This is a genomic window from Aeromonas bestiarum (assembly GCF_028751155.1).
GTDB lineage: Bacteria > Pseudomonadota > Gammaproteobacteria > Enterobacterales > Aeromonadaceae > Aeromonas > Aeromonas bestiarum.
This window is the reverse complement of the sequence record NZ_CP064746.1, coordinates 1,890,114-1,947,784: the sequence shown is the minus strand read 5'-3', so window position 1 is coordinate 1,947,784 and position 57,671 is coordinate 1,890,114. Positions and strand designations below refer to the sequence as shown.

At 58.7% G+C, this 57,671-nt stretch carries 49 protein-coding genes, 3 tRNA genes, 2 pseudogenes and 1 riboswitch (1 of these 55 only partly in view); of the genes and pseudogenes, 31 read left to right on the top strand and 23 right to left on the bottom strand.

The annotated features are described in order from the left end of the window. Positions 1-791 precede the first annotated feature (791 nt). The 11 genes from IU367_RS09085 to kbaZ form a co-directional block, all read right to left on the bottom strand. Entirely contained in the window at positions 792-1,838 is a 1,047-nt protein-coding gene (locus IU367_RS09085) for a glycoside hydrolase family 88/105 protein (RefSeq protein ID WP_274454097.1), read from the bottom strand. Between the two features lie 14 nt (positions 1,839-1,852). After that, the gene (gene kduD / locus IU367_RS09080) at positions 1,853-2,608 is read right to left on the bottom strand and encodes a 2-dehydro-3-deoxy-D-gluconate 5-dehydrogenase KduD (protein WP_274454096.1); all 756 of its coding nucleotides are present in this window, start codon (positions 2,606-2,608) and stop codon (positions 1,853-1,855) included. A gap of 64 nt (positions 2,609-2,672) precedes the next feature. Continuing rightward, complete coding sequence (gene kduI / locus IU367_RS09075; protein WP_274454095.1) at positions 2,673-3,503, bottom strand: 5-dehydro-4-deoxy-D-glucuronate isomerase; 831 nt, start codon at positions 3,501-3,503, stop codon at positions 2,673-2,675. 201 nt (positions 3,504-3,704) lie between these two features. After that, positions 3,705-4,145, bottom strand: coding sequence for a PTS galactosamine/N-acetylgalactosamine transporter subunit IIA (gene agaF / locus IU367_RS09070; protein WP_274454094.1), 441 nt, complete (start codon positions 4,143-4,145; stop codon positions 3,705-3,707). Positions 4,146-4,206: 61 nt separating this feature from the next. Next, the gene (locus tag IU367_RS09065) at positions 4,207-5,079 is read right to left on the bottom strand and encodes a PTS system mannose/fructose/sorbose family transporter subunit IID (protein ID WP_274454093.1); all 873 of its coding nucleotides are present in this window, start codon (positions 5,077-5,079) and stop codon (positions 4,207-4,209) included. After that, complete coding sequence (gene agaW / locus IU367_RS09060) at positions 5,069-5,833, bottom strand: PTS N-acetylgalactosamine transporter subunit IIC (protein ID WP_274454092.1); 765 nt, start codon at positions 5,831-5,833, stop codon at positions 5,069-5,071. Before agaW ends, IU367_RS09065 begins: the two co-directional genes overlap by 11 nt. A gap of 39 nt (positions 5,834-5,872) precedes the next feature. Next, a complete protein-coding gene (locus IU367_RS09055) occupies positions 5,873-6,373 on the bottom strand; it encodes a PTS sugar transporter subunit IIB (protein WP_274454091.1) in 501 nt (166 codons plus the stop codon). Positions 6,374-6,784: 411 nt separating this feature from the next. Beyond that, on the bottom strand, positions 6,785-7,948 hold the full coding sequence (gene nagA, locus IU367_RS09050) for an N-acetylglucosamine-6-phosphate deacetylase (RefSeq protein ID WP_274454090.1): 1,164 nt from the start codon (positions 7,946-7,948) through the stop codon (positions 6,785-6,787). Continuing rightward, a complete protein-coding gene (locus IU367_RS09045; protein WP_274454089.1) occupies positions 7,948-8,088 on the bottom strand; it encodes a hypothetical protein in 141 nt (46 codons plus the stop codon). Before IU367_RS09045 ends, nagA begins: the two co-directional genes overlap by 1 nt. A gap of 26 nt (positions 8,089-8,114) precedes the next feature. Further along, positions 8,115-9,284, bottom strand: a complete 1,170-nt coding sequence (locus IU367_RS09040; protein WP_274454088.1) for an SIS domain-containing protein — start codon at positions 9,282-9,284, stop codon at positions 8,115-8,117. An 11-nt stretch (positions 9,285-9,295) separates the two neighbouring features. Next, positions 9,296-10,591 carry a tagatose-bisphosphate aldolase subunit KbaZ gene (gene kbaZ / locus IU367_RS09035; RefSeq protein WP_274454087.1) on the bottom strand — a complete coding sequence of 432 codons (1,296 nt, stop codon included), beginning with the start codon at positions 10,589-10,591 and terminating at the stop codon, positions 9,296-9,298. Positions 10,592-10,872: 281 nt separating this feature from the next. On the opposite strand from kbaZ, the gene IU367_RS09030 reads away from it, so the two are divergent. The 3 genes and pseudogenes from IU367_RS09030 to IU367_RS09010 all read left to right on the top strand — a co-directional run. Then, entirely contained in the window at positions 10,873-11,670 is a 798-nt protein-coding gene (locus IU367_RS09030) for a DeoR family transcriptional regulator (protein ID WP_274454086.1), read from the top strand. A 151-nt stretch (positions 11,671-11,821) separates the two neighbouring features. Beyond that, positions 11,822-12,983 (top strand): annotated as a pseudogene (locus tag IU367_RS22085) (IS3 family transposase). 6 nt (positions 12,984-12,989) lie between these two features. Further along, a pseudogene (locus IU367_RS09010) lies at positions 12,990-13,160 on the top strand (IS1595 family transposase); the annotation flags it as partial. Between the two features lie 489 nt (positions 13,161-13,649). Here the strand turns inward: IU367_RS09010 and IU367_RS09005 are convergent. Together IU367_RS09005 and dauA are read right to left on the bottom strand one after the other, a co-directional pair. Beyond that, a tRNA-Ser gene (locus IU367_RS09005) sits at positions 13,650-13,737 on the bottom strand. A gap of 182 nt (positions 13,738-13,919) precedes the next feature. After that, a complete protein-coding gene (gene dauA, locus IU367_RS09000; protein ID WP_274454083.1) occupies positions 13,920-15,656 on the bottom strand; it encodes a C4-dicarboxylic acid transporter DauA in 1,737 nt (578 codons plus the stop codon). Positions 15,657-16,236: 580 nt separating this feature from the next. On the opposite strand from dauA, the gene IU367_RS08995 reads away from it, so the two are divergent. From IU367_RS08995 to IU367_RS08940, 12 genes are all read left to right on the top strand, one after another. Continuing rightward, positions 16,237-16,312, top strand: a tRNA-Asn gene (locus IU367_RS08995). Between the two features lie 2 nt (positions 16,313-16,314). Then, positions 16,315-16,390, top strand: a tRNA-Asn gene (locus IU367_RS08990). Between the two features lie 213 nt (positions 16,391-16,603). Beyond that, positions 16,604-17,068, top strand: coding sequence for a hypothetical protein (locus IU367_RS08985; protein ID WP_192895780.1), 465 nt, complete (start codon positions 16,604-16,606; stop codon positions 17,066-17,068). A gap of 231 nt (positions 17,069-17,299) precedes the next feature. After that, positions 17,300-17,785, top strand: coding sequence for a YqhA family protein (locus tag IU367_RS08980; RefSeq protein WP_241279035.1), 486 nt, complete (start codon positions 17,300-17,302; stop codon positions 17,783-17,785). A gap of 121 nt (positions 17,786-17,906) precedes the next feature. Further along, the gene (locus IU367_RS08975) at positions 17,907-18,356 is read left to right on the top strand and encodes a hypothetical protein (protein WP_241279034.1); all 450 of its coding nucleotides are present in this window, start codon (positions 17,907-17,909) and stop codon (positions 18,354-18,356) included. Positions 18,357-18,360: 4 nt separating this feature from the next. After that, the gene (locus IU367_RS08970) at positions 18,361-21,339 is read left to right on the top strand and encodes an NHL repeat-containing protein (RefSeq protein WP_274454082.1); all 2,979 of its coding nucleotides are present in this window, start codon (positions 18,361-18,363) and stop codon (positions 21,337-21,339) included. After that, complete coding sequence (locus IU367_RS08965; protein ID WP_274454080.1) at positions 21,339-22,163, top strand: FTR1 family iron permease; 825 nt, start codon at positions 21,339-21,341, stop codon at positions 22,161-22,163. The genes IU367_RS08970 and IU367_RS08965 overlap by 1 nt, the downstream gene beginning before the upstream one ends. 108 nt (positions 22,164-22,271) lie before the next feature. Beyond that, the gene (locus IU367_RS08960) at positions 22,272-23,690 is read left to right on the top strand and encodes an NAD(P)/FAD-dependent oxidoreductase (protein ID WP_274454079.1); all 1,419 of its coding nucleotides are present in this window, start codon (positions 22,272-22,274) and stop codon (positions 23,688-23,690) included. Between the two features lie 224 nt (positions 23,691-23,914). Next, complete coding sequence (locus IU367_RS08955; RefSeq protein ID WP_274454077.1) at positions 23,915-24,487, top strand: hypothetical protein; 573 nt, start codon at positions 23,915-23,917, stop codon at positions 24,485-24,487. Between the two features lie 200 nt (positions 24,488-24,687). Then, entirely contained in the window at positions 24,688-25,959 is a 1,272-nt protein-coding gene (locus tag IU367_RS08950) for a hypothetical protein (RefSeq protein ID WP_274454363.1), read from the top strand. Between the two features lie 117 nt (positions 25,960-26,076). After that, a complete protein-coding gene (locus IU367_RS08945) occupies positions 26,077-27,723 on the top strand; it encodes a 6-pyruvoyl-tetrahydropterin synthase-related protein (RefSeq protein WP_274454076.1) in 1,647 nt (548 codons plus the stop codon). Between the two features lie 146 nt (positions 27,724-27,869). Then, on the top strand, positions 27,870-29,060 hold the full coding sequence (locus tag IU367_RS08940; protein WP_274454075.1) for a Bcr/CflA family multidrug efflux MFS transporter: 1,191 nt from the start codon (positions 27,870-27,872) through the stop codon (positions 29,058-29,060). 110 nt (positions 29,061-29,170) lie between these two features. Here IU367_RS08940 and IU367_RS08935 read toward each other — a convergent pair whose 3' ends face one another. After that, the gene (locus IU367_RS08935; protein ID WP_043141117.1) at positions 29,171-29,638 is read right to left on the bottom strand and encodes a DUF4357 domain-containing protein; all 468 of its coding nucleotides are present in this window, start codon (positions 29,636-29,638) and stop codon (positions 29,171-29,173) included. Positions 29,639-29,835: 197 nt separating this feature from the next. Between IU367_RS08935 and IU367_RS08930 the strand changes: the two genes are divergently transcribed. From IU367_RS08930 to IU367_RS08915, 4 genes are all read left to right on the top strand, one after another. Further along, the gene (locus IU367_RS08930) at positions 29,836-30,516 is read left to right on the top strand and encodes an ABC transporter ATP-binding protein (protein WP_274454074.1); all 681 of its coding nucleotides are present in this window, start codon (positions 29,836-29,838) and stop codon (positions 30,514-30,516) included. A gap of 27 nt (positions 30,517-30,543) precedes the next feature. Continuing rightward, on the top strand, positions 30,544-32,985 hold the full coding sequence (locus IU367_RS08925) for an ABC transporter permease (protein ID WP_274454073.1): 2,442 nt from the start codon (positions 30,544-30,546) through the stop codon (positions 32,983-32,985). Then, entirely contained in the window at positions 32,982-34,049 is a 1,068-nt protein-coding gene (locus IU367_RS08920) for a lipocalin-like domain-containing protein (protein WP_274454072.1), read from the top strand. Before IU367_RS08925 ends, IU367_RS08920 begins: the two co-directional genes overlap by 4 nt. 314 nt (positions 34,050-34,363) lie before the next feature. After that, on the top strand, positions 34,364-34,729 hold the full coding sequence (locus tag IU367_RS08915; protein WP_241279025.1) for a hypothetical protein: 366 nt from the start codon (positions 34,364-34,366) through the stop codon (positions 34,727-34,729). Between the two features lie 80 nt (positions 34,730-34,809). Here the strand turns inward: IU367_RS08915 and IU367_RS08910 are convergent, their stop codons facing one another. Beyond that, entirely contained in the window at positions 34,810-35,751 is a 942-nt protein-coding gene (locus tag IU367_RS08910) for a hypothetical protein (RefSeq protein WP_337999347.1), read from the bottom strand. Between the two features lie 614 nt (positions 35,752-36,365). Between IU367_RS08910 and IU367_RS08905 the strand changes: the two genes are divergently transcribed. Continuing rightward, positions 36,366-37,328, top strand: a complete 963-nt coding sequence (locus IU367_RS08905; protein ID WP_274454070.1) for a type I restriction enzyme HsdR N-terminal domain-containing protein — start codon at positions 36,366-36,368, stop codon at positions 37,326-37,328. A 137-nt stretch (positions 37,329-37,465) separates the two neighbouring features. Then, positions 37,466-37,981 carry a hypothetical protein gene (locus tag IU367_RS08900; RefSeq protein WP_274454069.1) on the top strand — a complete coding sequence of 172 codons (516 nt, stop codon included), beginning with the start codon at positions 37,466-37,468 and terminating at the stop codon, positions 37,979-37,981. 254 nt (positions 37,982-38,235) lie between these two features. On the opposite strand, the gene IU367_RS08895 is transcribed toward IU367_RS08900, so the two are convergent. After that, positions 38,236-39,027 carry an alpha/beta fold hydrolase gene (locus IU367_RS08895; protein ID WP_274454068.1) on the bottom strand — a complete coding sequence of 264 codons (792 nt, stop codon included), beginning with the start codon at positions 39,025-39,027 and terminating at the stop codon, positions 38,236-38,238. 106 nt (positions 39,028-39,133) lie between these two features. Here IU367_RS08895 and IU367_RS08890 point away from each other — a divergent pair, with 106 nt between their 5' ends. The 3 genes from IU367_RS08890 to IU367_RS08880 are packed head-to-tail and all read left to right on the top strand — an operon-like array spanning position 39,134 to position 40,366. Beyond that, positions 39,134-39,490 (top strand): MmcQ/YjbR family DNA-binding protein, encoded by a 357-nt coding sequence (locus IU367_RS08890; protein ID WP_274454067.1) that lies wholly within the window; start codon positions 39,134-39,136, stop codon positions 39,488-39,490. Positions 39,491-39,498: 8 nt separating this feature from the next. Further along, positions 39,499-39,975, top strand: coding sequence for a GNAT family N-acetyltransferase (locus tag IU367_RS08885; protein ID WP_274454066.1), 477 nt, complete (start codon positions 39,499-39,501; stop codon positions 39,973-39,975). 55 nt (positions 39,976-40,030) lie between these two features. Further along, positions 40,031-40,366: a DUF3802 family protein gene (locus IU367_RS08880; RefSeq protein ID WP_042869761.1), complete on the top strand. Its 336-nt coding sequence runs from the start codon at positions 40,031-40,033 to the stop codon at positions 40,364-40,366. Positions 40,367-40,733: 367 nt separating this feature from the next. Here the strand turns inward: IU367_RS08880 and msrA are convergent, their stop codons facing one another. Next, the gene (msrA, locus tag IU367_RS08875) at positions 40,734-41,366 is read right to left on the bottom strand and encodes a peptide-methionine (S)-S-oxide reductase MsrA (protein WP_043556141.1); all 633 of its coding nucleotides are present in this window, start codon (positions 41,364-41,366) and stop codon (positions 40,734-40,736) included. Between the two features lie 269 nt (positions 41,367-41,635). On the opposite strand from msrA, the gene argA reads away from it, so the two are divergent. After that, positions 41,636-42,964, top strand: coding sequence for an amino-acid N-acetyltransferase (gene argA, locus IU367_RS08870; RefSeq protein ID WP_274454065.1), 1,329 nt, complete (start codon positions 41,636-41,638; stop codon positions 42,962-42,964). A 108-nt stretch (positions 42,965-43,072) separates the two neighbouring features. Next, positions 43,073-43,297: riboswitch (Lysine riboswitch) on the top strand. Between the two features lie 89 nt (positions 43,298-43,386). Continuing rightward, positions 43,387-44,739 carry a lysine-sensitive aspartokinase 3 gene (gene lysC / locus IU367_RS08865; protein ID WP_241326120.1) on the top strand — a complete coding sequence of 451 codons (1,353 nt, stop codon included), beginning with the start codon at positions 43,387-43,389 and terminating at the stop codon, positions 44,737-44,739. 86 nt (positions 44,740-44,825) lie between these two features. On the opposite strand, the gene IU367_RS08860 is transcribed toward lysC, so the two are convergent. Then, positions 44,826-45,914: a protein kinase family protein gene (locus IU367_RS08860; protein ID WP_274454064.1), complete on the bottom strand. Its 1,089-nt coding sequence runs from the start codon at positions 45,912-45,914 to the stop codon at positions 44,826-44,828. Between the two features lie 254 nt (positions 45,915-46,168). Here IU367_RS08860 and IU367_RS08855 point away from each other — a divergent pair, with 254 nt between their 5' ends. Further along, entirely contained in the window at positions 46,169-48,430 is a 2,262-nt protein-coding gene (locus IU367_RS08855) for an LTA synthase family protein (RefSeq protein ID WP_274454063.1), read from the top strand. Positions 48,431-48,532: 102 nt separating this feature from the next. Here the strand turns inward: IU367_RS08855 and IU367_RS08850 are convergent, their stop codons facing one another. From IU367_RS08850 to IU367_RS08840, 3 genes are all read right to left on the bottom strand, one after another. Continuing rightward, positions 48,533-49,543 carry a S66 family peptidase gene (locus IU367_RS08850; protein WP_274454062.1) on the bottom strand — a complete coding sequence of 337 codons (1,011 nt, stop codon included), beginning with the start codon at positions 49,541-49,543 and terminating at the stop codon, positions 48,533-48,535. Between the two features lie 179 nt (positions 49,544-49,722). Then, on the bottom strand, positions 49,723-50,481 hold the full coding sequence (locus tag IU367_RS08845; protein ID WP_103470551.1) for a substrate-binding periplasmic protein: 759 nt from the start codon (positions 50,479-50,481) through the stop codon (positions 49,723-49,725). A 173-nt stretch (positions 50,482-50,654) separates the two neighbouring features. Further along, on the bottom strand, positions 50,655-50,972 hold the full coding sequence (locus IU367_RS08840; RefSeq protein WP_043556151.1) for a heavy metal-binding domain-containing protein: 318 nt from the start codon (positions 50,970-50,972) through the stop codon (positions 50,655-50,657). Positions 50,973-51,407: 435 nt separating this feature from the next. On the opposite strand from IU367_RS08840, the gene IU367_RS08835 reads away from it, so the two are divergent. The 3 genes from IU367_RS08835 to IU367_RS08825 are packed head-to-tail and all read left to right on the top strand — an operon-like array spanning position 51,408 to position 54,465. Then, positions 51,408-52,517 carry a hypothetical protein gene (locus IU367_RS08835; protein ID WP_274454061.1) on the top strand — a complete coding sequence of 370 codons (1,110 nt, stop codon included), beginning with the start codon at positions 51,408-51,410 and terminating at the stop codon, positions 52,515-52,517. A 24-nt stretch (positions 52,518-52,541) separates the two neighbouring features. Next, a complete protein-coding gene (locus IU367_RS08830; RefSeq protein WP_043141162.1) occupies positions 52,542-53,618 on the top strand; it encodes an HBL/NHE enterotoxin family protein in 1,077 nt (358 codons plus the stop codon). 46 nt (positions 53,619-53,664) lie between these two features. Then, the gene (locus IU367_RS08825) at positions 53,665-54,465 is read left to right on the top strand and encodes a hypothetical protein (protein ID WP_098983823.1); all 801 of its coding nucleotides are present in this window, start codon (positions 53,665-53,667) and stop codon (positions 54,463-54,465) included. Positions 54,466-54,556: 91 nt separating this feature from the next. On the opposite strand, the gene IU367_RS08820 is transcribed toward IU367_RS08825, so the two are convergent. Both IU367_RS08820 and ycfP read right to left on the bottom strand, forming a co-directional pair. After that, positions 54,557-55,849 (bottom strand): NAD(P)/FAD-dependent oxidoreductase, encoded by a 1,293-nt coding sequence (locus IU367_RS08820; RefSeq protein WP_098983822.1) that lies wholly within the window; start codon positions 55,847-55,849, stop codon positions 54,557-54,559. Positions 55,850-55,927: 78 nt separating this feature from the next. Beyond that, positions 55,928-56,467: an alpha/beta hydrolase YcfP gene (gene ycfP / locus IU367_RS08815; protein WP_043556158.1), complete on the bottom strand. Its 540-nt coding sequence runs from the start codon at positions 56,465-56,467 to the stop codon at positions 55,928-55,930. Positions 56,468-56,955: 488 nt separating this feature from the next. On the opposite strand from ycfP, the gene IU367_RS08810 reads away from it, so the two are divergent. Continuing rightward, positions 56,956-57,671, top strand: partial view of a nucleobase:cation symporter-2 family protein gene (locus IU367_RS08810; RefSeq protein WP_274454060.1) — the 5' portion only. Its footprint extends 682 nt past the window's final position; the window shows 716 of its 1,398 coding nt (coding positions 1-716); the start codon lies at positions 56,956-56,958; its stop codon lies off the right edge, out of view.

The window sequence follows — 57,671 nt, the reverse complement described above, 5'->3', positions numbered from 1 at the left end:
GCCAGATAGTCCGTTCCTACTCCGCGGCACTTCTCCATCCAGCCACGCCAACGGCTCACATAGTTGTTCAGGATCTGGATGTGGAAAATCTCATCCTCTGCACGATGATGCTCATTGGCAATCAAACGCTTATTAATTATCCCGTGCCCGCTTCCGCCACCTTGATATCCCTCTGGTTACCATCACGACACAGGATGGCACCTCGCGCCAGCAAGGGCTGCAGCGAGGGTTCGAGCTGCCGATAAGACTTGTCCAACAGCACCTTGTCACTCTCTCGCCCATAGCTATCCGGCGCTATCAGGCCAGCACCAGTGGCACATGCCCGTGGCCCCGCCCTCCATGCCGTCTTGCTGGCCGATGCCCCTTGAACGACTCCGGGGTAAACACTTCATCCGCCTCAACAATCCCGGCCAGTCGGGAGGCACACGTACTCAGGGCATTGCGCAAGAACCTATGCCGCCACCGAAAAGCGGTTTTCAGATTGATTTGGTGTAACTGGTTGAATGTCTTGCCGCATGAGCGACAGCGATAACGCTGTTAGCCATGGCCTGTCCCCAATGAATGACCTAGGTGGCGTAACAATGGGGACAATCCGCCGGTCGCACCGCTCGCTGCTCGGCCAGGGCCTGGTGTATGCACTGTAAGTGGTCGCCGATAGCTCCTGGGCGCGTTCCAATTGCAGAGGGCTGGGCTCGGCAAAGGAGCGAAGACAGGTCCTCTGTCCATGGCGACATCCCCCTGTCTGAATGCTTGAGAGCAGTATAAAAGGAGTCGCCAATACATTTAATACACTACATCAGTCGCATCACTTCCGTTGCGGCCAGCATAAAGGTGCCAGCACCATAATCGATGTTATGGTCTCGCTGCACGTCGCGCGGATTAAACGCGGGCAGCTGCACCCAACCGATCATACCATTTTCATGGATGCAACCGAGTAACGCCTGCCACGATGAGAGAACCTGAGGAAGATACACGTCACGAGACAACACGCCCTGGTTGATCCCCCAGGCAAGTCCATAGCAAAAGAGTGAGGTAGCGCTGCTCTCTGGAGCCGGGAAATGCGCAGGATCGAGCAAGCTGGTGCGCCAAAAACCATCCGGCTGTTGATACCGGCTAATCGCGCTGGCCAGATTGCAAAACAGCGACAGGTAGCGCTCCCGCGATGGGTGATCCTCCGGCAGGCGAGCCAGCAGACGTGGAATACAAGCCAATACCCAGCCAACCCCGCGACTCCAGAAGACCAACTCTCCATTCTCTTCACGCAGCTCCCCCCCTTTCCCATCAGGGATGTAGCGGTGATCGCGAAAGAACAGACCGATTTGCGGATCAAACAAATGATCCACCGCATCCCAGAATGCAGGCTCCATGTAATCCAGATACTTGCGATCTCCGGTCAGTTGTGAGAGCGCGGCAAAAACAGGCGGAGCCATGAAGAGCGAATCACACCACCACCAATCCTGGCGGCCAGGTGCAGGGGATTCCAACATCAGCTCGAGCGCCTTGACGGTCGACTCCAGCGCCTCAGGCTGATTGATCAGCGGGTAAACATCCAGGTAGGCCTGACAGCATACATGATCGTCGGCAAAGCGTGGATTTGGGCCTGCTCGAAACCCTGTGTGCAGGGTATAGTTCATCACCCCGTCGAGGTACTCATTGTCATCCGTTGCTTGCCAGGCGCTCGCCACGCAAGACCAGAAGACACCTCGCTCCCAATCCGTGTCTTTAATAAAGCGGATCTTGCCGCTGCGACGAACCACACTGCGAGTCTGATGGGCAGCCTGATAGCGGTATACCCGCTTCATCGCCGCCAGAACCTCATTTTTAGCTTCTGATGCCATAATAGGCCTCCTCATCAACGAGCCAGCCAGCCGCCATCAACAGCTAGGGTGTAACCACTGACATAGTCGCTGGCAGAAGAAGCAAGGAAGACGGCAGGGCCGGCCAGATCGGATGGAAGTCCCCAGCGATTGGCAGGGATCCGTTCCAGGATGGCCTGATTTCTCGTCTCATCAGCACGCAAAGCGGTGGTGTTATCGGTGGCCATATAACCAGGGGCAATGGCGTTGACGTTGATATGATGATGAGCCAGCTCAGTCGCCAGTGCCCTTGTCAGCCCCATCACCGCCGATTTGCTGGCTGTATAGGAAGGAACCCGCACCCCACCTTGGAAAGAGAGCATGGAAGCGATATTGATGATCTTGCCACCCTCCCCCTGCTTGACGAACTGCTTGGCCACCGCCTGCGACAGGAAGAACACCGTCTTCTGGTTGATGTCGATAACGTCATCCCAATCCTTCTCGGCAAACGCCAGAATATCCTGACGACGGATAATGCCAGCATTATTGACCAGGATATCGACCTTCCCCATCACTTCGACGGCTTCACCGACGATCTCTTCCAGCCGATCTTGTCGCATCAGGTTGGCGGTAATGTAGTGAAACTTGCGTCCCAGTGCCGTGACGGCAGCTTGAGTCTCGGGGGCCGGCTCGTAACCCACGCCCACAATATTGGCACCGGCTTGGGCCAGTCCCAGCGCCATTCCCTGCCCAAGACCGGTGTTACAACCAGTCACCATGGCGACTTTACCCGTGAGATCAAACATGTTCATATTTCTTCCTGCAAAAAGCGGTGCGGCTTGTATCAGACAAGCGCAAAGATGAGTTAAGTGGGGATTACTTCAGATCTGTCATGGCGACATGATCCATGTCGTGGAAAGTCTGGTTCTCACCGACCATGCCCCAGATGAAGGTGTAAGCCGCAGTGCCAACACCGGAGTGGATAGACCAACTCGGGCTGATCACCGCCTGTTCGTTACGTACCACCAAATGACGCGTCTCCTGAGGTTCCCCCATATAGTGGAAAACCAGGTTGCTCTCTTTCATATCAAAGTAGAGGTAAACCTCCATGCGGCGCTCATGGGTATGACACGGCATGGTATTCCACAGATTACCCGGTGCCAGTTCAGTCATGCCCATCAGCAACTGACAGGTCGGCAACACAGAGGGATGCAAATATTTATAGATAGTCCGAACGTTGCAATTCTCCTGACTACCCAAAGATTCTGGGGCAGCCTCTTCGCGAGAAATCTTGCGAGTCGGATAGCCATGATGAGCCGGGGCACAGTTAAGATAGAAACGGGCAGGTTGGTCAGGCTTGACGCTGGCAAATGCCACTTCACGAGCCCCCATGCCGACATAAAGTGCCTCACGGCCACCGATCTCGAAGGTCTGCCCATCGACCGTGACCAGGCCCGGTTCCCCGATATTGATCACCCCCAGCTCACGACGCTGCAGAAAGAACTCCACTCCTATCTCCTTGCCCCCCTCAAGCAAGAGCGGATGATCAACCGGCACCGCTGCCCCCACTATGATGCGATCGATGTGGCTATAGGTCAGATTGATCTCATTTTGCTGGAACATGTCTTCGATCAGAAAGTGACGACGCAGGTCGGCCGTATCCAGTTGCTTGGCATGCTCACTGTGTATTGGTTGACGAATTTCCATTTTAAAACCTCAGGTTATAAATGCAGCCACCATGGCCGATGACAATGACAGCCTGGTCAAAGCGTTGCAGGTCCAGTGCAACAGGGTCAGAGATCCCGATATATGCACATCGTCGGATACCCACATCAAACGGGCATAGTGCCCTCGCGCCCAAGAGAATCTCCAACCCATAGAACCTCGGGACGGCTGTTCACTCGGACATTAAAGGCCTTCCAACACATCCGACTCCTCCTGAGCCATGGCGGTTTCCAACGCCTTGCGCATATCCTGCATCGTGCTTTTACCTATCTCTTGCAAAATCTCGACAAGCTCGTTTAACGACGCGCCATCTCGCTCAAACGCTGCATTCGCAATCATCGGCAAGTTGACCCCTGCCAATACTTCGACCTGTGCGGTATCCATCAAAATGGCAGTGGCACGATTGGCCGGCGAACCGCCCGGAATATCCGTGAGAAATAGTACCCCCTCATCGGAGTTAACTTCCTGGGCCGCTTTTCGCAAAGCCGATTCCAATTCATCCGTCGACATAGACTCGATAAAATCGACGAAACACATCTGTTCCGGCTCACCCACAATAGCTTTAATTGCAGACTGCATCCCAGATGCAAATTTGATATGTCCTGAGACCACAATACCGATCATATTATTGGCACCTCTAGAATAGATGGGAGCATGGCCCCCCATTGCCGGCTGATTATCGTATTTAAATAATTCCCAGGTAGTGACCCACCACCCCGGCAGCCAATGTGGAAAAGATCAACACCGGCGGCTTAGCCCAGAACCCGGTTCCTTTCACCATTTTGAACATGAAGAACACCAGGGCCAGTGGCAATAAATTAGGCATAATCTTGTCAAAGAGAGACGATTGCAGCTCGACGGCCTTCCCCCCTAATTCTAATGATGCAGTGGTCTGCAACTTTATAAAGGTTGCAGAGAGCGCACCAATCACGAAAATACCCATGATATTGGCCGCCTTAGCCAATTTCTCGGTAGCATCGCTCATATTGATCATGGCCGCCGTACCAGCACGGTACCCCATGAACATCAATCCGAAGTAAACAAAAAAGTGTACTACCTGGTACAATAGGAAGAATACAAATGGACCCGCGATAGACCCTTCAATGGCAATGGATGCGCCTAGAGCCAGAGTCAGCGGCATCAACGTCATATGATCGATGGCATCACCAATACCGCCGGTAGGCCCCATGCCTGCGACCTTCATGACATTAACAGTCGAGGGTTTTTCCTTGTTCTCCTCCATGGCAATGGCGGTACCGAGCAGGAAGGTAAATAGCTTGGGGCTGGCATTGAAAAACTGCAGATGGTTTTTCAACGCCTTGGCCAAATCGGGTTTACTGTTGCCATGGATCTTTTTCAACGCAGGGATAATAGAATAAGCGAACCCCCCCCCCTGCATTCTTTCAAAGTTGAAATTACCTTCCATAAACAAGCCACGCAATGAACAGATCCATAGATCCTTCTTGGTGATAACTTGACGTACCGTGGTATCTTCATAGGCGTCCACGTTATCCACCATTGACTTGTTCACTTGGGATACAGTGATATCAGATGCCATCTTCGAAATCCTCTGCTTGCTTGTTTGAATTGCTGTTACCACTGAAGAAGTAATAAAGCGCTGCGGCCGATGCGCCCAAAATTGCGACCGCCATGATCGGTAACTTCAGGTAGGTAGTCATCACAAAACCGATAAAGAACACCCCGGCAACTTCCTTGGACCACATGATTTTAAGCAACATGGCGAAACCGATAGCAGGTACCATTTTGGCACCAATTCCGAGGCCTTCCAGCAATACAGTGGGTGCATTCTCATCAATCCAGGTCGCACCATGTTCACCAAAATAGACCGTAATAAATGCCACGACCGCATAGAGCATTGAGCGTACTGAAATAGTTGCAATCAATAGTCGATCAATACCGGCTGCATCAGCCTGCTCAGCATAGCGATCAGCCTTACCCATAGTGAAGGAAGTCAAAGCAAAGAAACCAATCACTAACATCTGCATCAATACAGCTATCGGCATCCCTACGCCCATGGCAACTTCAGCAGACTGCCCGGTCATGACGGCAAATGCGACCGCAGCAATCGTACCCATGGTGACATCAGGTGGCTGAGCACCAGCATTAGGAACAAGCCCCAACCAAGCCAGTTCCAGCGTTGCACCCGCGATCAAGCCGATCTGCATATCCCCCATAATCAAGCCGACGACGGGCCCCGTAATCAATGGCCTGTGTATATTTAAAGCCACATCATATTTATCTATACCACAAAAAAAAGCCCATATTGCGACAAGCATAGCTTCGAAAAACATGCTCTATTCCTTGTATTAATGAACGACACTAGATGAATATTAAATATCTGACTTTACTAGTTCCAATATATTTACCGGCGTCTGATCAGGTGTGTTTTGAACAGTGCAAGTAACACCTTTGCTGACCATGGATTTGAACGCTGAAATGTCTTCATCATCAATGGAAACTGTTTTTGCGATCTGTTGTTTACCTTCGCGATAATGCATATTACCGACATTGCAATGGGAGATCGGTACGCCACCATTAACCAAACGAGCCACATCGGTTGGATTATTACAAAGGATGAAAATTTTTTGTTTAGGTGAGGCAGCATGGATCACATCTATCGTTTTCTCGATCGAGAAAAATCGAACCGCATATTCACCACCGGCAGATGCTTTCATTCCTGCTTGCATAAAGGCCGAATTAGGACCCGCTGCGGCTTCATCATTCGCTACCAGGATCAAGTTAGCCTCAGTATGCTTTCCCCAAGTAATACGAATTTGGCCATGTAATAAGCGTTCATCAATCCTTGTCCATACGATATTCGGAGCTGTCATGGATATCATCCCTATATTGTAGGCATACCTGCACATAAGCTGGTAACGCACTAAACTATCTTAGTTAACTCACCAAGAGGCTGCATCAGTGTCACGCTCAGCATATTGCTGCCTCTACTTAATCTATAAAGATCAACTAATCACAATAACTTTGTTTAACTGCGACTAGTGTACTCCCTGTAATCGCAAGAACGAAATGAAAGAAAACGAAAATGCGATCGCTTTCACGAAGTTTTAAAAACATTCAAAAAAGACATCGAAAGTACTTTTGCTAACATCACCTTTAACGGGATCATTTGGAGCTTTTTCTGGCAACATATATCCCTGACGGACAGTAAAGTTATTATTCAAATACATAAAATCAAACAGGTACCAATAATCCAATTCCCTCCCATCCATATATCCCCCCGCTCATGGACTAAAACGAAATGGGGGGAACAAGGAGGAATCGACATGACGCCCCGCTACCCAGATGCATTGTTGTTGTAGCCTCTCATCTAGAGCCAACAAATTGGCCTGTTTACCGACGACCAACGAACCGAGTCGATCGTCGATCCCGAGCCAGCGGGCCGGCGCGAGGGAGGCCTGATGAATAGCATCAGCGAGCGGCACCCCAGCCAATAGCACCATGTTACGCACTGCGCCGAGCAAGGTGAGCGTACTGCCGGCTAGGCCGCCTTGTTCGGTACGCACCACGCCGTCCTTCATTTCGACCCTGTATTCACCGAGCTGGTAGAAGCCGTCTGACATGCCAGCAGCACGCATGGCATCGGTGATGAGCAACAGCCGATCGCCAGCGCAACAATGGCAAAGACGCAGCACGGTAGGGTGAACATGGTGCCCGTCGGCAATCAGCTCCAACCAGGCGTGCGGATGGGCTAGGGCGGCTCCAACCATACCAGGCTCGCGATGGTGCAGGCCGGTCATGCCGTTGAAGCAGTGCACGACACCATCGGCACCCGCTTCGAAAGCAGCCTGGGTGGTGTCGTGGTCGGCCGCGCTGTGTCCGAGCATCACTCGTACACCATGCTGGTGCAGGTGTGTGATGGCGGCCATGGCACCCGATTTTTCCGGTGCCAGCGCCACCACCTTGAGGGTGCCGCCGCTACAGGCCATCAGGTGATCGAGCTCGGGCAGGGTAAGCTCGCGGAATAAAGCCGGCTCGTGTGCGCCCTTGTTAGACGGAGTAAAGTAGGGACCTTCCAGATAGCTGCCAAGCAACTCGGCGCCCGGCATCCCTGTCTCGGTGGCCAAGTCCACACGAGCCAGCGCCTTTTCCAGCTCAGCCAGCGGGGCTGTCACAGTGGTGGCGAGAAAAGCACCTACGCCTTCGCTCGCCTTACCCAGGGAGAGAATTCCTAAAGCCTGTGGAGTCTCGTCCATTACATCCACCCCGTGGCCACCGTGCACGTGTCCGTCAATAAGGGCCGGCACCAGCAGATCCACATCGAAGGTGGCCTCATTCCACGCGAGCGGGCCGATGCCGGTGATCCGCCCATTGTCATGATCTAACCAGTGTGCCTCGCACCAGCCGGTCTCAGTGAGCAGGCGGCGTGCCCTGATCCGCTCGACCATCAGATGCCCTCCTCTGCCAGATAGACCACATCCTCATAGCCCTCTTCTATCGCGCACAGCATCTTTCCAACAATGGTGAGGCAGAAGCTCCCCACCCCAAGTTGACCGCTCATTAAACCCCGATAGATCTGCTTCAACATATTGTTGCACATGGCTTTTCACCTAGTTACTGACGCAATTGATCAGGATGCGGGTATATGGTAACCCCCTGCACGACTCGGTTGACGCAGCCACTAGGACAAGGATTGTCCGGGCTGATGCCAAGCGTCATCGAGGAATAAAAGGCGTAGAACTGGGCGTAGATTAGGTAACAGAACACCAACTCGGCATCATTCCCATTCAGAGTCTCCGGCAGGTAGATGTGCTCACCAGCCTCAATGCGAGGATCCGGTATATCAGCCAGAGCCACCACACGGGCAGCCACACCATCACGGCGCAATTCCTGCAGCAAATCCAGATCATACTGGCGGGTATAGGAATCGTTGGAGATCATCTGCACTATCAGGGTTTCGCCGTTAACCACCGACTTGGGCCCGTGGCGGAACCCGGTGGGAGAATCGAACATGGCAACCAGCTGGCCACTGGTGAGCTCAAGCAGCTTGAGCGCAGCCTCCTGAGCAACCCCCTGCAGGCTACCGCTGCCCAAATAGATAATCCGCTTCGGTTGTGGCTCGTTCCAAGCAGGCACAACCGTCACTACCTGCTCCAGGATCGCCTCAGCTACCCGAGCAAGTGGGATGCAGCTGACCGGATTGAACTGACGCGGTAGAAATACGGCCAGACAGCTCAACATCATACTAGTGAGACTACTGGTCATCGCGAAGCTGCGATCGTTGGTCTGCGGCGGCATCAGCAGTGCGAGTGAGCGGCCATCCTTCTGGCAGCGGTGATACAGCTCCCCTTCACCATTGCAGGTGAGTACCAAGTGGTAGCAGTCCCTTACCAGAGTACTGGCCAGATCGACGGCAGCCACACTTTCCGGGCTGTTGCCAGAGCGAGCGAACGAGACGAGCAGAGTTGGACAATCCTGCGCTAAGTACGCTTGGGGGTCGGTGACAATGTCGGTGCTGGCCACTGCCTCGATGCGGCCACCGAGCCGTGCCGACAAATAGGGCGCCAACGCACGGCCAGCAAAGGCCGAGGTTCCGGCGCCGGTCAGGACCACACGTAAATTTCCACGTGATAACAGAGGTATAAGAAACTGCTCGATGGTCGGCCGGCACTCCTCGACCATGCTCAGAGTCTCGAGCCAAGTCGCCGGCTGCTGTCGGATTTCACTCGCAGTAGCGAGCCCTTGGGCTACTCTCAACATCTCTTTTTGATAACCAAGAATCATGGAACAATACCTCACATCGCCATTTCAGGCAGGGGATAGCAAGCCCGAGAGTAGTGCTGCAGCACCTCTTGAACCTGATCGAGAATAAGACTGTGGGGATCCGCAGCAAGGCGACCCTCACGTACCTTTTGATACTGAATGGGCAGGAACTGGCTAAGCAGTGGCAGAGGGATCTGCTGCTGTTCCAGATTGGCCAGCAAATTGCTATAAGCCTCATCTACTCGCTGCTCAGGCCAGTAGTAACGGACGCGATCCGAATAGCTGTAACCTCGAGCTAGCCGTCGATCATTGTCGCTACCCTGATAGTGGTTCTGCCAATATCCGGGGTGTTCCAGCATGGTCTGTTCGAGGACCTGACGCAGCCCAGAGCAAGCGCTGGCAAGCACCAACTCAGCTTCAATGGCCGCCAAGGAGAAAAGAGCTTCACGCAGGGCAAATGTGAGCGCTGGGCCGACCTTCAGGATGGCGAAATGATCACGCACCAACTCGCGATAGGCCTGCGGCGTCTGGTAGTCAGTTGAATGGGCCTCAAATACCATATGAGGGTGGCCCTCGATCATCCGGCTCAGGGCTGTGGCTTTATTGCTTCGGTAATCCACCACCCGAGCATGGTCAAACTCGACGCCAGGCTGTACCACCAGCGCGATGACGCGCGGCCAAATAGCTTCCAGACCGACACGGGCAAAGGCTGTGCGATGCGCCTCTAGTGTATAATAGGCTGCCTGTGGTGTGGTCACAGCCAGCTCAGCGAGATCTTCATGAGCACCACCCGGTACAGGCACTTCAGTACCAATAACATAGAGCAAATCACTGCTACCGAACCGCTCACGACAGGTGCGCTCAGCCACTAAGGCGAGGCGAGCAGCACGTTCGGCTACCACCTCGTCACTGAGCGGCTCAGGGTCATCGGAGCAAGCCATACTGCAATCCAGGTGGATCTTCTTGAAACCAGCCTCAACATAAGCGGCGATAAGTGTGTCGGCATTCGCCATCGCTTCGGCGGCGGGAAGCCCCTGCCAGCGGTTAGGACCAAGATGATCCCCGCCAAGGATCAGCTGTTCACGCGCAACACCACAGCGATTGGCAAGCTGATAGAAACGATCACGAAAATCGGCTGGAGTCATACCGGTATAGCCACCAAACTGATCGACTTGATTGGAGGTCGCCTCCACCAGCAATATATGTCCTTCGGCCTTGGCTAGCCTTAGTGCAGCTTCTAGCACAAGTGGGTGCGCTGAGCAGACAGCGGTGATACCAACAGCCTCTCCCCCCTTGTTTCTTTGAACCAGTGCCTCAATACCTTTCATTTACCCTCCATCACACTTTTAAAATGCATTTAATTCTTTCGGTTTGTTTTCATTAGCATAACTTTAGAAAAATAAAAAAACAAAACGAAAGGAACAACATTCTTTGAGGAAGATCACAAAAATGAAAAGAAAGGAAAGGCTAGGGGCTGGCGAGCTTTCTGTGTCGTAAAAACGTATAGAGAAGACTTGATTTGCATCGCCCGCTAAGCGTTAATACGGTAAATGCAATGAAGTGAAAGTCCGTGAACAAACCGGACAACCAGAGCGGATAAAGCGGAATAATGCAAACTACCGAGAAAAGTGCCGTCGGCACCAGTGAACGCCGCGAGCGTATCATCCAGCAGTTGCGCAGCCATGGCAGCGTACAGGTCAATGAATTATCTACCCAGTTTCAGGTCTCTACCGTCACCATTCGCAACGACCTCACCTTCCTTGAAAAACAGGGTGTCGCCCTGCGAGCTTACGGCGGAGCCCTGCTCTGTGAACCGGGTCAACAGATCCCTGAACGTACCATCGCCGACAAGAGTCAACTCAATACTCCTGTAAAACAGAGAATTGGTGCTCTAGCTGCCACTCTGGTCCCTCCAGATTCCCGCCTAATACTGGATTCTGGAACCACGACGATGGAAATCGCGCGTCATCTGCGCAATCACAAAGATATCGTGGTGATGACTAACGGCATCAACGTGGCGAACCAGTTACTGGATGCAGAAGGGGTCGAGTTGCTGATGACTGGGGGACATTTGCGCCGTAAGTCTCTCTCCTTCTATGGCGCGCAAGCGGATCAGTCTCTGCAGAACTACCACTTTGATATGTTATTTCTCGGGGTAGATGGAATTGATCTGGAACGTGGTATCAGCACCCATCACGAGGATGAAGCACGCCTAAACCGCTGCATGTGTAGCGTGGCTGAACGTATCATTGTAGTGACAGATTCAACCAAGTTTCACCGTCTCAGCCTGCACAAGATCATCGATACTCACAAGATTCATACCATTATTACTGACGATGCCATTCCGCAAGATTGTCTGAAAGGATTGCGTCAAATAGGTATTGAGGTTCTGCTTGTTCCAGCATAAAAACAGCGGTGTTCCAATTGCCTTGTTTGTATGAGGTGCCTCATGTAACACCTAATTGGGCCATAGATATGAAAAAGCCCGACTGTAGTGGTCTAATCATCCCGGACACCATTTTAGGTGGTACAGTCGCCACCATAATCAGAGGTGTTCAATGACAAGATTACGTCGTTCATTGGCTGCCGAGTTCAAACTGGAAGCCGCATTCTTGGTGCTCGACCAGGGATATTCTGTCCCTGAAGCTAGCCGTTCATTGGATGCCGGTGAAACTGTACTTCGCCGATGGAAGCAACAGCTTCAATCCGAACGCACTGGCACACCCCCTATGAGCAAGGCGCCGACCCCAGAGCAGCAGAAAATCCAGGAGCTGGAAGCCCGCATAAACCGACTTGAACGCGAGAAGGACATTCTAAAAAAGACTACTGATCTCTTGATGGCGGACGAGCTTACACGTACGCGCTGATAGACCGATTAAGGGAGCAAGCCCCCATCACCCTGGTCTGCTGCGCTTTCGATGTCCCCACTTCCTGTTTTTACGACTATCTGGCCCGCAAGCGGGCGATTAACAGTGAGCGGATGCAGCAACGCAGCGCGTTACGCCGTTTGTTCAAAGAGAGCCGGGATTCAGCGGGCTGCCGCGCCTTGATGTCGATGATGCGAGAACTGGGACATCAAATTGGCCGATTCAAAGTACGTAGTCTGATGAAAGAAGCTGGACTGGTATCCAAACAACCGGGCATCCATCGCTATCAGGCTGCCCGGTCTGAACGGCCCGATATTCACTATCTGTTGTCGCGTGAATGTGATGTCAAACAACCCAATCAGGTGTGGTGTGGCGATATCACCTACATGTGGACCGGTGGTCGTTGGCATTACCTGGCTGTGGTGCTCGACCTTCATACCCAGCGGGTTGTGGGGTTGGCGAGCCTGATAAACCAGATGCCGAGCTAGCAGTGAAAGCGCTCGAGATGGCGTATCAGCAACGAGGTTGTCCATCAGGCGTGCTGTTTCACTCCGACCAAGGCAGCCAATACGGTAGCCGGGCATTTCGGCAACGGCTGTGGCGCTATCGTATGACCCAGAGCATGAATCGGCGTGGTAACTGTTGGGATAACGCCCCGATGGAGCGGTTGTTCAGAAGCCTTAAAACGGTGTGGGTTCCGGCCATGGGATACATGAGCCTGTCGGAGGCGAAACGAGATGTCAGTTACTACCTGATGGATTACTACAATTGGCGGCGTCCACATCACCACGATGATGGGATATCACCAGCAGCAGCCGAAAATCGGCCTAACCCAGTGTCCGGATTTAGTTGACCACTACACCGTCGGCTGAAAGGGTGGATGGAGCGGTTCCATGGTGTGGCGACTCATTACCTGAGGAATTATCTGGGTTGGCGCAGGATGCTGGAGCGCTACGGTAAGGGAGTGGGTATCAGAGATTGTTTGCATGAGGCGCTGGGGCGCCCCATATCACACGTAATTGGGGCATAGCCTTTGGTATCGCAGCATTGGATATCAAATCGATGTATTTCGGTGCTTCTAACTGTGCTTGGAAAGCAACACGGCCAAGCGAAATTGAGAAAGTCGTTAAGCCGAAAAACGCTGGCCATCACGATGCAATTTATCAAGCTGAGCTTTTCAGCCTAATTCGTAAGACATTGATGGGTAGATCCATAGAACCCCACTATTAACGTTGACTGTAACGAAACTCCCCCTGCGGCTACGGCAAGGAATGCTGGTTAGAAAGAGATAACGCCCATCAAGCCACACGGCTATGGGCATCTTCTTATCTACGGTGAAGTGTATGTATGGTGCTCGTTCTTGTACCATATGTTACAGACCGTGAGTATCGAGCAGACTGTCCAGCGTCGTACGATATGGTTCAGTACAAGCCAGCATCAGATGGCATAATGGATGGCATATCAAAATATCGTATATAAAGAAAAAGCCCAAGCAATTCAACTGCTTGGGCTTATCATTTGGCGGTGAGGGAGGGATTCGAACCCTCGATACGTTGCCGTATACACACTTTCCAGGCGTGCTCCTTCAGCCACTCGGACACCTCACCAAATTTTCTCTCACATTTTCAGGTGCCTGAGTTGCACCATCGCTTGCGGGCCATGCCGCGGCGACGGGGCGTAATGTAAGGGATGCGGTGTCCTGGGGTCAACGCAATTTTGCGGTTTTCAGTCTGTTTGCTCAAGAACCGAGCCAACTGCGCAAAATCTTGTCACCCCAGCCCTCCTTTGATCAGGTTGCCGGCTGTTCGTGGCTGTGTTCGCCTTTCAATGCCTCTTCCAGCGAGCCATAAAACTCCAGCTGACCGGGTACGGGACGCACCTTGGCCCGCGCCAGGGTCTTCAACGGCTGAAACTGCAACTCGGCCACCCGCAGCTCCACTCCAGCCTTGGCCATCTGCTTTTCAAACTGCAGGAAAGCAGAGAGTCCCCCGGCATCCAGGATGGAGACAGCCTCCATCTGCAATACCAGCAGCTTGTGCCCCTGAACCTGAGCCACCAGCTCGCCAAAGACACGCTCGGCTGCCGCAAAAAACAGCGGGCCGTTGATCTTGTAAAGCAAGGCATTCGCCGGCACTTCGTGGGCATAGCGCTTGTGATCCGCCAGATCGTGCAGCCTGGTCATCTTGGCGATTTCACGCATGAACAGCAGGGAGGCGAGGATCACCCCGAAGGTGATGGCAATCACCATGTCGAAGATGACGGTCAGCGACAAACACACCACCAGCACCAACACATCGGATTTGGGGGCGCGACGCACCAGCTCCACCACCTTGTGTGCCTCACTCATGTTCCAGGCCACGATCAGCAACAGCGCGGCCATGGCCGAGAGCGGCAACCAGGAGAGCCAGGGGGCCAGCACCAGAATGGCGGCCAGTACCACAAGCGCATGCACTATGCTGGAAACCGGCGAGGTGGCACCTGCCCGTACGTTGGCGGCGGAACGGGCAATGGCCGCCGTTGCCGTAATACCACCGAAGAAAGGCGCCAATATGTTGCCCAACCCCTGCCCCACCAGCTCGGCATTGGAGCTGTGTTTGCGACCCGTCATGCCATCGAGCACCACGGCGCAGAGCAGCGACTCAATGGCCCCCAGCATGGCCATGGAAAACGCAGCCGGCAGCAAGCGCTCGATGGCCGCCAGGTTCCATTCGACCGGTGAACCATCCGGCCCCGGCAGTGCCCAGGGCATTACCAGAGTCGGCGCTATGGGCGGGATCCCCATGCCTTGTGTCCCATCTGCCAGGGTATAACTGAACTTGCTGCCAATGGTGGCCACATCGACACCAAAGTAGTGCAGACCAAACCCCAGCCCCACACCCACCAGCACGGCGGGTAAGTGACCGGGCACCGGCAAGCGCAGCCGTGGCCAGAGCAATAACACGGCCAGGGTAGCAATCCCGACCAACGTGTCACCCCATTGCCAGCTTGGCAGGGCATGTACCAGCGCCTCTACTTTGCCTATGTAATTTTCCGGCATATCGGGCACGTGCAGGCCGAAGAAGTCCTTGATCTGCAAGGTGGCTATCACGATGGCGATCCCGCCGGTAAAACCCAGGGTCACTGACGGCGGAATGTATTCAATCAGGCGCCCAAGTCGGGCCATCCCCATGGCGACCAGAAAGAAGCCCGAGATCAGGGTCGCCATCAGCAGGCCACCGACCCCGAATTGCTGGGCCACAGGGTAGAGGATCACCACGAAGGCGGCGGTCGGCCCCGAGATGGAGAAGCGGGAGCCACCGGTCACGGCGATGACGATGCCGGCTATGATGGCGGTGTAGAGACCGTGTTGTGGCGGCACGCCACTGGCAATGGCCAGCGCCATGGCCAGCGGAATGGCGATGATGCCGACCGTGATGCCGGCGATCAGATCGCGGCCAAAGCGGGGAAGGCTGTAGGGTTCATCAATACAGGATTGGCGTAAAGCAATGGCCAGCTTCACGCTTTGCAAAGGAGCTTGGTTGTGCATGTATATCGTAATACCAGAAGAGGGAGACAAAGGCCGGATTGAACCGGCGCCCGATCATCATCAAGGGCCGGCAGAGCTGTCGACACGGCGATGGTATCCTGAGCAACCATACCCCAGCCGATGAAATATTTCGATGGGCGGGATCAATGAATGGCCGTTACCACGCAAAATTGCCGTTTATTGTCCACATATCGCCGCCTTTTCTCACCATTACGCCGAACTTTCACTTCGCCTGCTAACTAAATCCTGACGCATCCACATCGCTCACCTTATCCGTCACGCCTCTCCCTGAGTCAGGGCTCCAGTTCTCCGGCGTGCGGCGCCACTGTCACCCGCCGTTCAGCAAGCCTGCCGTGTGACTCGCCATCGAGGGCGGCCTGCTCCCGGCCAGCCGCTAATGTGCCAAAACGAAAAAGTGACAGGCAAAACGCCGTCTCAAGCTGCTGATTGTGCTGAAAATAGTCCACAATGACCAAGTTTTGGACAAACAGGGCGAAATTCCATTTTTTGCGCCGGATCGCGGGTTGACACCCGGCCGACAGGCTATTAATATCCGCACCGTCTCAACGAGACAGGCAATTCCTCCTTAGTTCAGTCGGTAGAACGGCGGACTGTTAATCCGTATGTCACTGGTTCAAGTCCAGTAGGAGGAGCCAATTCCCTCGTAGTTCAGTCGGTAGAACGGCGGACTGTTAATCCGTATGTCACAGGTTCAAGTCCTGTCGAGGGAGCCAAATTTCAAAGCCCAGTCTCAGGACTGGGCTTTTTCATGTCTGCCACATCCTCCACTTACTCACCCTCTTTTCTTCTCCATCACGGCTCGCACCCTATTGCAAAGCTGGCTCTCGCCTCCCGATCAGGAGACAGACACAAGCAGGTAGCCCTTGGTCGCACGCAGTACTAAAGTGGATGAGGTGAATAACCTGACAACAGAAGCGAGCAATATGATGCACAAAACCATGATTACGGCGGCAGCGCTGGCCCTGCTGATCCAGTCCCCTGCCCACGCCATCAGTGCCAAATACCGCCAGCAACTCGAAAACTCCGGCTGCACCCAGGCCTCCGAGTTGCAAGGGTGCGATATCACCAAGAGCAAGGCCGAAAATGCCAAGGCTGGTTTTGGCGAGGCAGCCACTCCCGCGAGCACGGAGGCCGCCGCAGACACCACACCCTATGCTGGGCAATGGGTGGCCAAAAGCAACGAAGGAGCCACAGTTGCCACCATCCGTATCGATGGCAAAGAGCAGGTTTGGGTCAATGGCAAACAGGTCAAGGCAAAGCGGGCTGACGGTGCACTGCTGTTCAAGCAGGGCACCATTACATTTACCATTCAGGGCGATCGCCGTCTGAAGGGGGAAGATGTCTGGATCGACAGTGATGCGGGCACCAAGGGCCCCATCAATATCGAGTAATAACCGAGGTGCCCGGCCCACAACCGGGCGCCCGTTCTGCATTCTGACTGCATTGCATCAGTACCGAGCGCTTGCCATCTGTGACAGTGGCACATCGACTGTCAGAGCAGGCCCCATCAATGCGACACCTTCTACCGAGCAAGCGGCCATGCAGGCTTTATCAGTAAAACATGCATTCGTCGCCTGACTCAGGCGATAATCAGCCCAATCTCACCCTACTCAGGAGTTCTCATGCGTCGGTTCAACTTTATGCTCAATGGCAGCCGGTTGATGATGTTCCCGTTTTATGTGTGCATTCTGGTGTGCGTGGCGCTCTTGATGGTGAAGTTTGCCATGCAGCTCTATACGCTGTGCCGCGACATCATCGACATCCATTATCTTGACCTCATCACAGGGGTGCTGACTCTGGTGGACTTCGTACTGGTGGCGCAGATGCTGATCCTGGTGGCCATCTGCGGCTATGTGCAGTTTATTCAGACTCAGGAGCAGCGCGAGGCGCTCGGCAACAACTGGCTCAGCAAGATCAACTTCGCCTCCCTCAAACTCATCGTCATCAACTCCCTGGTGACCATAGCTGGGATCGAGGTGCTCAAGGCCTTTCTGGACGATGGCACCGGCAATGAAGTCGAGATGAAGTGGTCTGTGATAGTGTTTCTCGCCTTCTCCACCGCGGCGCTCATCTACGCCATCACGGAACGGCTGGCAGATCACAAATGACCCAACCCTGTTTTCATTCAGGATTTATTCATCAAGAGCGGAATTGATAACTCTTTTCATTACCTTTACTGCATTGTAAACTTGCTCCCCCGGGCTGGACTGCCCGGGCGCTGGAGCACCTATGACAAGCCTTTCTCTCTCACCCCGACACTGCTGGCAGTGGCTGGCCTATCACCATCAGGCCGCTGAGGGCTCCCTCTATCTGATGTTCTTCTCCGGCCTGTTGCTGTGGGAGCAGCTGACCCCGCTCTGGGCGCTGGCGCGCTGGAATCTGTTTGTGCATGTGATGCTCTCGCTCACCCTGTTCCCCCTGCTGTTTGGCGCCTTCTGGCTCTCCCATCGCAGCCTGCTGAACAAGAGCCACAAACCCTTCTTGCGCACCACGGGGCGGATTATCGAAGCCCTGCTGCTGGTCTGTCTGACCAGCGGCCTGCTGCTGGTGCTGCACGGCACCCCGGGCGACAGCATGGGCAGCCTCGCCAGCTGGGCCCACTGGCTAAGCGCTTTGGCGTTAACTCCTCTGGTGCTGCGCCACGCCTGGCGCTGGACCATCTTGAAATGGCGCTCCTGATCCCATGCTGAAGTTGCTGTTTTCCTGCCTGCTCACCACAGCACTGCTGCTGGGTACCCATACTGCCGCGGCCCAGCAGATGGGCGCGGCCATGATCGCCTATGACGAGGGCGAGACCCATCGCCTCGTCACCGCCAACCTGAGCGCAGGATCTGTCACTCTGCTGGCACGAGACAACGGCAAGCGGCTCAAAGAGGCCCGCTTTGGCGGTGATCTGCGCCAGTTGGCCCGCGCAGGCGACGGCACCCTGCTGGTCACCGATTACAGCGGCGATCGGTTGCTGCTGCTGGATGAGGATCTCGACCTTGCGAAGGTGATCCCCACCGGCCATAGACCCTATGGGGTCATCTTCGATCCCAAGCGGCAGTGGTTCTGGGTCACGCTGTTTGAGGCAGGCCGCCTGCAGGCCTACGACACCTCAGGCAGACTGCAGCTGGATGCGGCCAGTGCCGAAACCCCGCGCGGGCTGGCGCTGACCAACGACGACCGCCTGCTGCTCACCCACGCCATGACGGGCCAGCTCGCCATCTATGATCTCGGCAAGCTCGAGAGCGGAGCCAACGGCACCACCCTGCCCAAGCCGCACCTGATCACGTTGGCCGAGACCCACAGCGATACGCCGAGCGACTCCCAGGGCTTGCCGCGCCTGCTCGATGGCATCACTATCTCCCCCGATGGCAGCGAAGCCTGGCTGCCACATGTGCTGTGGAGTTTCGACCACCCCTTCCAGTTTCAGAGCACCGTCTTTCCGGCCGTCTCCATCATAAATCTCGATGAGGAGAAAGAGCGGGTAGATGAAAGAAAGCAGCTCTTTTTGCAGATCAACCTGCCGAGCGTCGGCAACCGCAGCCAGATCGTCTCCAACCCGTTCGCGGCGCGCTTCGCCGCCGACGGCAAGCGGATCTACCTGACCCTGGCGGGCTCGGAGGATCTGCTGGTGTTCGACCTGTCGCGCAGCGGCAAGCAGAACAGCAACCGCCACCGCCGCAAGAAGTTTCAGGGGGGCGCCAAGGCGACCCAGCTCCTTCGCCATCTGCCGGGCCAGAATCCGCGGGATCTGCTGATCGATGGCGACCACCTACTGGTGCACAACGCCATGGGGCAGGATCTCACCCGTCTCAACACCGGCGGCAGCGGCCCCTTCGCCCGGGTCACCGTCGATCAGCCGCACTTCGCCAAACTGGTGGAGACGGATCCCCGCCCCGAGGCGCTCAAGCGCGGCGAGCGGCTGTTCAACTTGGGCAACACAGCTTCCAACTCACGCTTCCCCATGGCGGGGGACAACTGGATGAGCTGCAACTCCTGCCATCTGGACGGGTTCAACTTCACCAACCGCTATCTGATGGCCGCCCATCGCCAGCAGAGCAGCGATAACGCCATCAATGGTCACGCCAACCTCGCCAACATGGTGGCCGGGGACTTTATCGGCGAATACCTGCGCATGACCCAGCAGACCCAGGGCGGCATGGGCCATGACACCCGCGATGGCGCCGAGGCAGTTGACCCCGCCAGGCCCCAGCCCGAGGTGAAGGCCATGATGGAAGACTTGCACGCCTTCGTGACCGCCGATGGCAACCTCCCCTATCTCGCCAACTGGCTGCGGCTCGATGCCCCGCGCACGGATCCGGCCAAGGCGCCAACCACCCATCCCAAGGAGTGGCTCAACTCCGCCTCCTGCCAGAATTGCCACCAAGAGGCGTTTGCGGACTGGAGCGAGAGCAACCACAGGCTGATGGGCAACTCCCACCCCTACTACAAGGTGGTGCAGGCGCTGGCCCGCCAGACCGAAGGCGAGGCATTCGGCCAGTGGTGCCAGGGCTGCCACATGCCCCAGCAGGTGATGAACGGCCAGCAGGATATGCCCAAGGGCTCCCACATGTTCGAGCAGGGCGGTGCCTCGCTCATTGCCGCTCATCAAAAAGGCGAGCCCGTGGTAGAGGAAGGCACAAGCTGCGTGCTCTGTCATCGCATCACCCGGCTCGAAGACGCCGGCGGCAACAGCGCCTTTACGGTGAACCTCAAAGACAGAGAGAGTTATGTGTTCGAGGATGCCCCGGGCGGCAGCCTCAAGCACTGGCTGGCCGAGCGGCAGATCAACGCGCGCCCCGCCATGCACAAGGCCTCCTACCAGAAGGATTTCTACCGCGACGCGGCCCTGTGCAAATCCTGCCACAACGAGTTTGCCCCGGGCACAGGCGCCAATATCGTCAACACCTGGGATGAGTGGGAGAACTCCAGTTTCGCCAAGGCGGACGATCCCGCCAAGCGGCGCAGCTGCATCGACTGTCACATGAACCCGGAGCCGGGCAATGGCGGCGCACCGGTGGCCGGCCAGTCCACCGAAAACGGCACAGTGAAAGAGCGGCTCTATCGCCACAACTTCACCGGCGCCCAGCATCAGCTGGTGGGACTGCGCAACCCTGAACTCGAGCAGGAGAGCCTGGCGCTGTTGCGATCCAGCGCCACCCTCTCAGCCCGCATCGAAGGGGCAGCCGATCGCCGCCAACTGGTGGTGCGGGTTGCCAATACCGGCGCGGGCCACGCTCTGCCCACCGGGGTCGCCGATTTTCGCGAGCTCTGGCTGGAACTGACCGTCACCGATGCCAGCGGCAAGCGGGTGCTTGCAAGCGGCCAGCCGGTGGCTGGCGCCGTGCCCGAGGACGCGCGGCTGTTCAGGAAGGTATTTGGCGATGCCGACGGCAAACTGGTGGGGCTCAAGTTCTGGCGTTACGCCAAGCTGCTGGCGGATACCCGCATCCCGGCCGATGGCTGGCGCGATGAAGCCTGGCCACTGCCGACGGATGCCCGAGGGCCCTTCCAGGCCGACATCAAACTCAATTTCCGCACCTACCCCAAGTGGGTCAATGATGCGGTGCGCGCCGCCGAGCCGAGCCTCCCGGAGCCACCCATAGTGCTGCTCAACCGGTTGCAACTCACCTTGCAACCCACCTCCCCTACGCCTGACACGGAGCCTGAATCCTGATGTTTGCAAGTTTTCTCATTACCCTGCGCGAGGGGCTGGAAGCCTTTCTGCTGGTGGGCATCTGCCTCTCCTATCTCGCCAAGCTGGGGGCGAGCCGTTACAACAAGTTCATCTATTTGGGGGTGGGGTTGGGTCTGCTTGCCTCCCTCGTCGTCGCCTTCCTGTTCCAGGTGGTGGTGAGCCAGTTCGAGAGCGAGCGCTACAACCACCTGCTGATGGCGGGGATCCTGATCTTCGCCACCCTTGTGCTCACCTACATGGCGGTCTGGATGCAGAAGCAGGCCAAATCCCAGGTCGGCGCCATGACGGCGCGCATCGATGCGGCCATCGATGGCGGCAACCTCTTTGGCCTGGTGCTGCTCGCCTTCCTCGCCGTGATGCGCGAGGGCTTTGAAACCGTGCTCTTCTTCTCGGCCCTGGTCTACTCAGGGCAAGGGGTGGATCTGCACGAGGGACTGATGGGGGCGCTGGGCGGACTGCTGATCTCTGTGGTGCTGGTGTGGGGCCTGCTGCGCTCTACCCGCAAGGTGGCGCTGGCCCCCTTCTTCCGCTGGACCGGCCTGCTCATCATCATCATAGCCGCAGGCCTGCTGTCGTCCGCCGTCAACATGTTGCAGGCGGCGGGGGTCATCACCCTCTGGACGACGCCGGTATTCAATATCAGTCACATTCTCGACGATCAGGGGGTATTCGGTACCTTCCTGCGCGCCCTGTTTGGCTACAATGCCTCACCGGCCGGCTTGCAGTTGCTGACCTGGGCCAGCTACCTGGTGATCTTCGTCACCATCTGGCATCGCAACTATCGCCACAAAGTCCAGGGGTAAGCCCGCCTCTTTGCGAGATATGAATACGGCAAGGCGGCTCACGGGATGGGCCGCTTTTTTCACCCTCTTCCCCTTTTCTCTTCAGCCAGATTTTTCGGATACACAGTCATGAGCGACAGCAAGAAGATTGCAGTACTGGGCGCAGGCCCTGCCGGTTTGATGGCCGCCTGGCGTCTTTGCCAGGCCGGTTTTGCGGTCACCCTGTTCGAGCAGGAGCCCGTGGTGGGCGGCATGTGCGCCACCCAGACCTTTGCCGGCAAGGATGGCGACTATCGCTTCGATTACGGCGGTCACCGCTTCATCACCAAGAACCCCGAGCTGCTCGCCTTTATCGACGAGCTGATGGGGGACGATCTGCTCCACGCCGATCGCAAGAGCGTGATCCGCTTTGGCGGGCGCACCTATGACTACCCCTTGAACCTCACCAATCTGATCAAGACAGCCCCCCTGCCGCTGATGGCCGGCGCGGTGAAGGATCTGCTGCTGTTGCCCTTTGCCAAAAAGCCGGAAGACTTTGACAAGGCGAGCTTTGCCGAGTGGATCCAGAGCCACTTCGGCCGCACCCTCTATCGCCAGTTCTTCGAGGGCTACACCGGCAAGCTGTGGGGCATCAACCCGGACCGGCTCTCCGCCGACTGGGCTGGTCAGCGCATCAGCCTCATCGATCTCAAAGACGTGGCACGCCGCCTGCTGCCAAGGCGCAAGGGCAACCTCTCGGTGCGTACCTATGCCCGCAAGTATCGCTATCCAAAGTATGGTTTCGGCCAGATCTTCGCCACCCTGGGTGAGCGGCTGGTGGCAGAGGGCGTCGAGCTCAAAACCGGCGCCACCATCACTCGCCTTGAGGAGATCGATGGCCGGATCGAACGGGTTTATTGGCAACAGGAGGGTGTTGAGCAAAGCGAATCCTTTGATCAGGTGATCTCTACCCTGCCGCTGCCGCTCACCTGTCAGCATCTGGGCTTGCCGTGCGATCTGCACTACCGCTCGCTTCGCTTCGTCAACATGCTCCTCAATCAGGAGAACCTGTCGGACAACACCTGGCAGTACCTCTCGGATCCACACATCCTGGCCACCCGCTTGCAGGAGCCGCGCCGGCGCAGCCCCTTTATGGCGCCGGTGGGGAAAACATCCGTGATGCTGGAGATCCCCTGCAATCCGGGGGACGAGACCTGGCAGGCGCCGCTGGCCGAGCTGCGCGGCCGGGTCACCGCCGATCTCGCCAGCCTGGGGGTGGATACCGCCAAGCTGGGGGACGAAACCTTCGAGGCGCGCAGCGAGTACGCCTATCCGCTGATGGATCTGGGCTATCAGGCCCGCCGCAACGCCGCCATCCAGGCGCTGATGCCGATTAGCAATCTCATCATGACCGGCCGCCAGGGGACGTTTCGCTACATCTTCACCGACACCGCCATGGAGATGGGGATGATGGCCGCCGACATGGTGATCGACGGGGTGGACAGACGCCACGCCATCTTCAATCATCGCAACGAAAATACCGTGATCGAGACCCAGAGCGTGGCGTGAGGCCGATGACAGGTGTTCAACAGGCAGACAGACGCCGCAACACCTTCAATCATCGCAACGAAAACACAGTGATCGAGACCCAGAGCGTGGCGTGAGGATGTTTGCAGGTGTGAGACAAGGCTGACAGACGCCTCATCACCTTCACTCATAGCCATGAAAACAGCGTGCTCGAGACCCAGTGTGCGGCCTGAGGGCCGTGCCGTAAGCACAACAAGGAGAACAGGATGATCATACGCCCGGGTTTACTCGCCCTCGCCCTGCTGATGGGCCCGCTGCTGACCGGTATGGGACAGGCCCAGGCTTACTCCTACGCCGCCGCCGGCAAGGAGCCGCTGATCGATGCACGCGAGGCGCTGCTCGGCGCCGCCAGCGACGGCAAGGATGCCGGCGAGCTGCTCAAGGGGATTGCCGAGGAGCTGGCCTATCTGGAAGAGCACCACAAGGTCGAACTGCAAGCGCCGCTGGCTGCCGCCATCAAGGCCCAGGATGCGGCCGCCACTGCCGCCCTGCTCAACCGCGCCTACAAGGCGGAGATAGAGCGTCGCCTCGAGGGGGCCAGCCAGAACCTCGGAGATTACCAGACCGCCAAGGTGCTGGTGGTCAAGAGCAAGCGCTTCCTGGATTTGATCCTCCCCTCTCTCAGTGAAGGGGATCGCAAGGCTGCCGAGCAGGCGCTGGCCAGGGTGCTCGATGCCATCGGCAACCCGGGTGTCTTCGGGGTGGGTGCCAAGCCTGCCGATGCCACCGCCTTCGCCGACGCCGAAAAAGCGCTGATGGCCGTGCTGGCTCCGCTCTGATGACCCTCTGTCAATCATTGCGCCATCTCGCTGTGACAAACGGTGGGTTTCGCTTCGCTCTACCCACCCTACGCACAGCCTGCCGATAAATGCACCCGGACGTCGGTTTTCCCCCTTCTCCCCCGGCGGGAGAAGGGTTGGGGATGAGGGGGAAGGCAAGGTCTCGGCGTTGGACTTCTCCTGGCTCCTCCCCCCTCTGGCTGCTTGCGCTGCTGCAGCTGGCCTGGCTTGGCTGGCTGCTGGCCTTCCCGGTGGCGCTCGATTCCGACGATGCCCTGAACTTTGCCCACGGGGTGATGCGCTTCAGCGTGCTGGAATTCTCCCCCCACTTTCCTGGCTACCCCGCCTTTATCTGGCTGGCGCGGCTTATCAATCTTTTGGTAGACGAACCGGCCCGCGCGGTGCAGTGGGCAAGCCTCTTCGGCACAGCGCTGATAGCGCCGCTCGCAGCGTATCTAGCTGTCAGATTATGGCAACGGCCAAGCCTGCTGGCGCCAGTCTGGCTGCTGGTGCTGGCCCTGCCGCTCACCCCGACCCTGGCGCTCTCCGGCCTCTCGGACGGGCCTGCGCTGGCGGCCTGGCTCGGGGCTCTCTTGGCCTTGCAGCATCGCAAGATAACGCTGGCCGGCCTGCTGGTAGGGCTGCTGCTGGCCCTGCGCCCCTCCTATTTCGTGCTGGCATTGCTGCCGCTCTGGCTCGGGATGCAACAGAAGGGCACACGACTCAGATTTGTGCTCCCCATTGCGCTGGTAGGATTTTCCAGCCTGCTGTTTGTCTGGCAGGCCGATGGCCTGGCCTATTTCAGCGAAGGGCGGCGCTTTACCGACGGCCACTTTACCCTCTGGGGCAACACGGCGGCGGCCCACGGCGACCGGCTTTTGAGCTGGGCCCGCACCTTCAATGATCAACTGACCCCGCTTTGGCCCTTGGCAATCGGGCTGTTGCTGATACCGCTCTGGCCCGCGGTGCGGCACAAGACCCCATCTGCCAAGCAGGTCTGGTATCTCGGCTGGCTGGTCCTGCTGCTCTGGACCCTGTTTGGCCAGAACCCGGACAATCCTCGCCATCTGGCGCCCCTCATCCTGCTAGGCCTTGTGCTGCTGGCGGGCATGCTGCCGCACCGGGGCGAGCTGCCGGCCGTGCTGGGGGCCCTGGCGCTGCTGATGACCACACTCACCCCTCCCCAGCCGCCGGCCATGGTCAAGGCGACTCAACTGGCCGAGCGGGCGTGCCCGGCGCTGGTAACCCAGTGGGGGGTGAGGCTGCTGCGAGAGACCACGGCCCTGCCCGTCACCGATGGCTGGTACCAGGGGGATGCCCGCCTCGCACTGGTACAAGGGGCTTGCCGCCTCAGCCGACGGCCCATCCTGGCTGGCGATCTGCCTGCACCAAACCGGCAGATCTGGTTTGCCCCCCGCTTTCACGCCGAACCGGGCCTCTGGCTCGGGATACAAAAGCCTGTCTCCCCCTAGCCGCCCTCTGGTTCGAGCTACAGGTGCCCATCTCCCTCTAGTCGGCCACTCGACTCACCTGCCAGGCGGCCAGCGTCGACTACACTCACTTCGCATCCGTGACAAGTGAGTCTGTCTATGAAGAAGCCAGGCGAATGGTATCTCATCCCTCTGACGCTGGTGCTGGCCTGCGGGGTCTTGCTGCTGCCGCTCTGGCTGCGGGGGGGCAGCCAGGGGCATGATCTGTTTCATCATCTGCTTTCCGGCCACTATTTTGCGCTGCAACTGTGGCAGGGGGAGCTCTACCCGCGCTGGCTGATGGCCATGAACGGCGGCTTTGGCAGCCCTACCTTCTTCTTTTATCCCCCCTTGCCCTACTACGTCAGTGCTCTGTTCGCCGGCCCCCAGCCGCTCGCCCATCAGGCCATCTATCCCCTGCTCTGGAGCGCCAGCCTGGCGCTGCTGCTCTCCGGTCTCTTCGCCTACCTCTGGCTGCGCCGCTTTAGCGCCCCCGGTCGCGCCCTGGCCGCCAGCCTGCTCTACCTCGCCCTGCCTTATCATCTGGCCCTGGATCTCTATGCCCGCTTCGCCCTGGCGGAATTCTGGGCCTTCGTCTGGGCTCCTTTGGTACTGCTGGGGCAGGATCTCGCCGGCCAGCGCCGGCGAGGCGGCTTCCCCCTGCTGGCACTGGCGCTGGCCTTGCTGGCATTCACCCACCTGCCCAGCCTGCTGTTGATGCTGGCGCTGATCACGCTGCGGGCGCTGCTGCAAACCTGGCGCTCACGCACATCGTTTCCGCTCCGGATCACCCTGGCCGCGCAAGTGCTGGGGCTGGCCATGGCCGCGGCCCTGCTGCTACCCGCCCTGCTGGATCAGGGAGCCATCTCCATGGAGCTGATGCGTGGCGGCATGTTCGACTTCAGGCGCAACTTTCTCGACCGCTTGCCCTCGGGCTGGGGCGACTGGCGCTTTCGCGGCCATCTGGCCTGGCAAAGCCTGCTGACCATGGGGTTGCTGCTGCTCGCCTGGGCAGCGGCCCGTGAGCCACGCCACCCCGAGCTCCTGTGCTGGGGGGTGTTGGGGGTAGGTGCCTTCCTGATGATGTTGCCCCTCAGCCAGCCAATCTGGCACCTGCTGCCACCGCTGCAGCGGCTGCAATTTCCCTGGCGGTGCAATCTGATCCTCACCCTGGCCACGGTGGCAGTGGTCGCGCTGGGAACCCCGGTCAAGCGGCCATGGCAAGGGATCTGGTGGTGCCTGCTGCTGATCACCCTGATCTCCAGCCTCGCCTATGTCTATTACGCCCCCCTCACCCAGGCACCGCTCAAGACGGTGATCGATGCCGAGTTCGACAGCAAGCGCAGTGCCCGGGAATACCGCCCCATTCAGGTGCCCAGTGGCCGGTTCACCCCGACTCTGCTCGCCTGGAAGGAGGAGTTTCAACCCCCGGTCACCACTGAGCAGCAAGGCGCCGAGTGGACGCTGGTACGCTGGCAACCCAGATGGCTGGAACTGACGGTGAGGACACAGAGGCCCACCAGGCTCACCTTGCACCAATATGACTACCCGGGCTGGCAGGCCAGACTGGATGACTCGCTGACGCTGACGGTCAGCGCAAACCGGCAGGGGCTGCTGCAAGTCTGGGTGCCTGCCGGCCAGCACAGGCTCAGACTGAGGCTGACGGCTCGCTGGCCAGAACGGTGGGGAGGCGGAATTTCCCTGCTGGGCTGGCTCTGCTGGCTGCTGCTCGCCTATCGAGGCTGTCAGGCGCCGAAACGGCAGTGATCCGGCTACCCGGACCGCAATACGCCGCCTGGCATCACAGCCAGAGCGTGACGGGGACGGCATAGCCCTGCCCAAACCAGCCAAAACTGATAGACTGACTACTTGTTACTTTTTTTCACGCGAACTTGCTCACGATCGGACATCCTATGCCCCAACCCGCAGCCCTCTCTCCCCGTTTTCTGTTTATCCTGCTCGGCGCCCTGGCGGGCCTGACCCCGCTGGCGGTGGACATGTACCTGCCCGCCATTCCGGCCATCGCCCGGGATCTCGTCACCAGCATAGACGGTGCCCAGCTCACCATCAGTGCCTTCCTCGGCGGCTTCGCCATCGGCCAGCTGTTCTACGGACCGCTCGCCGACAGCTATGGCCGCAAGCCGGTGATCCTGGCGGGGCTGGTAATGTTTGCCATCGCCTCGGTGGGCTGCGCCATGGCGGACTCCCTGCCCGAATTGTTGGCCTGGCGCATGCTGCAGGCGGCGGGCGGTGCGGCCGGCTCAGTGGTGGTCAATGCCCTGCTGCGCGACCTGTTCGAGAAGGATGCGTTTTCGCGGGCCATGTCGTTCGTCATCCTGGTGATGACGCTGGCGCCCCTGGTGGCCCCCGTAATAGGCGGTTACATCAGCGCCCACAGCGACTGGCGGGTGATCTTCTGGCTGCTGGTGGGCATCAGCCTGCTCATCTGCGTGGTGATGCAGTGGAAAATTCAGGAGACCCTGAAGCCTGAACACAGGCAGCCGCTCAGGCTGGGGCAGGTGCTGCGCAACTACTGGGGCGTGCTCTCCCATCGCGGCGCCATGGGTTATGTGCTGTGTGGCGCCCTGTCGAGCTCGGGCATGTTTGCCTTTATCAGCGCCTCGCCCTACGTCTACATCGAGTATTTCAAGGTGCCGACCGAGCACTACGGCTGGCTGTTCGGCCTCAATATCCTGCTGATGATGGTGGTCACCTTCGTCAACAGCCGGCTGGTGAAAGGAGTGGGCGCCGAGCGCATGTTGCAATACGGTCTGCTGATGCTGCCCTGTGCCGGTGCCCTGCTCATCTACAACGCCTGGAGCCAGACCGGGGGCCTGTGGGGCATCGTCATCCCTGTGGTGCTGTTCGTCGGTCACATCAGCCTGGTGGGGGCCAACGCCATGACGGGCCTGATGGGTCACTTCCCCCAGTCGGCAGGCACGGCCTCGGCCCTGGCCGGCACCTTGCGCTTTGGCATAGGCGCCCTGGTGGGCATTCTGGTCAACCTCAATCCGCCCGAATCGCCGCTGCCCATGGCCATTGCCATCGCTGGCTGCGGCTTTGGTTCGGCCATCAGCTACTGGCTGCTGACCGGCAAGAAATAAACGCCTGACAAAAAACGCCGCCCTCCTTGATCACCAAAGAGGGCGGCGTTTTCATGTCCGTTGTGCAGTCCCCGCAAGCGGCAGGGAGGCGCAGTTGACTTGCCGGGGAATTACTTCTTGCCGAAACCCGACTGCTTGAGGGTGTAGCCGGCGCTGTTTTGCCAGGCATCCAGGCCGCTGCGGTTGTTACCCGCCACCAGGCTGGCGGCCAGGCTCGGGCTGTTGAACAACTGATCGGCGGTGAACACAAACCCTCCTTCACTGCGCGGGGCCAGGATCCCCTTGCCCAGCAGCTCCTGACGCAGTTCGATCACGGCTTCACGCAAGGAGGCGGCATCCTCGCCATTGGCGGTGGAGCCCGCCAGCACCATGAAGCCGGGATTTTGCCGCTTGCCCACCGGATAACCGTGGGCCTCGGCGCCCTTGCCGTTGAAGTGGTACAGCTCGCGCTCCCCCGGCTTGTTGTCGGAGAGCGCCTTTTGCAGGGTCATCAGCTCGTTATAAATCTCGATGGGGACGACGGCAGCCTGCTTGTTGCCCTTGCTATCGATGATAAAACTGACTTGCTTGTGTAACATCCTTGCTCATCCTGTGACCCATGGAAGCCCCTATTCTAACCACCTCTGGCAAGCGGGATCCAGCGAGGATCCTCACCTCTTTTGCAGGCTTGATCACTAACTGGCCCTCTTGATCCGTCGCGAGGCGTGTTGATCATTCCCGCCCGTGGTAGCCTAGATGGCATGATGAAAGCCATTGACCATCAAGCGGTTATCCCATGCTGACCCTGCGCAACCTCTGCAAGAGCTTCGATAACGGCAGCGAACGTCTGCCGCTGTTCCATCACCTGGATCTCACCCTGGCCGCTGGCGAGATCACCCTGCTGCTGGGGCAGAGCGGCTGTGGCAAGTCGACCCTGCTCAATCTGATCGCCGGCCTCATCCCCCCGGATGAGGGGGAGATCTGGCTGGGGCAGATCCGGCTCGACAACCAGTCCCCGGACGATCGGGCCCGCCTGCGTGGTCGGCATTTTGGCATCGTCTATCAGGATTTCAATCTGCTGCCGACCCTGAACGTGGAGGAGAACCTCTGCCTGCCGCTCGCCATCAACGGCCTGTCCCGCCATGAGACAACCCTTGACGCCCTGCTTACTCGGCTCGATCTCGTTCACAAGCGCCACGCCTGGCCGGAGCAGCTCTCCGGCGGCCAGCGCCAGCGGGTGGCCCTGGCCCGCGCCCTCATTCACCAGCCCAGGTGGCTGCTGGCCGATGAGCCCACCGGCAGTCTCGATGAGCACAACGCCGAGCAGGTGATGGCGCTGATGATGGAGGCGGTGCGCGAAACCGGCGCCGGGCTCTTGCTGGTGAGCCACAACCCCGCCTATGGCGCCCTGGCCGATAGAGTGCTGCGCCTCGAAGGGGGACAACTTGTCGAGCTCAAGGGCGCACGCCATGAGTAACGCCAGCCGCGATCGCGAGGCCGCCTCATGCTGCCGTTAAAGGCGCTGCTGCGCCTCTATCGCAGCCATCCCTGGCTGCTGCTGATGAGCCTGACCGGGCTCATGCTGGGGGTCTCGCTGGTGGTGGCCATAGAGCTTCTCAACCACAGTGCCAGCACCAACTTTGTCGCCGCCCGCAGCCAGCTGGCGGGGGAAGCCAACTACCGGCTGGCCCCGAGCGGCGGTCTGGATGAGCAGCTTTACGTCAAACTGGTGCGCAGCCAGCCGAGCCTCAATGCCATGCCGCAGCTGCACGCCTGGCTCAAAGACGAGCAGGGGCGCAGTTTTCAGCTGCTGGGGATGGATCTGTTCAACCCCGGCCCCCTGCGCCGGCTGTTTGGTGAAGGCCCATCCAGCGAACCCGCCTTTTCGCTCAACCGCGCCGACAGCGTCTGGCTGGCGGCGCCGGAGGCCAGGCGGCTTGACTGGCAACCGGGCCAATCCCGCACCTTTGTGCTGGGCGGCGGTGGCGAGGGTGATCGCCCGCTGATCCTCACTCTGGCGGGCACCTTCGAGCCAGGTGCCGTGCCCATGGATCGGCTGCTGGTGACCGACATAGGCCTAGCCCAGCCCCTGCTTGGCAAAGAGGGTCGACTCGATCGCATCGTCTTCAAGCTGAGTGACGCCGAGGCCCGCGCCCTGCAAGCCCTGCTGCAAACCTATCGCCCCCATCAGCCGCTCTGGCTCGAGCCCATCAGCCCGGCGCTCGATGCCAGCCAGCTCGGCGATGCCCTGGCGCTCAACCTCACCGCCCTCTCCCTGCTCGCCATGGCGGTGGGACTGTTTCTGGTGTTCAACGCCCAGCGCTTCGTGCAGAGCGTGCGTCGCCCCCAGCTGGCCCAGCTGATCATTCTGGGGCTGCCGCCGAGCCGGCTGCTGCGCTGGCTGGCGCTGGAACTGCTGATCCTCGCCACCCTGGGCACCTTGCTCGGGCTGCAGCTCGGCAGCCTGCTGGCCCTGACGCTCATGGGGCAGCTGACCCAGGCGCTGGCCGATCTGTATGGCCCCAATCCCATCGATCTGCTGCGCCTCTCCCCTCTGAGCCTGCTCAAGGCACTGGTGATCGGCCTTGCCGGGACGCTTGCCGCCAACCTGCCCGGCTGGTGGCAACTGCTGCGCCAATCCCCCCTTGAGCTTCGTGAGGGCAACAGCCACCCGCCGCGACATACCTGGCGCCGCCGGGGGCTGGCCATCGCCATACTGCTGCTGTGCGCGCTTTGCCTCTGGCTGCCACAAACCGGCCTGGGTGGCGCCCTGTTTGTGGCCGGTGGCTGGCTGCTGGCCATGGCGCTCTGGCTGCCGGACGCCCTGCGCTGGCTGCTGGGGCGGCTGCGCCGCGCCATGGGGGCGCCGGATCGCCACCACCTCCTGACCGCCCGACTCGGGGTGGCCGAGACCCAATACCATCTGGATCGCACCGCCATCGCCGTGATGGCGCTGCAGCTGGCCATAGCCGCAGCCATCGGCATAGGGGTCATGGTGTCGAGTTTTCGATCGAGCGTGGAGATCTGGCTGGGCCAGCGTCTGGCCGCCGATCTCTATGTCACGGCCCCCAAGGGGGTGGCAGGCAACAAGGGCGCCCTGAGCGAGGCGACCCTGGCCGCCATTCTGGCCGAACCGGAGGTGGCGCAAGCATCGCGCCGCGCCGTGCACCCCGCCCGCTGGCAGGGGCAGCCCATAGAGTGGGCGCAGATGGACTTTATCCCCGAGCTTAAAGCCGCCTATCCCCTGCTGGCCGGGCGCTGGCCCGAGGGCCCCGACGAGGTGCTGGCCAGCGAGCCGCTGACGGTGCGGCTCGGGGTCAAGGTGGGCCAGGCGCTCAGCATCACAAGCGAACAGGGGCCAAGGCGGCTCACCGTCACCGGCGTCTATCAGGATTACGGCAGCGACAAGGGGCAACTCCTGCACGCCTTCGAAGAGGGGGCGGTGCAATCCCTCGCCCTGTTCAGTGCCCATCCTGAGCAGCTGGCCGACCGGCTGCGCGCCCGTTTTGGCGAGGGGGTCAACCTCTTGCCCGCCCCCGCCATCCATGCCGCCGCCCTCAAGGTGTTCGACCAGACCTTTGTGGTGACCGAGTTGCTTAAATTGCTGATTTTGGGCATCGCCTTCGTCGGCATAGGCTCGGCCTTCATGGTGCTGGGGCTGGCCAGGCGCAGCGAGTTGCAGACCTTGCAGAGTCTGGGATTGAGCCCGCGCCACTGCCGCCGCCTGCTGGTGTGGCAGGGGGCGGGCCTCGGGCTGCTCACCGCGCTGCTGGCGCTGCCGGTGGGCTATGGCCTCGCCTGGGTGCTGATCGAAGTGGTCAACCCCCGCGCCTTTGGCTGGCGCCTCGCCTTCGAGGCCGCCCCCTTGCATGCCATAACGGCCCTGCTGCTGGCGCCTGTGTGTGGCGCATTGGCGTCCTGGTTTGCCGCGAGGAAACTGGTATGAAAAAACGCAATGTCTGGCTACTGCTGCTCACCTGCCCCCTTTATGGCGGGGCGGCCTGGGCCAACGATCTGGGCGCCATCCTCGGCGGCGGCAGCGATCAGTTCAAAAAGGCCGTGCCGGGCCAACCCATCCGCTTGCCCGCCGATCACGGCGCCCACCCCGACTACAGATCCGAGTGGTGGTATCTCACCGGCAACCTCAAGGATGAGCAGGGGCGCGACTATGGCCTGCAGTGGACCTTGTTTCGCCAGGGCATAGAGCAAGCGATAACGTTGAACAACCCCTGGCTCACCCCTCAGCTCTGGCTGGCCCAGTTTGCCATCACAGACCTCGGCAAAGGCAGCCACCAACAGGATGAGCGCACCAGCCGCCAGGGACCGGGGCTCGCGGGTGCCAGCGGCGGCGAATATTGGCTGCGGGAATGGGGGCTGACCTCACAGGGGAAGGCACTCTTCCCCGCTACCCTCAAGGTGCAGAGCAAGGCGGGGGATCTTGATCTCAAGGTGAGCGCCGCCAAGCCGGTGGTGCTGCAGGGCAAGCAGGGTTACAGCGAGAAGAGCCCAGGCAACGCTTCGTTTTACTACTCCTACCCCAGGCTGACACTCACCGGCACTTTGACCCTCGATGGTGAGAAGCGCACCGTCACGGGCCAAGGCTGGTTCGATCACGAGTGGAGCAGCTCGGTATTGGCCGACTGGCAGTCAGGTTGGGACTGGTTCTCGCTGCAACTTGCCGATGGCCGCGAGCTGATGCTGTTTCGCTTGCGCACCAAGGCGGGCCGCGCCGAGCCCGAAAACCGCTACGGCATCCTGATTGAGCAGGACGGCAGCAGCCGGGTGCTCTCCCCTGACGCCATCACACTGACTCCAGGCAAGACCTGGCGCGGCCCCAAGGGGCAGCCCTACCCCGTCGAATGGCAGCTAAGCGCCGGGGAGCTCAACCTAACCATCCAGGCGCGCCAACCCAATCAGGCCATGACAGGCCGCTTTGACTACTGGGAGGGGGCAGTGAGGGTATCAGGGGATGCCAAGGGGCTGGGCTATCTGGAGATGACGGGGTATTGAGTCGAGCAGATATTTAGCATTGCGATTGTGCATCAGGTTTCGGGATGACTTTAGCTTCACCATAGCCAATAGCCTGATAACAAAGCTATTTTCAGTCATGGGATAAAGTAGCAGAGATTTCCAATATGCAAAGTGTCAAACTTTGCAGTTGATACATATATAAAGAATGTGGAACATCTATCGGCCATTAGATAAATAGCTAGGCTTTTACATTTTAAATTTCACCTATTTTCCTGATAGGAAATTAAGGTTTCCATCAGGTCACTGCGAAATCAAACAAATAGCATCATTGCTAAATTTGAGAGGGTAATAATATGGGAAGTTTAACCATAGTGAATGCCTTGGGTGTTGATGTAGAAATTATCGAAGCAAGTCCGTACCAATTCATGACCCTGACCATCAAGAACGGCCAATCTGCGGTTGCAAACGTAGCGACCAGTTTTGAACGATTCATACTGAAAATCAGAGTGCTGGGGAATATCTACTATTACGACCTTAATAAAGGACACTGGTATGGTGGTGATGGTGATAACCACTACCCTAACCCAGGCAGCAAGGTAAATATCATTTTGACTGGCGATCGTGGTAGTTATATTGAAACCAGCTACAACTATGCAGCTGATAACACAACAGTCATGTGCAAATACGCTTCAGACACCAAGGCATTGGATAAAGTCTAAATCCTTCCCTCAAATATTTTAAGATTGTGCCAAATAGACCCTAGGCATATCCTAGGGTCTTGATTAAGAACGTAATGCTGTCAGAACTTTTCGCCCATCACCATCAGGCCGTTTTGCTCGGGGAAGCCCACCACCAGGGTCGCCTTGCGGGTACCCGGCATCTCGAACGCGGCAGCGTAGGCCTGCGCCCCATCCCTGGCCTTGGCCAGACCCAGCACCCACTTGTTTTCGAGCGGGCTGAGATCGCTTGATGCCTTGAAGCTGCACTTGCCAAACCCGCTCAGACTGAGCTTGCTCAGACCATTGTGCTGATCGGCCTTGCCCTTGCCGGTCAGGGTACAACCGGCTCTGGGGAACTCGATATCCAGGGTCAGAGAGCCGCCGTTGTTGGTGCTGCGGATCAGGCCCACCATGGCATCGGCAAGGCCGGCGTCATCTTCCACCAGCCAGCTGTCGCTGGTGATCACCCGGGTGGTCAGCTTGCTCACGGCAAGGTGACCGCTCCAGTCGCGATAGAGGGCTGTGCTCTGATCCGGATCCCGGAACTGGGTGCCGACGCGGGTAAAGTCAAAGGTCCAGCGCTTGACCTCCTTGCCAGCCAGATCGGTGACCGATTGGTCTTGAAAGCTGATGAGGTTGTGGTCGTTGCTCTGGGCATCGAGCCGCTTGCCCCGCACCGAGGTGCGCTCCAGCAGCACCGGATAGATGCCATCCTTGTTCTCCTTCCGGGCCGCCTGACCGGTCCATTGTGAGATGGTGACCGGCTTGCCATCGTTCTCGACCCAGACACCCCAGCGCTGCTCGCTGTCGCCCTTGGGGTAGACCAGCGCCAACCCGCTCGGCCCCTTGATCATCTTGAACGGCCCCTGATCGCCGTCGCGACTGAGCAGGTTCGCCTCATAGACGCCGGCATCGGGCAGTGGCAGCGGCGCGCGCTTGGCGATGCTGTTGGCCGCCTTCTCGCTGTCGCAGGCGGACAGGGCGGCGGTGCAGGCGATGGCCAGTATGGCTTTGTGGTGCATTCTCATTGATGCTTGTTCCTTGCAATTGCTTTGTTATGTGAGGTGCATTCAATCGCCGCTGAATTTACTGGAGGGAGGGTTCGCCGGTCGACTCAAGATCTGTAACCAGCTGTTACAAGGTATTGATGAGCAAGGAACAAAACCGGGACTTGCCGCCCAGGCAGCTCGAAAGGAAGGCGAGCCCAGCGCCCCTCTCCCCACTTACCTCGAGACTCAAGCGTCAAAATCAGACCGCCATCAAGATTTCATTTAAATCTCATGGATTGACCGTGCTTTTACTCAACTGAAGAAACCGGTGTTTGATAGGCTACTCATCCGGCCCTCAGAGCCACAAAGGCAACCCAGGAGTGGTGATGGCTCAATCTTCTTCAACTTGGTTAAAAAGAGCACTCGGGGAGCTGTAACCCCGTGCGGTAGCCATCTTTTTACTGATAAGAAGTCTAAGAAGAAGGTATCTGTGCAGCTCATTATCAGGTAGCTAGAAAGCTCACCTACATCCACAAATTTTGCCGCGTAGAATAGAGTAAATGATTTATATGTTAGTGATACACTCAATGAGTCTAAAATTTTATCTGGCCAGTAATTTTTAGACACTACATTTTAAAGGAGTCGATATGTTCGAAGGTATAGACAGTTCAATTTTTGACGATCCTGAATTTAAAGAAGACTCCGTTAGGGAGATTATTATATCTCCAATAATTAAAAGGTTAGGCTATCTACCTAGTGGTAATCATCGAATTACAAGAAGTAAAACTCTAAAAAACCCATTTATACGTGTAGGAACACGAAATCATCCAGTAACTACAATTCCAGACTACACATTTTATATAGATGAACGTCCAGTTTTTATACTTGATGCAAAAGGACCATCCGAAAGTGTCTTGGATGACAATCACATTCAGCAAGCATATAGCTATGCAATTCACCCTGAGATTCGCTGTGATGAGTTTGGGCTTTGCAATGGTAGAGAACTGGTCATTTTTAGTTCTGCCAAGATAGAACCACTGCTTCATATTAATTTTGATAATTTTGAGTCTAACTGGAATGAAATCGAACGGCAATTAGCACCAAAGTATCTTTCCTCTCCTATTCTGAGAAAATTTGCACCTGATTTTGGAATGGCTTTATTACGAATGGGATTAGATAAAGAGACAGAGTTTCACATGTTCCAAACTAGGCTTAATTTGTTTGCCAAAATTGATGACTCGCTAATGACAGCATCAGCAAATTGTAATTTCGGATCTGGTGACTTTTGTGTAAGCTTCGACTTTCATCCAGATCTCTTGCCTGCCATTATCGCAGGACTTCCCAAGCAGTTAGGGGATCGGTTCACTTATGCATTAATGCGAGCACCATTTCAAGCAGCCGCGGGCTTAGCAATAGAACTCGATATCAGGGCAAATCTTGGTCAGATAACTCAGGCGCAGTCGGAAACATTCGTACCTCTAATAATAAAAGAAATTTATGAATCTAGGTTTACTCCATCTGAAATTCCAAATGGTCAAAATGATATACCTCCTAACATATTCAAACTTAGAGATCACTTTGTTATTAGAACTGAGCGTGATTATGTCTAACATAACCAAGAAATTCGAAATCTACCCGCCACTAGAACTAGTATATAATGATAGGGAACGTGGGTTTAGCTTCTGTTATGGATTATTTATTATACACATGCACGTCAATGAAAATACAAAATTGAGGAAAGCGTAGATTGATAACTCGAGTACCAAAAGAGCTTAAAGGGAAAATATGGCATAGCACTAGCAAAGAACTTGCTTTAGAGATATACAGCCACGACTACATTATTTCTGATCCAGGTATTGATGAATCAAGACGCTGGGGAGGAAAATCGAAATCAACACATCCATTTGTTAGAAGCATCGGTGGAATAAGTTTATTTGATTTTAGACTGCCAAGCTCGCACGTTAGTGAAATATTATATAGTTTTATTCCATGTAGAACTGGCTGGCCACAAACAGTTTGGCTCGAAATAAATAATTTCTATTTAGGTGATATGTTCTCCTCTGCTGAAAAAACTAGAATATGCTGGATAGATGCCGGCATGAATCGTCAATACATGCCTAAATTGGAGGCTGCCAGTTTACGTCCCATACCGATTGAATATATAAAATCTATTTACATCAGCAATACAAAAGGCATCTTCAAACCGGTTAATATCAGTGATCTTATAAAAAACCAAAAAAAAATAAACCGTAGTATTATCTAGATATAAATCACAAGTAAATATGTGAGGTTCCAACTGATTTAACCAACTAATGGAGCCCCGTCAGAACTTGTTCTGCCGGGGCTTATTTATCTCGCCGCCTGATCCACCAGATAGAGGATGCTGTGATAGGGGATACCGGCGTGCTGACTGAGCCCCATCTCGCTGGTACGACTATTCCAGTGACATCGAAGAACTGGATAAGCGCTGGCTCGGATATATCCCCTGCATTGTTTGAGAAGGGCTGAGGCAAAGAATTATTTGCGGCCGCGGGCCAAAGATTTGAGAAACGCCAGGGTGCGGCGGTTGAACTGCTCAGGCTGCTCCACATTGCAGACATGGCCACACTGCTCGATCACTGCCAGCGAGGAGCTGGCATCGCGGGCCACCTGCTCGCGCACCGGTGCCAGGAACATATGATCCTCCTCCCCCATCACATAGAGGGTCGGGATCGGCAGGGCGCGCTCCTTGAAGTAGCGCATCAGCGGGTTGACCTCGGTGGCGAGGCGGAACCAGCGTTTGAACTCCTTCTGGCACAATTTGCGCGCCTCGCGCACGAACAGGTTGCGCGACTCCTGATGGTGCTGGCGCGGCATTATGATGAAGGCGAACAGCCGGTAGAGCCACATGTAGGGCAGGATATGCTGGCCGAGGCGTCCCAGCTGCACCAATACCCGGGAGCGAATGTCGAGCCGCAGTATGGCGCCGCCCAAGACCATGCTCTTGACCCGCTCCGGGCAGAGCTCTGCCAGATGGTGAATGAGGATGGTGCCGAGCGAAATGCCGACGAAGTGGGCGGAGGAAATGCGCAGGTGATCGAGCAGGCGCACTATGTCTTCGGTCACGGCCCGGAAGCTGTAGTGACCCTTGACCACCTGCTGCAACTGGTGGGATTGACCGTGGCCACGCAGGTCCAGCAGCAGCACGTTGAAGTGCTCGCGATAGGCGCGCAGCTGCTTGAACCAGATGGAGGAGCTGCCACCGGCGCCGTGCACGAATACCACCCAATCCCTGTCGGGGCCAAGCTCGAACGTCTTGTGATACAGCATCTTGCGACTCCCTCATCGACAGCATTGGGGTATAGTAGGCGCGCATCTTAGCAGATATTTTCACCTAAAAAATACGTTTGCATGGCAACTGGCGAGGAGCGTGACCATGGAGTTGACGAGTTTGAGAGCCTTTCTGCTGACCCTGCCGGGCGCTCAGGAGGACACCCCCTTCGGCCCGGAGATCCTGGTCTATCGCATCGCCGGCAAGATGTTCGCACTGGTGGATTGGCAGGCTGCGCCGCTCACCATCAACCTCAAATGCGAGCCCGACCTCGCCCTGCTGCTGCGGGAGATCCACCCCGAGGTCAAACCCGGCTGGCACATGAACAAGCAGCACTGGAACACGGTTACCCTGAGCGACACCCTGGCCGACGATCTCTGGCAAGGCTGGGTGCACCACTCCTATGAGCGGGTGGTCGCCGGTCTGCCCAAGGCCAAACGGCCGCAAGCGCCGACACTGTGAGCCATCCCATGCCAGAGCAGCCCGATATAGTCCCGCTGAGCGAGCGGCATATCCCCACCCTCATCGCCCTGTTCGAGCAGTCGGTGCGCCAACGCGGCCCCGAGCACTACAGCGAGGCCCAGGTAGAGCAGTGGGCCCTCGGCGCCCATCATCCCGGCTTTGTCAGCCAGTTGCGTGAGCACCACGGCTGGGTGCTGGAGCAAACCGGCGCCGTGCTCGGCTTCGTCACCCTCAGCAACGATGGTCACCTGAGCCTGCTCTATGTGAGCGCCGACCATCAACGGCAGGGGCTTGGCGGTCTCTTGCTCGCCACCGCCCTCAGCCAGGCCGCTCGGCTCGGCATCGAGACCCTGACAACGGAGGCCAGTGCCTTCAGCTATGGGCTATTTTTACGGTATGGCTTTGAGCTGACCGGATTGGAAAGCGTGGAGCGCGGCGGGGTCGGTTTTATCCGCTATCGTCTGCACTGGCGCTTGCCAAGCTAGGTCCAGCCACTAAAATACGCACAGTTTTTCCGTATTGTTGAGGATTGAGGCCGCCATGGTTGTAGAAAGCGAAGGCTATATCGCCCTGATTGAGTATCTGGTGGAGAGTCTGGGACTGTTTGAAACCCAGCAACAGAGCAGTGGTGAACAGACCATCGAAGATCTGGTGAGCGGCCGGGTGGCCGGCAACCTGATGGCCATCTGCGAACAGAACCCGCAGCTCGATCCCAAGTTGCGCTTCATGATCATGCAAGAAGCCGATGCCGTGGTCGCCGATCTGGAAGAGGTGCTCTCCGCCGTCTGGCTGCGCGCCCCGACCCCGGCCCAGCAAGCCTTCCTCGAAGAGTTCATCGATCTCATCAAGAATCTGTTTGACGGCGCCATCAGCTAGCCCGTCGAGACAGCTTGTCGCCGTGGCGCAGACCCAAGCGCCCGAATATTCCCGCAAACAGCACGAATGAAAAGGGCCGCCTTCAACGGGCAGCCCTGCTTGCTATCATTTCAACTCATCAAGCTTTTCAATGACTTTTAATGAATATCGAGGCAAGAAATGTGTCTGGTCTTGGCTCCCATCCTTGGAAGCTACCAAGTTAGGCAAGGTCGATCCGGTTTAGTTCCCGGCCATGACACATTTTTTACGATTTTTTTCATCGCGCTGACACTCAGCTTGTTCAGCGGCATGTTGACCGTCAAAAAGAGCCGCAGCTGCGGCTCTTTTTCATGCGGAAACAGGGAGTCGCCAAACGCGGCACAGCCGCTTAGCGATTGAGGCTCGGCGGCAGGCAGACACCTATGCCACCCAGTCCGCAATACCCTTCCGGATTCTTCTCCAGATATTGCTGATGGTAATCCTCGGCGTAATAGAAGGGCGCCAGCGGCAGGATGCGGGTGCTGATGGCGCGGCTGTCGCCACTGGCCATCATGGCCTGCTGATAGGCCGCCATGCTCTGCTGGGCGATGACCTGCTGGCTCTCGTCGGCATAGAAGATCACCGAGCGGTACTGGGTGCCGACATCACCGCCCTGGCGCATGCCCTGGGCCGGATCGTGCTGCTCCCAGAACAGCTTGAGCAGATCGCCGTAGCCGATCACCTTGGGATCAAACACCACCTGCACCGTCTCGGCATGGCCGGTCAGCCCGCTGCACACCTCCTTGTAGGTCGGATTCTGGGTCACCCCGCCCTGATAGCCGGCGGCGGTGGAGTAAACCCCTGGCTGTTGCCAGAACAGGCGCTCCACGCCCCAGAAACAGCCCATGCCAAACCAGGCTACCGCCATCTCTTCAGGCCAGGGACCCTGGGTCGGGTGGCCATTGACCGCATGCTGCTGGCCAATCACCATAGTCTCGCGGCGTCCCGGCAGCGCGTCTGCCGGTGAAATAATCTGTTCCATGAACCCTGTCCTTGTATAAAAACCTGTGCGATCGCACAGCTGACGAAAAGGAGTCTCGAAGATAACAGTTTATGGGCCGGGATCAACCAAGGCCGCAGCCACGCTGGGATGGCGACATCCTCCAGCGTCCGGCCATCGTCCGGCGGGAGTCCCTCATCCCCAGTCAGCCCAAATGGCGGCATAAAACGGTGAAATCAATATTTAGTCTTGATTTGTGAATTTATTTTCATATATTGAGCCCATTGCTGTTTTTTTATGGAAAGAATCACGTGCGTGAACGCGAACCCAGCCTGGTCTATGCCTTTCGGCAGTCTACCCCCTATGTCAACGTGCACAGAGGCGCCACCTTCGTGCTGATGATGGGCGGGGAAGCCCTCTGCCACCCCAACTTTGCCAATATCGTCAGCGATATCGCCCTGCTGCAGACCTTGGGGATACGCCTGGTGCTGGTGTTCGGCTCACGTCCACAAAACGACGAGGCGCTGGCCCGGGCCGGCATCGAGGCCCAGTACCACAGACGGATCCGGATCACCGATGACGCCAGCTTCGCCCTCATCAAGCAGGTGTGTGGCGGCCTGCAGTACGACATCACGGCCCAGCTCTCCATGGGGCTGGCCAATACGCCCATGCAGGGGGCGCGCATCAGCGTGGTGAGCGGCAACTTCGTCACCGCCCAGCCGCTCGGGGTGGATGACGGCATCGACTTTTGCCACAGCGGTCGGGTGCGCCGCATCGACGTGGAGGGGATCACTCGCCAGCTGGATCAGAAGAGCCTGGTGCTCATTTCCCCCATCGGCTGCTCGGTCACCGGCGAGAGCTTCAACCTGAGCTCGGAAGAGGTGGCCCGCCGGGTGGCGGTGGATCTCAAGGCCGACAAGCTCATCTGTTTCAGCAGCACCCAGGGGGTGATGGACAGACACGGCGAAGCCATCTCCGAGCTCTTCCCCGAGCAGGCCGAGGAGCTGCTGGTGGAGCTGGAGCAGGCGGGGGAAGAGATGTCCGGCACCGCCCGCTACCTGCGGGCGGCCATTGCCTCCTGCCGCGGCGGCGTACCCCGCTCCCACCTGGTGAGTTATCAGGATGACGGCGCCATGCTGCAGGAGCTGTTCAGCCGCGACGGTCTCGGCACCCAGATAGTGCGGGAAAGCGCCGAACAGGCCCGTGCCGCCACCATAGAAGATATCGGTGGCATTCTGGATCTCATCCGCCCGCTGGAGGAGGAAGGCATACTGGTGCGCCGCTCCCGCGAGCAGCTGGAGATGGAAATAGACAAGTTCACCATCATAGAGCGCGACGGCCTCATCATCGGCTGCGCGGCGCTCTACTGCTTCATGGAAGAGGCAATGGCGGAGATGGCCTGCGTCGCCATTCACCCCGAGTATCGCAACTCCAATCGGGGGGATCAGCTGGTGGCCAAGGTGGCCGAGCGGGCCAGGCGGCTCGGCATTCGCCGCCTGTTCGTGCTCACCACCCGCTCCATTCACTGGTTCCGGGAGCGGGGCTTCGATCCGCTGGAGGTGGAAGACCTGCCGGTGGAACGGCAGCGCTTCTACAACTGGCAGCGCCGCTCCAAGGTTTTGTCAAAAACCATTTCGTAAGTTATTGATCTTGCGTCTGGTTGCCGCCGATTGTTAAGTTTTTCACAATCTCGATTGACAGTGCAATCCAGCGCAGGGTATTTCTAATTGCACTCCACCGCCTGCGGTGGAGCCAGAAGAGGAGCGCTGCCCAGGCAGCCCGAGGGAGGACGCCAGAGTCCGATGAACTTGGGTCAGGGGGAGCAGCGCCGAGACGAGTGAGGCAACTGGATACCTCAACGTCGGCTGCGGGGGCTGAATCCCCCGGGTTGTCATCGGTAGTGGTCATCCCCCACCGAGCCCCACAAGGGGCTGGTACGGGATGGGCTCTGCGGGTGGAGTGCTTCTGGCCGGGATAGCCTCTCTCATTCCTGCCATTTTCAGCCTCCTCCTCTCTTTTTGCCCGATGGATCCGGATTTTTAAATTAAGACAGGAGTATGCAATGAGCCCGATCAATGTCGCCAAGTTTGGCGGAACCAGTGTCGCCACGGCTGCGGCCATGAACAACTGCGCCGATGTGGTGCTAGCCAATCCGGCGACCCGGGTGGTGGTGCTGAGCGCCAGTGCCGGCGTCACCAACCTGCTGGTGGCCCTGGCCCAGGGCGATCTGGACGAGACGGGCCAGGAGGCGCAGCTGGCCAAACTGGCCGAGATCCAGCAGGCCATACTGACGGCGCTGGGTGACCCAAGCGATCTGAGCACCCTGATCCATGCCACCCTCGGCGAGATCCGCACCATGGCGCGCCAGGCCAGTCAGCATACGGATGCCGAGCTGGCCGATCGCCTCATCGCCTGCGGCGAGCTGATGTCCACTCGCCTCTTCACCGAGCTGCTGCGCCAGCGCGGCGTCAAGGCTCACTGGCAGGATGTGCGTCAGCTGATGCGCACCGACAGCCGCTTTGGCAAGGCGACCGTGGATCTCGCCGCCACCCGCGTCCTCTGCCAGCAGGCACTGGGCCCCCTGCTCGGCGACAGCCTCATCATCACCCAGGGTTTCATCGGCTCGGATGCCGATGGCCGCACCACCACGCTCGGTCGGGGCGGCTCCGATTACAGCGCCGCCCTGCTTGCCGAGGCGCTGGATGCGGGCAGCATAGAGATCTGGACCGACGTACCCGGCATCTACACCACGGATCCGCGCCTCGTCACCCGCGCCCGCCCCATCCCCGAAATCAGCTTCGTCGAGGCGGCCGAGATGGCCACCTTCGGCGCCAAGGTGCTGCACCCGGCCACCCTGCAGCCGGCGGTACGCCAGGACATACCCGTGTTTGTCGGCTCCAGCAAGGATCCGGCGGCCGGCGGCACCTGGATCCGCGCCAGCACCCGCACCAGCCCGCTGTTTCGCGCCGTGGCGCTGCGCCGCCAGCAGGTACTGGTCACCCTCCACAGCCTCAACATGTTCCACGCCTATGGCTTCCTGGCCGAGGTGTTCGGCATCCTGGCCCGTCACCGCATCTCGGTGGATCTCATCACCACCTCGGAGGTGAGCGTGTCGCTGACCCTGGATCACACCGGCAGCCAGAGCAACGGCGAGCCCATCTTGAGCGACAAGGTGCTGGCCGAGCTGGGTCAGCTGTGCAAGGTGAAGGTCGAGACCGGGCTGGCCCTGGTGGCGCTCATCGGCAACCGCATGAGCGAGGCGGCCGGGGTGGGCAGTCAGGTCTTTGACGCCATCCGCGAGCACAACATCCGCATGATCTGTTACGGCGCCAGCGCCCATAACCTCTGCTTCCTGGTCAAGGAAGAGGAGGCGGGCCACATAGTCAACCGCCTCCATCAGGAGCTGCTCGACTGAGCCAGCCGAGGTTTGACACCGCATGAAAGAGGGGCACCCAGGGTGCCCCTCTTTTCGTTGCGGCTAAGGTCATAGACGCAGATAGCCTAGCCCGCCAGGGTGGGCACCGGCAGCAGACAGGCGCGGATCGCCTCGCGCAGGCCAGCGAGTCGGGCCAGCAGCGTCGCCTGATCGAGCCCGGCTTCGTCCGGCCCCAGGTTGTCCGCCAGCTCGGCGAAGTGCTCGGTCACAGCCCGCTCCAGCCAGTCGAGCCGGCGCAGGGTGAGCGGGCCGCAGCTCTTGCCGCTGAGATCATCCTGGATGTCGAGCCTGTGGCTGCGATACATGTCGCGCCACCAGTTGGCGGCCAGCGCAGCGTCGCTGGCCAGTGCCGAGCGCCACTCCCCCTGCAAGCCCTGCAAGCGGGCCAGCACGGGGGCGCTGGCACCCTCCCGGGCCAGGTATTGCAGCTCGCGCTGCACCCAGGCCAGGCACAGACCGCGCCAGTAGCGAAACTGCGGCAGGGGATCCGGCTCGTCGAGCCAGAGGCCGGAGAGGGTGCGGGTCTCCAGCCGCTCGGGCACATGAAACTGGGGATCGGAGAGGCCGTTGGAGTTGAATTCATGACGGGGATCGAACGGCCACATGTAACCAAAGTCGAACACGGCGATCTGCTGGCCATCGTCGAGCAGGTTGCCCGGGCTCGGATCCCAGTCAAACCAGCCCCAGTGGGCAAGCTCGGCCTGCACCGCCAGCATCTGCGCCAGATTGCGCTCGTTGAGATCATGCACAGGCACGCCCCGCAGCCAGGGGGAGATGAGCACCCCGGCCCGGGCCGAGCCGAAGCAGGTACAGACCACATTGGAGAGAATGGTGGGGTGCAACTCGCGCAGGGCCTCTATCTCGCGCCGCCGCTCCAGCTCGGTCAGGAAGGCGGTCTTGCCGTCGACGTTGGCCACCAGGGAGTCGTGCCTGCGCCGTTTCAGGCACCAGTGATGTCCCTCCACCTTGAGGTGAAACACCTCGGCGGTGAGGCCGTGACGATACACCTTGATCACGGCGGGATGATCCTCCTTGAGTCTCACCAGCTGCGCCAGTGGCAAGGGGCAATCCCGCTCGCGCCCGATCCGTATCTCCTCCTTGCTCTCCAGCATGCGGAGCAATCTTGCCTGACGTGCCGCTACCTTGGGATTCATACATGCACCTCCATCATTATTGAGAGACTAAGCAGCAAGGCAGGCGCAGACCAGAGGCAAAGCGTCATGATGACGCTTTCATCACAGAATGAGTGCGGCCGTCCGATCCGGATCACAGTTTGCATGGATCCATGGTCATGAAATATTCATTGTCTGGTCATTAAATTGACAACAAGGAACAAGCCCCTCACCATCGGGTCAAATTAAATGCAGCAACCAGTCGCCGTCATCACTCGCTCAAAGGATGAGCTCATATGAAAGTCCCCTCTTCAGCACGCTTGTCAGCCAGGGTACCCAGTCTGCCCTCCCTGCTGCTTGGCTTGCTGGCCGCGCTGCTGCTGCTGACCCTGATACTGCCGCAGATCAATCCCGGCAGCTGGCTCGGCCGGGCCCAGCCGCTGGTACTGGGGCCTGCCGATCAGCCGATCGCCACCCTCACCCGTCATGCCCTGCTCTACAAGAGCGACAGCCGTGGCCTCTACCTGGTGGTGCGCACCCAGTGGCAACTGCTCAAGCCGCTGCAGGAGGGGGACAAGGTACGGGTGGAGTTGCTCAACGAACGGGGTGAGCGGATCGATCAACTGAATCAGCCGGTAGACAAGCGCCAGGTGTGCCGCAAAACCCGCTGTACCCTGGATCTCAACAGCACACTGCGGGCGCCCGACGATGCCCTCGCCAGCCGCTATCAGCTGCGGATCGGCCTGCTGCTCAAGGAGAGACCCGAGAGCGCCGAGTTCAGCCAGATCCTGCAGACCCTGCCGGAGCAGGGTTTCAACCTCAGCTACCTCTTCACCAGCCTGGTGCTGGTGCTGGCCCTGAGCGCCGCCGTGCTCAGAACCGTGCTGCCCCGCCTCAGACGCAGCCTGCGCTGGCGAGTCATCGGCAGCCTGCTGCTCGGCAACCTCACCTTCGTGCTGCTGCACGGCTTCGTGGTGTTCAAACTGGGGGAGTTTCTGCTCTGGTCAGGTTTCAGGCCCGAGCACTACTACCTCGCCTGGGGCAGCATGGTGCTGGGTTGGAGCCTCTGCGCGCTGGCGGGTTTCAACCTCTACATGGGGCTGGTATTCACCGCCCTCTCCGGCATAGGCCTGCTCGCCAACTTCATGAAGATCGCCATCTACGGGGTGCCGCTCGGGGGGGACGATCTCGGCAACCTGCTGGCGCTGCTGCGCATCCTGCTGGAACAACATCCCGTGTTGCCAGTGCTGGGCGCCGGCCTGCTGCTGTTTCTCTGCTGGCGCTTCGCCCTGTCGCGCTGGATCCTGCGCACCCTGGCCGCCACCGCCGCCTTCTTTGCCCTGTGCGTATTCGCCACCCAGACCGGCAACAAGCTGCTGGGGGCCAACATTCGCTACGTGGACAGGGCGGTCAACTATCACAGGGACATCATACGGGCCGGCCCCGGCCTCTATCTGTTCAACCTGGTGGACGAGATGCTGCAAAACGGCAGCGTGTTTCGCTACCCCTTGCAGATCAACGAGCTCACTCCCCAGCTCAGCCATGCGAGCCAGGGGCAAGCCCCCCGCTTCGATCTGGTGATAGTGCTGCAGTACGAGTCGCTTTGGCTCGGCTGGCAAGGCAAGATCTGCGCCCCTCCCCCGACCCTTAGCCTGCCCGCCAGCGTGCAGCAGTGGCACAAGACCATCCACTCCCCCACCACGGGCGGCATGACGGTACTGGCCGAGTTCGAGATGAACACGGGCCTGCCAGTGGGCCTGCTCAAGCAGGGGGTCGTGCCCTACTACTACCTCTCGGAGCAGGTGCCCGGCCTTGCGCAAAGCGCCAGGCAAAGTGGCTACAAGACCCTGTTTGCCCACCCCTATGTGGAGAAGTTCTGGGGCCGCGCCAAGGCGATCCCGGCCCTTGGCTACGAGGAGCGCTGGTTCGATACCCGCTTCACCACGCTCGAACATAAAGGGCTCTATATCTCGGATGATGCGCTGATCGATCACCTGCTCAGGCGCAGCGAACAGGATAGCCAGCCCCTGTTTGCCTATGCGGTCACCATGCAGGGCCACGGCCCCTTCGACGGGGATCGCTATCAGGCCCAGCAACTCGACAAGGCCTGTCCTGATCAGAGCGCGGCAGAGCGCCAGCTGCTCAACACCTACTACACCGGGGTGGTGGATGCCATGGCCTCGCTGGAGCGGCTGCTCAAGACCCTGGACCAGTCCGGCAAGCGCTATCTGGTGGTGGCCTTTGGCGATCACCAGCCGTTTCTGATGTCGGCGGGCAAGGGGATTCACGGTGACAAGCCGCCTCGCGATGCCACCTACCAGATCCCCATGATGGCCTTTGCCCGCGATGATGGTGCCCTCAACCTCGCGACCCAGTTTGCCCCGGTGCGCCAGCTCTACCAGATGGGCCAGGCCACCCGCCAGCTGCTGGCGGGGGATCTGACCCCGATCCCGGATCTGGCCCTGCTCCACCCTGTACTGGGTGAAGAGAAGGGATTCGACGTCTCGCCCCTGGTGCCGCAGATCCGGGCCAGCTTCCGGCCGGATGCCCTGCCCTGATCCCGGATCTGAGAACGTAAAAGAGGCCGCTGTTGCGGCCTCTTTGCATTCTGGTCTGGATTGCGCGCTGCTATTGCACCGTGCTCTGAGCTGACACGGCCGCTAACGCAGCCAAGGCTCGCACAGGGTGAGGCTCTGGGCATCGAGATCCAGCTCAGCCTCTATGCCAAGAGGCAGGGTCAGCATGGGGTGGGTGTGGGCGCAGTCAAACTCCGCCAGTATGGGAAAGGCCGGCTCCCCCACTACTTCCAGCAGAATATCGAGCGGCCGCTTGCCACTGCCCTGTTGGTTGAACAGCTCGTGCTTGCCGAGCACCAGGGCGCCGATGCGATCAAACACCCCACACAGCTTGAGGTGGGCAAATGAGCGCTCCACCGTCTCTGCCAAATGGAGGCTGTCTTCCAGCAACAGAATGTCCCCTTGCTGGATGGCCGGCATATAGGGGGAGCCCCAGATCCCCGCCAGGGTATTGAGGTTGCCGCCGATCAGCCTGCCCCGCACCTTGCCCGATCCCACCGAGATCAGCCGGTTGGGCAGGCACTGCTTGGCCCGGGTCTGGTTTTCCCAATCCAGCCGCTCGTCGGTCCATTGCGCCGGGGTCGGCAAGGTATGAGGCACGACGGCGCCACCGGCCTGGCAGATCTGGCGAAAGCCCGACAGGGTCTCGTCCACCAGCGGCGGCAATTCACCAAACGAGGCCACCAGCGCCGGCCCGTAGAAGGTAACCAGGCCGGTTTTGGCATAAATGCCGAGCAACAGGGCCGTCACGTCCGAGTAGCCGATGATGATCTTGGGGTCCCGTTTCAGCGCCTCGTAATCGAGATACGGCAGCAGGGAGTTGGAATTGCTGCCGCCGATCACCGACATGATGCAACGCACCTCTGGATCGCGAATGAGTGCATTGAGCTCGGCTGCCCGCGCGGCTATGGAGCCGGATCGCCAGTGATCCTGCTGGCCGGTCAGGCTGCCCGCCTTGAGCCTGAAGCCCTGCGCCTCCAAAAACGCCCTGGCGCGAGTAAAGCGCTGTGGCGCCCAGGCCGTGGCTGCGCTGGAAGGGGAGAAAAAACCTATGGTGTCGCCAGGTTTGAGCCCTGGCGGCTTGAGTGATGTCATCGCAAGACGTCCTGTTCCGATTATGACCATCCAGGGCATGGCGCCCACAAGAAAGGACTCATAATAGCCATGTCATGGCCCTAAAGACACCTGGAAAAGATGGCAGAACCAAGGTGCTGCCCGGCTCCAGCCGGTTGGTGATCAGGGGATTGAGGCCGGGCACGGGCACGCGGAGTGATTCACTCGCTGGTCGGTTTAACCCAGAAACGGCGCACCCATTTCTGGGTGATCTTCTCGTAGGAGCCATCCTTGCGCATCTGATCGAATGCCTTCTGAAGCTGCTGTATGGTGGCGTCATCCGTGTTGCGGCTGAAGGCGAAGTAGAACAACATTGTCTCCTGAAACTGGAACATGGGGACAAAATCCGAGTAGTGATGCCCCAATGTCTCTATGTGATAGGCGGCCCCCATCTGCATGGCAGGGGCCACGTCTGCCCTCCCGCGCAACATCATGCGAAACTTGTCATCCTCGTCGTGTACCAATACCAGATTGAGCCCTTTTCCCGACAGCTCACGGGCCATCGCCGAGTCGCGCACCACGGCAATCCGCCAGGGAGCCAGCTCGGCTAGCTGGCTGGCCACCAGATCGTCACGGTTTGCCAGGCGATAAAACCAGATGACGCGAGGACCGATTGGGCCAATCCAATGGAAGAGCGCCTCCCGCTCCGGGAGCCGTATCATGCTGAAAATGACGGTATCGGGATCATACTGCGCCATCTGGTAGGCCCGCGCCCAGGGCAGGAGTTGTATCCCCTTGCTGTCGAGCGTGATGCCGCTGACCTCCAGCATTCGGTGCAGCATATCCACCGAGAGCCCTGTGACCTGACCATCCCTATCCCGGTAGTTGTAAGGGGGAAGCTCCTCTGTCACCGCCTGAATGCTCGCCCCCACGGCACTGCCCAGCCAGCACCACAACAATAACCAGCGAATATGGAACATGATTGACCTCCAGACCGTCCTCTCTTGTGTCAAGTATGGCGGGCATAAGCCGTACTGCGTATAGCGGCTGACCGTCAAGCACAGGCGGCGGATCGGCTGCCATCCCGCCACGCCGGGACGCAGAAACTGAAAAACCGGCAGAAGGTTGCCGGTTTTTCAGTGTATTCAAGGGATCAGACCAGCACGGCGGTTCCGCTGATGCTGACCATCAGCATGCTGCCGTTTTGCCCCACCACCTCGTAGTCGATGTCGATGCCAACCACGGCATTGGCACCCAGGGCGGAGGCACGTTCTTTGAGCTCATCGAAGGCAATCTCGCGGGCACGGGCCAGCTCTTTTTCGTAGGCGCCGGAGCGGCCGCCTATGATGTCGCGGATCCCGGCAAACAGATCCTTGAAGATGTTGGCGCCGAGGATGGCTTCACCCACGACTATGCCGCGATATTCACGAATGGTCTTGCCTTCCAGGGTGGGGGTAGTTGAGAGGATCATCTTGGTTTCCTTATCGATTCACTGGGTAGACAGCCTAAAGCAGCGACAGTTTCCAGGCAAGAAAACAGACTCGATGCGTGTCTGTGGATCACTGCTGTCTGTGTTTCGAGGGGCAGGATCCGTAGAGAGTCGACCAGTTGGATCCTGCGGCATCAAGCAACGGGAGACAAGGCTGAGCAAGCTGCACGATAAGCATCCAAGCGCCCCCTCAATAGCCGATCTGGCCCAAACATCAAGTGATAGAAGTGTCAGTTGTGGCCCATTTTGCCTTTCCATAGGGTGAGTCTGTCCCGGCCCGACGCCGGAGACTGACCCACTTCGTCACGAGGACAGCATCATGATGCAGCTCGACACCCGACCACCTCATCCCACCCCTTCAACACGGGTACCTTTCCACGCAAGCCACCTCGCCGAAGCCCGTGCGGAGGCCACACCATGACCACAATCACCACCCTGGATCTTGGGGATCAAGGCCTGCTGGCAGCCTACCTGTCTGCGGCCTCGCCGGCCCTGCTCAACCAGAGCTATGCCAATCTGCTGCTGATGCAGCAGTCCCTGGCCAGGAGTGAGCTCGACTCATCCCTGGCAGTCAAGATTGAGGCCTACCAGGCCCAGATGCTCAACCAGGCACGCTACTACCAGCAAGACAACCTGCCTGGCCTTATCCATCTGATGAGCTATGGCTCGAATTTCTACGCCCTGGTCGCGGCCTTCAACCGCTTGCTCGGCCAGGATGACGATGCGGCCGTGCTGGCCGGGCGAGCCAAGCTGGCAGAGCAGCTGACCTCGCTGGCCGATCAGGCCCGGAGTTACCGGCTCTTGGCCCAGACGCTCAACACCCGGGTTCAGGCCGCCTGGGGTTCGCTGCGTCCCCTGATGGACAACTTCCTGGGGGTGATCACTCAGCTCGAGCAGGATCTGATCGCCGATGCCCAGCGCCAGGCCAAGGCCATAGACGCACTGAACCAGGCCATAGCGGCAAACATTCAGGCCATTGTCGATGAGGGTGGCAAGGCCGGTGAGGGTGTCAGCCAACTGGGCCACGCTATCGTGACCTCGCTGGCGCTGGAGGAAAAACCCGCCGCCAAGCCTGCCGCTAGCCAAGGCACGGCCAAGGGATCAGACCAGCAGACCCAATACATGATCTCCGGTATCCAGGCCCTGTCATCCGGCATAGCCGGTGCCAGCCTGGCGGCCAAGGAGCTCAAGGCCAATACCCAGAAACTGGCTCAGGCCTACCAGGCGCTGGCCGAGACCAACGCCATGCTGACAGTCGCAAAGTCGGTGCAGGCCCAGAACCAGCTGTTTGTCAGCACCTACGAGACGGTAGCCCGGGCGATCACCGGCCTGCCCTCGGGCTGGCAGAAGGTGGCCGACGCCTATCAGAGCGCCGTCCCCATAGTGGCCGACCTCAGCAACGACGGCGATGTGCGTCTGCTCAGGCGCACCCTGGCGCTGGATACCCAATCCTGGCAACAGCTCTCCGATCAGGTGAATGACATCAAGACCGCCTACGCCGGCAACGGCGTCCTGCCCGATGCTTAACCCCACCACAAAAGGACGATAGACATGATAAATGCAACCATTTCCATGGATCAGAGCATGGCCGGTCAGGCCGGTCAGGCGCTGCAGATCCAGACCTATTGCAACAGCGTCAAGCAACAGGTGTCCGTGGATTTCAGCCAGTTCCCGAACCTCAAGGACAACCAGACCCAGATCAACCAGGGACTGGACGTCGCCAAAGGGCATGCGGATCTGTACCTCAACCAGATCCAGCCGCAGATCATCACCAATATCAGCAACATCTCCAACTACTACGCCCTGCAAAATGCCATCCCGACCGTGCTTCCTCCCGGTTCCACCAAGGCCCAGTGGCTCAGGCAGTTGAACGTCATCAAGGAACAGGCCACCGAGTACCACAAGGTCTCCTCCGATACCCGTCTTATTATCCTGGATCTCAACAACAATCTGATCACCGACTCCCGCAACTTCCAGGGCATAGTGGTGAACCTCAACAGCAAGGTGCAGGGTGACAACGGGGTGCTGGCTCAGCTCAACGGTGACATCGACAAGGTCAACGCGGCCATCGACGGTGCCATCGCCGGCATAGTGGTTGGGGGCTTGCTGGTGATTGGCGGCGCCTTCGTCACTGCCATAGGCGCAGTGGCCGACTTCGTCACCGCCGGCACCTCGACACCTGTGGTAATAGGTGGGGTCGCCATGATGGTGGCAGGCGCCGCCGGTATCACGGCAGGCTCCATAGTGCTGCACAACTCGCTGGGCGCCCGCCAGGATCTGTACCAGAAGCGCAGCAACCTCAACAGCGAGGTACTGATCGCTACCCAGATCGGTAATGGTTATAAAGGGCTCCAGGTACAGGCCCAAAACGCGGTCAATGCCGCGACCCAGATGAGCAATGCCTGGGACGCCCTGACCTCGGATCTCGGCAGCCTGATCACGGATCTGGACAAGGGCATCACCAGCGGCGACGACATCCGCCAGCTCTGGTTGACCGCCGCCGACACCACAGTGAAGACGGTGCTCGTCGACGTGAACACCATCAAGGCTCAGATGGCCGGCGTCAGCCCCATGCAAGTGCCCGCGACCGCCACCATAGCCGATTTCGTCGGCCGTCTGGCCGCCTAAACCACGGGAGGGCGGCCAGGCCGCCCTCTTCCATCAAGGAGAGCCCATGAGCAACGGTATTCTTTCTCAATCCATTGCCAACATGCAGCAGGCCGAAGCCGTCATTCAGTCCTTCACCGGTCTGCCGCAAAACGCCGTCAACATCCAGCAGAACGTCGAGGAGGTGGTCGCGGCGCTGCTGCCCCAGGTGCAAACCATGCAGCAGCAGGTCCTGGCGTTTGGTGCGCGCCTGGAGGTGCAACTGACGCAACAGCTGGCCAATACCGGCCCCTTCAACCCCGAGGCGCTCAAGGCATTCGTCGATCTGGTCCAGCAGGAGATCGCCCCCATCCAGACGCTGACCGCCCAGACCCTGACCGCCAGCCAGACGGCCAACGATCGCATCACGCAAGACAACATAGCGTTGCAACGGATCGGCGTGGAGCTGCAAGCCACCATAGCCGGGCTGCAATCCAACCTGGCCGGGGCACGTCAGGAGCTGGACTCCCTCAACAAGAAAAAGCTCTACCTGCTGGGGCTGGGATTGCTGGGGCTGCCGGGCCTCATCGCCCTGGCCGTCACCCTGACGCAAACCCAGAACAAGGTGAACAGTCTGGAGGGACAGGTGAACCAGATTGAGGGGCAGATCCAGCGTCAGCAAGGCTTTCTCGGCCAGACGACGGCATTCTCCCAGCAATTCGGTTCCCTCATCGATCGGGTGAGCAAGGTCGGCAACACCATCACCCTGCTCGGCGGCGATATTGCCAACGTCGCCCGCGATGCCGGGCAAGGGGATCCTGAGCTGGCGCGGCTCTTCTTCACCGCCGCCCTCACCGAGGTTCGCACCCTGCAGGTGGACGCCTCCTGATATCCCTGAAACAAAAAAGGAGAGGCCTTGGCCTCTCCTTTTTCATTGTGCGCGGGGCCATTGCCGCCCCGGCACGTTTGCCCCAAGCGGCTTAGTGCAGCTTCAGGGTCGGGCGCAGCACCCGGTTGATGCGACCCACCAGCATGATGAGACCGGTCTTGACGTAGCCGTGCAGGGCGACCTGGTGCATCCGATAGAGCGAGATGTACACCATGCGGGCTATGTAGCCTTCCACCATCATGGAGCCACGCATCAGGTTGCCCATCAGGCTGCCCACGGTGGAGAAGCGGCTCAGCGACACCAGCGAGCCGTGATCGTGGTAGAGGTAGGGCTTCATCTCGCCCCCTTCCAGCTTGGCCAGGATGTTCTTGCACGCCTGGGTCGCCATCTGGTGGGCGGACTGGGCGCGCGGCGGCACAAACTTGCCATCCGGCTGCGGGCAGGCGGCGCAGTCACCGATGACGAAGATGTTCTCGTCACGGCTGGTCTGCAGCGTCTCTTTCACCACCAGCTGGTTGATGCGGTTGGTCTCGAGCCCGGCGATATCCTTCATGAAGTCCGGCGCCTTGATGCCGGCGGCCCACACCATCAGATCCGCTTCGATGAGCTCGCCATCCTTGGTGTGCAGACCCTCGCTGGTCGCTTCGGTGATCATGGTGGCGGTACGCACGTCCACCCCCAGCTTCACCAGCTCCTGATGGGCAGCGCCACTGATGCGCTCCGGCAGCGCCGGCAGGATGCGGGGACCCGCTTCCACCAGGCTCACCTTCAGGCTGTCGGTGGTGAGGTTCTTGAAACCGTAGGCATAGAGCTGCTCCACCGCGTTGTAGAGCTCGGCGGAGAGCTCGACGCCGGTGGCACCACCGCCGACGATGGCGATCTTCACCTTGTCACCAGGCTGGTATTCGGTGGCGAACTGCAGGAAGCGGTTCATCATGCTGTTGTGGAAGCGGTGTGCCTGGGAGGGGCTGTCCAGGAAGATGCAGTGATCCTTGATGCCCTTGGTGTTGAAGTCGTTGGACACGGAACCGATCGCCATCACCAGGATGTCGTAGGGCAGTTCCCGCTCGTTGACCACTATGTCACCGTTATCGTCGACGATCTTCGCCAGTACGATGCGCTTTTCGTCGCGCTTGATGTCGGTCAGGCTGCCCAGCTGGAAATCGAAACCATGATTCTTGGCATGGGACTGGTAGCTCAGGGCATCGATGCCCGCATCCATGGAGCCGGTGGCCACTTCGTGCAGCAGGGGTTTCCACAGGTGGGTACGGTTGCGATCGACCAGGGTGATCTTCGCCTTGTTCTTCTTGCCCAGCTTGCGACCCAGGCTGGTGGCCAGCTCCAGACCGCCGGCCCCGCCGCCGACGACAACAATATTGGTCATGGTTAATTACCTCGGTTCCATTAAAGCGAAGGGAGCCATCGGCTCCCTTGATAGTTGAATCCATGACGTGACGATCAATCAGGCTTCCTTGAAAGCCTTCATCTGTTGCAGGTGATGAGAGATGTTCCTGAACTTGTGAGTCTCTCGCTCATCCCACACGATGTTGTAATAATTCTTCAATTCACGCTCAGTTTCGCCATTATCGCGGATTTCATCCTGAACGGAAAGGATGCAGAGGCAATTTCCTGAATTTTTACTACGAAATTCAGACACACATTTGGTGCCTATATCCTCGTACTCTTCCGGTCTGTCTATCTTGCCCTGCATGGTGATCTCGGGGTGCAGGTTGGGATTGAAGATCACCTGCTTGATGCCGCACAGGAAGCCGATCCGCTCGCTCCAGTAGCCTCCCAGCCCTACCCCGCAGATGAGGGGCTTGGGGTCCGTGCTCATGTCGAGCTGCTTCTTCACTTCCTTGAGCAGGTGGCTCATGTCATGACGGGGATGAACCGTGCTGTAGTGCACGAAACGCACATCATCATCGATAAACTGCAACTGCAGCACTTTTTCATGATTGCCGGGGCTGGTGGCATCAAAACCATGCAGATAGATGATCATGGACAAGACCTCAAAAACTGTGTCGGTTCTATCGAACCTACCCCAGCGGCGGGGCCCTGCGCCACCAAAACATCCCACTTTCTTGCTTTGGATCACGCCTCCAGTTGCGGATGAAACCAGATTGAGGGGGCCTTTCCCCCGCGCGAGTATCAAAGTGAGAGCCCACAAGGCAGAAATGATACGCCGGCTACCAATGTGAGAGCCCGTCTTGCGGGCCAGCAAACGATTGCCATCCATAGCTTGTCAACCCTGTGATCCCGTCCACAAAACCACCGGCAGGCGCATCACTACCAAGCCAATGCGCACGTTTTGTGCAGTATCCGCCTCCATGGGTGCGCAGCCGGGCTGGCCATCCACGCCGACCATGATGCCTGCGCGCACAGGATCGGCGCTCGTCCCCCTGTCCAACCCATCCCGGGTCCCTGAGCGGGGCAGCCAGCCCCATCTTGCCCGGCCGTGCCGGTCGGGCCGCAAGGAGTGAGGTATTCATGAACCAGACCAATCCCCCCGGGAGGACCACCCGCCGCCCCGTCGATGAAGTGGAACGCATGCTCCCCCCCGGCCAGCTCTTTACCCTGGGTTTGCAACATGTGCTGGTGATGTACGCAGGCGCCGTGGCGGTACCGCTGGTGATAGGCGGCAGCCTGGGGCTGCCCAAGGATCAAATCTCTTATCTCATCAGCTCGGATCTATTCTGCTGCGGCATCGTCACCCTGCTGCAGTGTCTGGGAATAGGCCGGTTTGCCGGGATCCGGCTGCCGGTCATCATGTCGGTCACCTTCGCCGCCGTCATGCCCATGCTGGCCATAGGTGCCAACCCGGATCTGGGGCTGACCGGCATCTTCGGTGCCACCATAGCCGCCGGGATCCTCTCCACCCTGCTGGTGCCCCTGGTCGGTCGCCTGATGCCGCTCTTCCCGACCGTGGTGACGGGTGTGGTGATCACCTCCATCGGGATCAGCATCATGCAGGTGGGGATCGACTGGATGGCCGGGGGCAAGGGCAATCCCGAGTACGGCAGCCTGCGCTACATAGGCACCAGCTTCCTGGTGCTGGCCTTCATCTTGCTGGTGACCCGCTTCACCAAGGGCTTTTTCAGCAACATCTCGGTGCTGCTCGGCATACTGTTCGGCTTCGTCATCGCCATCGGTATGGGCGAGGTGAACCTGACCGGCCTGGATGAGGCCGCCTGGTTTGCCCCCAT

What these genes read in the sequence shown, in the direction of transcription:
- IU367_RS08915 (WP_241279025.1), top strand. Translation starts at nt 34,364, where the DNA reads ATGGGAAGTTTAACCATAGTGAATGCCTTGGGTGTTGATGTAGAAATT.
- dauA (WP_274454083.1), bottom strand. Translation starts at nt 15,656, where the DNA reads ATGCACAACCAAGCTCCTTTGCAAAGCGTGAAGCTGGCCATTGCTTTA.
- IU367_RS08895 (WP_274454068.1), bottom strand. Translation starts at nt 39,027, where the DNA reads ATGCTGTATCACAAGACGTTCGAGCTTGGCCCCGACAGGGATTGGGTG.
- IU367_RS09055 (WP_274454091.1), bottom strand. Translation starts at nt 6,373, where the DNA reads ATGACAGCTCCGAATATCGTATGGACAAGGATTGATGAACGCTTATTA.
- IU367_RS08970 (WP_274454082.1), top strand. Translation starts at nt 18,361, where the DNA reads ATGCTGAAGTTGCTGTTTTCCTGCCTGCTCACCACAGCACTGCTGCTG.
- IU367_RS08840 (WP_043556151.1), bottom strand. Translation starts at nt 50,972, where the DNA reads ATGATCCTCTCAACTACCCCCACCCTGGAAGGCAAGACCATTCGTGAA.
- agaF (WP_274454094.1), bottom strand. Translation starts at nt 4,145, where the DNA reads ATGATCGGTATTGTGGTCTCAGGACATATCAAATTTGCATCTGGGATG.
- IU367_RS09065 (WP_274454093.1), bottom strand. Translation starts at nt 5,079, where the DNA reads ATGGCATCTGATATCACTGTATCCCAAGTGAACAAGTCAATGGTGGAT.
- kbaZ (WP_274454087.1), bottom strand. Translation starts at nt 10,591, where the DNA reads ATGAAAGGTATTGAGGCACTGGTTCAAAGAAACAAGGGGGGAGAGGCT.
- kduD (WP_274454096.1), bottom strand. Translation starts at nt 2,608, where the DNA reads ATGAACATGTTTGATCTCACGGGTAAAGTCGCCATGGTGACTGGTTGT.
- IU367_RS08860 (WP_274454064.1), bottom strand. Translation starts at nt 45,914, where the DNA reads ATGAATCCCAAGGTAGCGGCACGTCAGGCAAGATTGCTCCGCATGCTG.
- IU367_RS08830 (WP_043141162.1), top strand. Translation starts at nt 52,542, where the DNA reads ATGATAAATGCAACCATTTCCATGGATCAGAGCATGGCCGGTCAGGCC.
- IU367_RS08925 (WP_274454073.1), top strand. Translation starts at nt 30,544, where the DNA reads ATGCTGCCGTTAAAGGCGCTGCTGCGCCTCTATCGCAGCCATCCCTGG.
- IU367_RS08920 (WP_274454072.1), top strand. Translation starts at nt 32,982, where the DNA reads ATGAAAAAACGCAATGTCTGGCTACTGCTGCTCACCTGCCCCCTTTAT.
- IU367_RS09040 (WP_274454088.1), bottom strand. Translation starts at nt 9,284, where the DNA reads ATGATTCTTGGTTATCAAAAAGAGATGTTGAGAGTAGCCCAAGGGCTC.
- IU367_RS09030 (WP_274454086.1), top strand. Translation starts at nt 10,873, where the DNA reads ATGCAAACTACCGAGAAAAGTGCCGTCGGCACCAGTGAACGCCGCGAG.
- IU367_RS08905 (WP_274454070.1), top strand. Translation starts at nt 36,366, where the DNA reads ATGTTCGAAGGTATAGACAGTTCAATTTTTGACGATCCTGAATTTAAA.
- msrA (WP_043556141.1), bottom strand. Translation starts at nt 41,366, where the DNA reads ATGGAACAGATTATTTCACCGGCAGACGCGCTGCCGGGACGCCGCGAG.
- IU367_RS08845 (WP_103470551.1), bottom strand. Translation starts at nt 50,481, where the DNA reads ATGTTCCATATTCGCTGGTTATTGTTGTGGTGCTGGCTGGGCAGTGCC.
- IU367_RS08890 (WP_274454067.1), top strand. Translation starts at nt 39,134, where the DNA reads ATGGAGTTGACGAGTTTGAGAGCCTTTCTGCTGACCCTGCCGGGCGCT.
- IU367_RS08945 (WP_274454076.1), top strand. Translation starts at nt 26,077, where the DNA reads ATGAAGAAGCCAGGCGAATGGTATCTCATCCCTCTGACGCTGGTGCTG.
- IU367_RS08940 (WP_274454075.1), top strand. Translation starts at nt 27,870, where the DNA reads ATGCCCCAACCCGCAGCCCTCTCTCCCCGTTTTCTGTTTATCCTGCTC.
- IU367_RS08820 (WP_098983822.1), bottom strand. Translation starts at nt 55,849, where the DNA reads ATGACCAATATTGTTGTCGTCGGCGGCGGGGCCGGCGGTCTGGAGCTG.
- nagA (WP_274454090.1), bottom strand. Translation starts at nt 7,948, where the DNA reads ATGGTCGAGCGGATCAGGGCACGCCGCCTGCTCACTGAGACCGGCTGG.
- IU367_RS08965 (WP_274454080.1), top strand. Translation starts at nt 21,339, where the DNA reads ATGTTTGCAAGTTTTCTCATTACCCTGCGCGAGGGGCTGGAAGCCTTT.
- IU367_RS08825 (WP_098983823.1), top strand. Translation starts at nt 53,665, where the DNA reads ATGAGCAACGGTATTCTTTCTCAATCCATTGCCAACATGCAGCAGGCC.
- IU367_RS09085 (WP_274454097.1), bottom strand. Translation starts at nt 1,838, where the DNA reads ATGGCATCAGAAGCTAAAAATGAGGTTCTGGCGGCGATGAAGCGGGTA.
- IU367_RS08955 (WP_274454077.1), top strand. Translation starts at nt 23,915, where the DNA reads ATGATCATACGCCCGGGTTTACTCGCCCTCGCCCTGCTGATGGGCCCG.
- kduI (WP_274454095.1), bottom strand. Translation starts at nt 3,503, where the DNA reads ATGGAAATTCGTCAACCAATACACAGTGAGCATGCCAAGCAACTGGAT.
- IU367_RS09045 (WP_274454089.1), bottom strand. Translation starts at nt 8,088, where the DNA reads ATGTTGAAGCAGATCTATCGGGGTTTAATGAGCGGTCAACTTGGGGTG.
- IU367_RS08880 (WP_042869761.1), top strand. Translation starts at nt 40,031, where the DNA reads ATGGTTGTAGAAAGCGAAGGCTATATCGCCCTGATTGAGTATCTGGTG.
- IU367_RS08930 (WP_274454074.1), top strand. Translation starts at nt 29,836, where the DNA reads ATGCTGACCCTGCGCAACCTCTGCAAGAGCTTCGATAACGGCAGCGAA.
- IU367_RS08885 (WP_274454066.1), top strand. Translation starts at nt 39,499, where the DNA reads ATGCCAGAGCAGCCCGATATAGTCCCGCTGAGCGAGCGGCATATCCCC.
- IU367_RS08850 (WP_274454062.1), bottom strand. Translation starts at nt 49,543, where the DNA reads ATGACATCACTCAAGCCGCCAGGGCTCAAACCTGGCGACACCATAGGT.
- agaW (WP_274454092.1), bottom strand. Translation starts at nt 5,833, where the DNA reads ATGTTTTTCGAAGCTATGCTTGTCGCAATATGGGCTTTTTTTTGTGGT.
- IU367_RS08910 (WP_337999347.1), bottom strand. Translation starts at nt 35,751, where the DNA reads ATGCACCACAAAGCCATACTGGCCATCGCCTGCACCGCCGCCCTGTCC.
- IU367_RS08935 (WP_043141117.1), bottom strand. Translation starts at nt 29,638, where the DNA reads ATGTTACACAAGCAAGTCAGTTTTATCATCGATAGCAAGGGCAACAAG.
- IU367_RS08980 (WP_241279035.1), top strand. Translation starts at nt 17,300, where the DNA reads ATGCGTCGGTTCAACTTTATGCTCAATGGCAGCCGGTTGATGATGTTC.
- IU367_RS08975 (WP_241279034.1), top strand. Translation starts at nt 17,907, where the DNA reads ATGACAAGCCTTTCTCTCTCACCCCGACACTGCTGGCAGTGGCTGGCC.
- lysC (WP_241326120.1), top strand. Translation starts at nt 43,387, where the DNA reads ATGAGCCCGATCAATGTCGCCAAGTTTGGCGGAACCAGTGTCGCCACG.
- IU367_RS08835 (WP_274454061.1), top strand. Translation starts at nt 51,408, where the DNA reads ATGACCACAATCACCACCCTGGATCTTGGGGATCAAGGCCTGCTGGCA.
- IU367_RS08985 (WP_192895780.1), top strand. Translation starts at nt 16,604, where the DNA reads ATGCACAAAACCATGATTACGGCGGCAGCGCTGGCCCTGCTGATCCAG.
- IU367_RS08960 (WP_274454079.1), top strand. Translation starts at nt 22,272, where the DNA reads ATGAGCGACAGCAAGAAGATTGCAGTACTGGGCGCAGGCCCTGCCGGT.
- IU367_RS08855 (WP_274454063.1), top strand. Translation starts at nt 46,169, where the DNA reads ATGAAAGTCCCCTCTTCAGCACGCTTGTCAGCCAGGGTACCCAGTCTG.
- ycfP (WP_043556158.1), bottom strand. Translation starts at nt 56,467, where the DNA reads ATGATCATCTATCTGCATGGTTTTGATGCCACCAGCCCCGGCAATCAT.